This is a genomic window from Phycisphaerae bacterium, from assembly GCA_041652575.1.
Taxonomy (GTDB): Bacteria; Planctomycetota; Phycisphaerae; order Sedimentisphaerales; family UBA12454; genus UBA12454.
The window spans coordinates 57,672-101,926 of record JBAZHC010000014.1 but is presented as its reverse complement, the minus strand read 5'-3'; the positions used below and the strand labels follow the sequence as shown (position 1 = coordinate 101,926).

The following is a 44,255-nucleotide window of genomic DNA, read 5'->3' as shown; positions in this document are numbered from 1 at the left end:
TCCTCGCCCCTGACTTCCTGCGAAGGGGGCTGCGGACGGGAATGCTTGAAAGTAAATAATGATGGAAAAAATAAAATATGAAGAAAAACAAAAAATTGCCTTGATTGGCTCCGGTTCATAGGATTACGCAGATATAAAAGATGTTTTTTCACCACGAAGAGCACGAAAGACGCACGAAGTTTTTAGCCACCTGCCTTCGCTAACCCTACGCCGCACTGCATGCTATGCAGGGCAGGAGCTACGGCAAGGCAGGCAGAGAACACCCCCGTAGATTCTCGACGAATCTAATCGCGGGGGTCTCCGCTTCGCTTCAACGCTCCGCTTCGACAGAGGTGCATTTGCTTCAACTAAGCAACCCTAAGGTAGCTTAAATTCAGATTAATCAACCCGCTCTACAAGCGAGCTTGTGCCGCAAGTCTCATATCTGAATTTTTCTACGGCTGCGCCAAAAAGTTGAAGCAATAAACACTGCCGGAAGGCAGGGGAAACGTAAACAAAAAGCCCCGATGAGATAGCTGCGGCATCTCACGGGGTAAAGAATGTTGCGTTGGGGGGTTTTATAGATTAAAATTGAGGGGTAGTTATCAGAAACTCGGTTATCAGTTATCAGCGGAAAATGCAGGAGACAAGAAAAAAAACTAATCGCCGAATGTATTCGCGAGGGTAAACTCCGGCGGAAAAATTCGAGGGAAAAATTATGGCAGAAAACAATTATAAATTTCTTGATGACAGGCCAACTACTCAAGATCGCATTGGACATTTTGAGCTAATAGCAGACGAATTATATAATACGGCCCGTTCTGATCTTAAAAAACCTTTTGTAATTGGTTTATTCGGTTCTTGGGGAACAGGTAAAAGTTCAATTATTAAATTACTTGAGGGAAAGTGCAAAAAAGAAAAAGAAAAAACAAAAGTAATTACAGTTGACGCTTGGCGGAAAGACAAGGATATATTTAACAGACAATTCTTAAAAAAGATTGCAAGAGAGTTATTTGATGACAATAGTTACAAAGATATCAAAAAGAAAATAGATGAAAAAAATATTGTAAACAAAAGTAAATGGGAACCAAGTAAAATAGCATGGTGGTTATTTGGGGTCTTTGTATTTTTGCTTTTGGCTAGTAGTGCTTTATCGGGTTGGGGATGGCTTAAAAGCAAAGAAGTTATAAATCCTTTCCCATGGTTATCTGTCATGGGATCTTTTGTAGGTATTTTAATTGCCTGTTATTTCCAAATTATACTGCCAAGATTTTCAATAACCACTTCTACGCAAACAGACGATGTTTCCCTTCAGGATATTGATTATTTTAGAGACATATATTTTAATGAAATAATTTCAAAAGCAAAAGAAAAGCATATTTGTATTGTAATAGACAACTTAGATAGAGTAGAGCCTGAGGATACATTGGCTATCATTAAAACACTTAAGACATTTATTGTTGATGCAAAAGAAGATAACAATACAAAAGAAGCCGTCGATAAGGATGATTTAGATAAGGTGGTTTTTATTATTCCTTGTTGTGATCAAGAATTAAGAAGACATTTTAATAACATTGAACAACATCCTGGCACTTTGGATCCTGTTCCAGAAAAAAAGGATAATGGAAAAGATTTTTTAGAGAAATTTTTTAATGTTTCTGTCAGAATTCCAGAATTTAGATCACAAGACGCATTTAGGTATGCACAAGAATTGTATCGCGATATGAAGTTAGATTTCTCAAAAGACCACAGGGATATTATTTGCCATATAATAAAAGTGGGCTTTGGAAAAAATCCAAGAAAAGCAAAAATATTTCTGAACAATTTTTTAATCAAATACAATCTTGCCAAATCCTGTGAAGAAGCCGGCAAAATTAAAAAAGGAATAATCACCCAACATCCAGACTGTTTAGCAATTGATTTAGCTAAAGAAGATATGGGTGATTATTACGGACGTTTAAAAAATAGAATTACTTCTGAATGTGCCGCTGCTATAACATACCTTAAAACACCTAACGATTTTGACAAAATAGAAGGACTATATGAATTGTACAATCTCGCCTACGAAAATAATGAACAATTTGCAAAATCACTGTCTGGTAGATTGGAGGAAAGTCAGGATATAATCAATGCGATATGGAATAACACTGATGCTAGCGATTCTATTGGCCGAGTCAATGCTATATCATCTGTAATGGCGGCTATCGAATTAAATGACAAAATAGCAATATCTTCTACAACAGCAGATCAAATGGCATTGTCGCTATCTTCACAAAATCCTAATCAATTACCCAAAATGCCGGGGAAGATTGTTTATCAACGAATTTTAAAAGGAAAACCTGATGAGGTTTTAAGAGTTATAGAAAATTTGGGAAAACCCATCAATGGAATCGAATATACAAAGGAACAAATTAGATATAGCGTAGATGTATTTGGCTCAATACTTGAAGACAACCAAATATTATTAAGTAATAAACAGTCGAATGTAATAAAACTTAAGCAGGAAATACCACAGACCATTGAGCGGCTTGCAGGATTGTATGATGAGATAGTACCGATTGCTATAAAATATCCAGATTTTAAATCAAAAACACTCTTTAGTAAGTCTTTGAAAAGAGTCAATGAAGGATATTTTGATGTTTTACCAGATAACGTCGTAGAATACTGTATGGCTTTAGAGAATATAGCCGAAGATAATACTCAACACATAAAAAATGTAATCCAATGCTTCAATAAAGCATTAGGATATTTTAAAAATGAAGAGAAATGGGATGTAAAAACAAATAAAGAGATAGAGATAAATTCTGAACAATGCGTAAATTTTTTGAAAGCCTTACGAAGTATAAATGCTCGTGCTTATGAGCATAATATGCTACCGGCAGATAGTGAGGCTGTATTGCAAACTCTTAATCAATTGTTTGACTATGTTGACGATAAAAATAAACTTGAAATAATCGACACATATGGCGATTATGAAAATTTTAAGAAATGGTCGGGAACGATGAGGATAGCTACAGATTTATGGAATTCAAAAGGGAACAAGTTACTATCGTCTGGATCAGAACAAGTTATTAATAAGTTTATTGAAAAAAACAGTGACTTGATAAATACGAGACTTTCTCAAAATATAAATACAGCAGGGAGTAGATATAAAAGTATATGTCTTCAGGTTCTCGATGTATATGCTGGTAGAAGAAGGAGTATTGTATCAGAACTATGGAAAAACAAGAGTGATTGGGTGGGTGAGTGGATTAAGAATAATGCTTCAAAAATGGATAAAGAACAAAAAAGAGAACTTCAAGATACTCTGTTTAGCATTGCAAACAGTAGTGGATATCCCATAGATGTATATCAAACCCTTAGTTATTTGAAGGTGGGCAATCATAGAGAGGCGGTAGAGACACGAAATGAGCATTTTAACAAATTGATTCAATCAGAGGGACTATCTACGATTGATAGGCTAGAGTTCGTGCTTGAACGAATTGATAAGGCTTCATATCAAACTACAGATGAACAGAATGATTTACTTAACAAAGGCTGGAGAGAGATTGATCAAAGAACTGCTGGAAGCAATTTAAAACGATTAGTCGAAAAAGTAATAAGGATTTAAAAATGCCGGATAAAGATGCCATGATGAAGTAGTTTTAAGAACCCTGCCATACAAAAATGACCGCTCTATTACCCTTGCGCAGGGTTTCCACTTCGCTTTGACGGTCGCGGCTCTGTTGCGTTGTGTGGCGGCTTAAGGATTTTAATATACCCACGCGCTAACGCTTGGGGCTCTGAACCCTGCCCCCCGGCACCCGCCTTCGCCATCCTCCTTCGTTAAGAACTACGGAAGGACGAGAAGGCTACGGACGGGCAGGCAGGTTTGAGGGTTAACCGGAAGCGATTTATTTTAATAATTGACAAAATTTGAAGGATTGTTAAGATTATTACCAGTTTACAGTCAATAGTTTATAGAAATATTATTCAGATTTAAGGCCGGAATATAATCAATGGCTAAAGTAACACTGCCGGATGGCAAAGTATTGGAGATTCAAGACGGCCTGACGATAGGTCAGGTGGCGGAAAAGATAGGGGCAAGACTCGCCCGCGACGCGGTAGCAGGTAAAATAAACGGTCAAACCGTCGATTTAAGCACACCAATCAATAAAGATGTCGATATTTCAATCATAACAGCCAACAAACCTGACGGTCTGGAGATAATCCGGCATAGCTGCGCCCATGTTATGGCTGAGGCGATTTGCAGTATCTGGCCGAAGGCTCAATTAGTTTACGGGCCGACGGTGGAAGACGGCTTCTATTACGATATCGACCTTGACGAGCCGGTAAGGCCGGAAGATTTTGAAAAAATCGAAAAGAAAATGACTGAAATCGCTGAGAAAAAACTGCCTTTCGTTCGGAAAGAACTTGGCAGAGAAGAAGCGATAAAACACGTCGCAGGCAACAGGTACAAAATCGATAATATCGGCAGGGCGACGGGCGATAGTATAAGTTTTTATTCGCACGGCGGCGGGTTCGAGGATTTGTGCAGAGGGCCGCACGTTCCGAGCACCGACAGGATAGGCAGCTTTAAGGTTATGTCTGTATCGGGGGCTTACTGGCACGGCGACCAGGCACAGAAAATGCTTCAGCGGGTTTACGGCACGGCGTGGGCGACGAAAAAAGAACTCGACGATTATCTGCACAGGCTCGACGAGGCGAAGAAACGCGACCACAGATTTCTCGGTAAACAGCTCGACCTTTACAGCATTCACGACGATATCGGGCAGGGATTGATACTGTGGCACGAAAAAGGTTCGTTAATCCGGCACATAATCGAAACGTTCTGGAAAGAGGAACATCTGAAGCGCGGATACGATATTATTTATACGCCGCATATCGCAACGGAAAAAATTTATCAGAAAAGCGGACATCTGGAAAAATACGCGGATATGATGTATTCGCCGATGGATATTGACGGGCAGAATTATTATCTCAAGCCGATGAACTGTCCGGGTCATTATATGATTTATAACAATAGTCCGCGGAGCTATCGCGATTTGCCGATGCGGTTCTGCGAGTTGGGAATGGTATATCGATATGAGCCGAGCGGGACGCTGCACGGGATGCTGCGGGTTCGCGGGTTTACGCAGGACGATGCGCATACGTTCTGCACGCCGGAGCAATTGGGGCAGGAGCTTGATTTGATTCTCGAACTGATGCACTTTATGATGACGACGTTCGGATATACGTATAAGGCGTATCTTGCGACGCGGCCGGCGAAATTTCTCGGTACGGAAGAGGAATGGGATCGGGCGACGAAAGAATTGCGGATGGCTATGGACAGACGCGGGCTGAAGTATGAAGTGGACGAAGGCGGCGGAGTGTTTTACGCGCCGAAGATTGATATTAAACTGATAGATTCGCTGGGACGCGAATGGCAGGGGCCTACGCATCAGGTTGACCTGCAGGCGGCAAAGCGATTCGATATTCGATACATCGGCGCAGATAACGCGCTGCACGAGCCGATAATTATACATCGAACGGTACTCGGGAGTATGGAAAGATTTATCGGCGGTTTAATTGAGCATTACGGCGGAGCTTTCCCGCTGTGGCTTTCGCCGGAACAGATGCGGGTGCTGACTATCAGCGAAAAGAGCAACGATTACGCACAGAAACTGAACAAGATGCTTAAAGCTGAAAATTTCAGGTGTGGAATCGATATGTCAGACGAAAAAGTCGGCGCGAAAATTATCCGGGCGCATAACGATAAAGTGCCTTATATGCTTGTCGTCGGGCCTAAAGAGGCACAAACTGAAAGCGTAAGCGTCAGAATCCGCGCGGGCAATGATAACAAGAGTACGCCGGTCGCACAGTTTATGGCCGCGGTAAAAGAAAAAGTTGTGTCGAGAATACAGGATTTGAATTTATAAAAGTGTGTGAATATTATTACGATTGAAAGGGAATAGTTATCGGAAAGGTAAAACTGAGAATTAACGGGCAAATCAATGCCAACCCGGTTCGTCTTATAGGAGCCGACAACAGCCAAATAGGAGTTGTCAGTCTGACCGAGGCTCTTGACCATGCGGGACAGGCGGAACTTGACCTGGTCGAAATCGCTCCGGAAGCCAGCCCGCCGGTGTGCCGAATAATGGACTTCGGCAAGTATTTGTACGAACTGAAAAGGAAAGAAAAACAAAACGTTAAAAAACAGCACACAATTGTCGTAAAGGAAATCCGGCTGCGTCCGAAGACCGACCCGCACGATTGCGAAACTAAAATCAATCATGCACGCGAATTTTTCAAGAAGGGACATCGAGTACAGTTTACGATGATGTTCAAGGGACGCGAGATGATGCACCTGGAACTCGGGCAGGCACGGATGAACGAGATTATCACGCAGCTCGAAGATGTCGCGAAAATCGACCACCCTGTAAGCGTACAGGGCAAAAGAATGACCGTGCTGATGTTTCCCAAGTAATTGAGACTATTTTGCCTTTCGAACGAAGCCGGAGAAAACAAAAGTAAATTGTTGACCTTGGGCCGAAAGGTTGCTAATATACCAATCTTTATTTTTATAAACAAGAGATATGAGGTTTAGAAATATGTATAAAACAAAGACGCATAAAGGTTTAAAGAAACGCGTAAAGGTAACCGCCCGCGGTAAGGTTAAGGCACATAAGAGCTTTACCGGCCATTTGATGAGCTCAAAACCATCCAAGAGACGCCGCCGGCTCGGTAACCCAATTATCATTGCTGAAGTATATGCAAAAGTAATGAAGGAAATGCTTAACAAGAGTTAATAACAGCCTTATAGGCTTGGTATCCGCTGCCGAGAACCGGCAGGATATTTGAAAGGAAAGCTGACATGCCACGTGTACGAAAAGGTTCAGCCACCCGTAAAGCAAGAAAAAGAGTCCTTAAAAGAGTCAGTGGACACAGAGGTTCACCGGGCCGGACTTATAGACTTGCCAAAGAAAGAATAACCAGGTCGGAAGTATTCGCAAGAGTCGGCCGCAAACAGAAGAAAAGACAATTCCGAAGTTTGTGGATTATACGCTTAAACGCAGCATGCAAAACGCGAAATATCCGGTACGGCCAGTTCATTAACGGCTGTAAAAAAGCTGCTATCGGCATTAACAGAAAAATGCTAAGTGAAATTGCCATTTTCGACCCCGCAGCTTTCGATGCCATAGTTGAAAAGGCACGAACCGCTTGTGCTTAAGCAATTTGAACAAATCGGTAAAGACGCGCTCGAATCGCTCAAAAAGGTAACTGATCCCGCTCAGCTTGAAGAATTCCGCATTCGTTTCCTTTCGCGAAAAGGAGAGGTAACGGAAATGCTGAGCCGAATCGGCCAGGCACTTCCGGAGCAGCGAAAAGAAGCCGGCACACTTGCCAATAAAATCAAGCAGGAAGTTACCGCCGCGTTCGAACAGCTTAAAAACTCTCTCCAAGGCACATCCGTAAGAAAAGGACCTGCCGTAGATATTACTTTGCCGGGAATCAATTTCGAAAAAGGCAAGGCTCATATAATAACGCAAACCGCAAACGAACTGCTCGAAATCTTCGGCAGAATGGGTTTTGCCATCGCGTACGGCCCGGAAGTCGAAGACGAATGGCACAATTTCGTCGCGCTCAATATTCCGCAGGGACATCCCGCAAGAGACCCATCAGATAATTTCTGTATAGATTTAAATAAACTCCTGCGAAGCCAGACATCGACTATACAAATCCGTACTATGGAAAAACAAAAACCGCCGATAAGGGTCGTTGCGCCGGGCAGAGTTTACAGGCCGGATACGGTCGACGCGACGCATATGTTTATGTTCCACCAGCTCGAAGCTCTCGTGGTCGATGAAGGCGTTTCAATGGTCGATATGAAAAGCACCATCGAGCAGTTCATACACGTATTCTTCGGCAAAGATGTAAAATGGCGATTGCGGCCGAGCTTTTTCCCGTTCACAGAACCAAGCGCAGAAGTTGATTTGCTTTTCGTCGCCAAAGACGGCAGCGAAAAGTGGATTGAAGTCGGCGGATGCGGTATGGTCGACCCGAACGTTCTAAACGCGGTCGGCATAGACAGCGAAAAATATACAGGCTGGGCGTTCGGATTCGGAATTGAACGGCTTGCGATGAGAAAATACGGCATTACCGATATCAGACTGCTGTTCGAAAACGATATCCGCTTCTTAAAGCAATTCTAAAAAAGCCACAGAGTTTATTTTTTAATTTTAGCCACAGATCTCACAGAGGACACAGAGAAACTGTATAATTTAACCACGGATTTCGCGGATTTTCACAGATTTTAAATTGACCTCGTCCGTCAGAGGCGAATAAAAATTCACACGAATTAACACTGAGTTTCTTATTTTTTGGGTGATATTGTCTTATCATTGAATTCTGGTAAATGCCCAAACTTCTCAACATATGTTGCCCAGGATTCATATTCCATCAGCGTAACTTTCCCCATTATGCGAAGGTCGGAAGGTTTATTTGATAGAACATTACATTGCATATAGTAAATTTGTGTCGATTTGTGTTCATTCGCGGTTGGTTTCTTTTTTGGCAAGGCGTTTTGCGGTTTTTGAAACCACTTCCTTTGTTAATTTGTCTTTGTCAATCTGGGTTTGCTGCTGGGCGAAATAAGAGGCGAAAAAACAGGCTTTATCGGCGTCAGTCAGATTTTCGCGAACCATAAAAGCCTGCACAAGATTTTTAATTCTTAAACGCCATGGCAGGTTATTGAACTTTTTAGTTCTTTCATTATCGAGGAAATAAAAATCAAAATTATCTTTGGAATCATCTTTGTTTAATAGATTTCTCGGCTCCGCCCCAAAGGGGCTTCGCTCGAAATGACAATGAGCGGATTTTACAAGGACATTGCCAAGTCTTAAATCGCCGTGGAAAATCCCTTTATCGTGCATCCGGCCAATGGTCCGGGCGAACTGCTCAATCATTTTCTGCTTCTGTGGTGAAGGCAAAACCTCCAGTATCTTGTATAAAGGCGTGCTGTTTCGAATTTCCTGCGTCATAAGAAACTGCCTGCCGCAGGCGACGGCGGGGGGAGCTAAAAAACCGTTATCAGACAGCATTTGACCCGCTTTAAAGGCTCTTTCGGCACGGGAAGAAATTATCAGTGCCTTGAAAAAATCAAAAATATTACGGTTAAAATACTGTTTTAAAATAAGGCTGTAAACCTTTGCCCCAAAGAAAGCATTGCACCTTAAAACACAGGCGAACCTGGAAGAGGCCAGTTTTTCGAAAGAAGCCCTTATGCCATCGGGAACCTGAACATCCGAAGATTCAAATCCCGATGGGAAGTTGTCAGCGATTAATGTTTTCCTGTAAATCATATAAGAACTTCAGCCACAGAGTTCACAGAGAACACAGAGATATAAAAATGGATTCCCGCCTTCGCGGGAATGACATTGACAGTGTCAATCCGTGTAAATCCGTGTCTGATAATGACAGTGTAAATTTGTGTCGATTTCATATTTCAACAGCCGATGACAGCTATGCCAAGTTTGTCGGCCAGCTCAATTGTCTGTGGTTTGTCTATGATAATAGTTCTGTCCGCCTCGACGACAAGACACCTGCTGCCGTTTTTATGGAGTGCCTCAATCGTCTCCGGGCCGACGCAGGGCACATCGAAACGCTTATCGAGGTCGGGACGCGATGCTTTTAACAGCGTCCAGTTGCCTCTTCGGCATAACTGGCCTGCGCGTATAATCATCTGGCCGGTTCCTTCGACGGCTTCGACGGCGAGGACAGATTTTTCCTTTACGGCAATGGCCTGGCCGATGCCTGTTTCGGAAATTTTCTTAACCATCAGCCAGCCGAAATCAATATCCTCCTGAACGCCGGCAGACGGTTTTGTTTTTGTCATAGCGCCTTCGACGGCGAGATGTTCCTTACAATATTTAGTCGAGTCCTGCAAAATAATACCTCCGCAGGCCAGCTCATCAGCTATCGCCTGCAAGATTGTCTGGTCAACTTTGTTTTGTTTCCTCAAACGCCAGTAATAAATTCTCAGCGCCCGCCAGTCCGGCAAATATTTTAAAATCCGCATCGGGGTAAAAAGTTTTTCCTTGCGAACTTTGCCGACCATAATGGCGTCTGTAACGCCGTATTTTTTTAACTTTCTAATCCATGCTCCCGGCCGGGCAAGAGGAACCTGCGAATAATAGTCAACTTCGCCGGCAAGGTCTGGCGCGGGATTATCGCCAAGCCCTGCGCAAACGACTTTCAGGCCAGCCTGTTTCGCACCGTGTGCAATCAGAAACGGCAACCTTCCGCCGCCCGCTATTAAACCTATTATTTTATTATCACTCATTATTATTAGCAGCCACTAAGACACGAAGGCACAAAGTAAAAAAATTATAATCTATTTATTTTAGTGTCTTTGTACCTTTATGGCTAAAAAATATTATTTAGAATCAGATTTTTCAAGACGACTGATGGCTTTTTTTATCTTCGGCAGGTCTTCAATCAGACTGTATGCGCGTTTGGCGTTTAAGGCACCGATGGCCGGAGTGCCCGCGACGGACTGGCCGTCTGGAACATCATTTATTACGCCTGCCTGAGCGGCAATTGTAACGCAGTTGCCGATTTTAATGTGTCCGACAATGCCCGCCTGACCTGCAATGACACAATGATGGCCGATTCTCGTAGATCCTGCAATTCCAACCTGACTTACGAGCAGGCAGTGATCGCCTATCTTTGCGCCATGCCCGATATTGGTAAGGTCGCCGATTTTACATCCTTTGCCGATAATCGTATCTTCGACGGCTCCTCTTTGAACGCAGCAATTAGAGCCGATTTCAACATCGTCTTCCACCGCCACTATTCCTATCTGCGGAATTTTGTGATGTGTGCCCTTATATGTCGCGTAGCCGTAGCCGTCTTTGCCAATTACCGTATTGGCATTAATTATAACATTATTGCCGAGTGTGCAGCCGTCGTGAATCACCGCGCTGGGATATAAAATACAGTTTTCGCCGATTTTCGCATCAGGGCCTATAAATACATTCGGATAGATAGTCGTATTTTTGCCGATAACCGCACCATCGCAGATAACAGCAAAATCATGAATGTCGCAGCCATCGCCGATACGGGCGGTTTGGGAAATCGAGGCTTTTTTGGAAAGACCAATTTTTTTATGCGTCCTTTGGCCGTGAAGCAGAACGACTATCTGGGAGAAAGCATAATACGGGTCCTCGGCAATGAGCAGCGGCGACGGACAATCGATATCTTTGCCGACGATTACAGCGCCGGCTTTCGTAGCCGCAATGGATTTCGCGTATTTAGGATTCGAGAGAAAACTTATGTCCGAAGAGGTCGCATTGTCGAGGGTCGCAACAGAGGAAATTTTTATTTCCGCATCGCCTTTAACCATGCCATTTACGAACTGGGCCAATTGTCCTAATGTTTTTGTCGGCATCTGCTTCCTGGCAATAATATTGATAAACCGCGTGGGCTAAAGCCCACCCTACAAAACTACAAAACACAAAAATGATATTATAACGCTTAGATATTGCGGGTCAAGAACTTAAGAATTTAAGGGCGGCACGGCTTACCTGGCCCGCGGCCTGGCAAGAGGGGTTGGTAAAATCCTGGTCGTCAAATTTGAAGGTCTTTACTTTCGGGCCCGGGGGGCAGTAAACAGCCGGATTGGTCGGACCGAAACAGGCAATCGTGGCAATGCCTGAGGCAGATGCGATATGAGAAATTCCGCTGTCATTGCCGATGAAGCAGCCGCTGCAGCAGAGAATCTGGAATGTCCGGGCAAGCGAGGTTTCGATTATCGTCGGCGCCAGGGCAGATAACCTGTCGAAGGTTTTCCTGCTGAAACGTTCCTGTTCGGCAGGGCCGAGCAGAAAAATTACATTTTCTCCGGCTTCGAGCAGTTCTTCGGCCAAAAGATAAAAGTTGTCGATGTGCCAGCATTTTTTGACGCCGCCGCTGCCGGGATGAATTACCGCGGGCTTCTGGTTTTTCTTTATGCCGAGCGAATCAAGAAGTGCGCGGCCCGCGGAAAGGTCGGATTTAAAAGGTTTAATATATTTTTTTTTGTCAATGGCGGAACGTACCGACAGTTTGCGATGTTTATAATCGGAACACGCGGCGGAAATCGAATCGCAGTAAAATTTGGTTATGTGATGTTTATAATCGGCGGGTGGCTTTAACCGGAGCGTAGTAACCTCGACCGGATTGCTGCAGTTGGCGGTATAAATCAGATTGCGTTCGAAATCATCGCCGGGGTTTCCGAGAAAATTAAAAATATGCCGATAGCCTGCAAAAGCAGCTATGAGGGAATCGCCGTCCTGAAGTTCGAAATCCTTGTGGCTGACATAAAGCCTGTGCAAATCGATAGAGTCAAGGTCCTTTATGCTGTCGATGCAGCTTCGTGCGGGAAAGTATTCCATATATTGACTTCTGCCGAGCATAGCTACCGTGCCGATTTTGAAGGCTCTTTTGATAAATTCTGCCACCGGCAGCGTGAGAACACAATCGCCTATCGCGCCGGGCTGGATTATCAGGGCGCGGGTGGAAAGTTTGTGCGATTCCGTTTCAGCGGAAGATAAAATTTTCAAAATGTCCCGTTCTTCGTTCATCAATCCAAAGCCTCGTCAATCCATGCACCACCGGCCATCTTAAGGCCAATGGGCGATTCCATATAAAAAACTACCGCCTGCCCCGGCGTTATCGCAGTGAGCGGCCGGTCGAATACGACCTTAACCGAATTTTCCTGAGGGTAAACCATACCATCTACAGGTTTATGATTATACCTGATTTTTACTTTCGCGGCAAACGGCTGTTGGGGGGTATCAATGAGCCAATTCGGATTCGAGGTAAAAAGAGTTTTGTGAACAACTTCTTCGGCTGGGCCGAGAATTACGGTATTCGTATGGCTGTCGAGCTTCGTTACATACCAGGGCACGCCCATAGCTACCCTTAAGCCTCTACGCTGGCCGATGGTGAAATGATGAATGCCGTTATGTGTGCCGAGGATTTTTCCGCTGCTGTCAACGATGTTACCTTCTTTTGCAACTTCCGGGCAAAGCTCTTCAAGTTTGCCGGCGTAATTATTATCCGGAATAAAACAAATCTCCTGAGAATCGGTTTTATCGCTTACGGACAAGCCAAGTTTTTTTGCTATTTTACGAGTCTGGTCTTTGTTATCGAAATCGCCGAGCGGAAAAATCAGATAAGGCAAAACGCTGCGGTTAATCATCGCAAGAGCGTAAGACTGGTCCTTTTCCGTATTGGCGGCGTAAAGACCAATACCTGCATCATCCCGGTGTATCGCGATATAATGGCCTGTAGCGAAAAAATCTGCGCCTTTGGTTTTCGCGTAATCGAAAAGTTTGCCGAATTTGATATTACGGTTGCAGAAAACGCAGGGATTAGGTGTTCTGGCGTGCTTATACTCATCGCAGAAGTAATCAAGCACTGTTTTAAAATTCCCTCTCAGGTCGAGTGCTTCAAATTTAATGCCGAGGTCTTTTGCGATATTCCGGGCGTCGTCGCAATGCTGCTGAGCGTGGTCGTGAACCGTCATGTAAATGCCCGTACAGTCGCAGCCTGCCTCGATAAGAAGAGCGGCGGCAGTAGAACTGTCAACACCGCCGCTCATCGCGACAAATACTTTTTTACCTTTTATTGACCGCGTATTATTCAATGTAGTATGCAGCGAGTTTCAATTATTTCTTCTTTTCAAACAATCCCTTGAGCTTGTTTACTGTCGTATCCTGTGTTCCTTCACCAGCAGGTTTGTCTGTAGATTTAAAAAGCCCTTTCCCAATGTCGCCAATCGATTCAAGCGATTTGCCGAGATTTTCCTGAATAGGTCCAAGCAAATCGGACGGAAGGATGCCGGCGCCCTGAGAGGCGACTTCGCTTGAAATCGCTGCGAATATTTTGCCCACAACGTCACTTAGGGATGATTTTTCACCGCCTAAATTAGTCAGATGTATCGATGCAATTTTCAATTTTAAAGCATCGGATTTGCCGGGGACAGGGAGAAGTTTTGCGGTTACATTGAGGTTTTTCATATCGACAGTTGAAATGTGAACGCCTTTCGCGTTTTTCGCAGGCTCAGTGGTTTCGGTTTTCGGCTTTTCAGGTATCGATTTGAGTATATCGCTGACGTTATTCGTAAGACCTTTCTGCTCGATTACCATAGAGACGCCGTCAATCGTGATATCGTTGATCTCGACTGGATTGCTTAAAAGCGAACTGATACTGGTTGTTACCGAAATTGAGTTTGCTTCGAGAACGTTTTTGTACTGGTATCCTGGCGGGTTGCCTATCTTGAGTTTGGAAACCGTAACGTTGCCTGAAAGAATGCTCAGGCTTATCTTTGCCGTGGAAACGTCGACGTTGAGCTGCTTCGCTATCGCTTTCTCAACAGCACTTTTGAGAATTCCATCAATGGAAACCAGACCGATAACTACAACGATGAAAATAATCACGATGATGGCAAATAAAATGTTCAATCCATTACTTTTTTTCTTTTTTTCAGCCATTTTCGTTCCTTCCATGTAAAAATTTTATGGGTTGCTTTGTTTAACGATATTATTTAACTGATTCAGAAAATCAGCAGAGACCTTGAAACCCTGCTGCTGAGCAATTTTCGCATGGTTGATGGCCTGTTGATACTTGCTGAGCGAGTATAGGGTAATTGCCAGATTATTGTGCGCGGCAGGATAGTTCCAGCGGAGTTCAATGGCTTTTAAATAGCATTGTTTCGCATCTTCATATAGTTTGCGTGCCGAATACGAAACAGCGAGATTAAAATAAAGGTCGGCATCATTAGGATTCAGTTTTATCGCGGCTTTGTAGTTCTCTTCGGCAAGGTCGTAAAGCTTGCGGTCCATATAAATATTGGCGAGATTCTGCCATGCGGCGACCATATTAGGGTCGGCCTTTATGGCATTTTCGTAAGCCTGTATTTCATCTTCCACCCAGCCGAGCTTGTTATAAACAAGGGCAAGCCCCATATGCGCCCTGACATTTAACGGCTCATAATACACCGCCGTTCGAAACTGCTCGATCGCCTCGTTGTACATTTCTTTCTGAAAATAAACATAGCCCAGACCGCAGGCGGCCTCAACCGAGTTTGTTTTGAGAATAAGGGCACGTCTGTAATTTGAAACAGCCGAGTCCAGTTGTTTTTTGTCCTGATAAATCCCGGCCAGAGTAATGTAGATATCTGGGTCGCGTGAATTAACGTCGGCAGCTTTCTTCAGTGTCGATATGGCTTTGTCATCGAGACCTTTCAAATGGTACGCCTCGGCAAGACCTTTGTAGATTTCGGCATAATTGGGGTCAAGTTCAAGAGCGATGTTATATTGTTTGATTGCCGCGTCCGGAAGGCCCTTTTTTCTGTATGCGTTTGCAAGGTTATGATGCGTTTTCGCGTCCGCTGAATTTATTTCGAGAGCCGTTTCGTACTGCTGAATCGCAGCATCGGTCATATTTTTTCTCAGGTAAATATTGCCGAGATTCGTCCGTGCCTCTGCGAGCATCGGGGTAAGAGCGACCGCCAGCCGCTGGTAATAAAAAGCGTTCTCTATCTGGCCGCTGCCGAAATAGTTATTGGCCAGATTATTGAAAAAGCAGCCGATAGTCTCCTTTTTGGTAAGGTTGCGAAGATAAATGTTATTTGTGGCGGCAGGTATTTTGAATTCCTTGATATAGTGCTTGTCAGGCGGATTTGCGCCATCCTGAGTAGTTTCAATATTGAAAGGTTTGCTGGCGTCGTTGCACCGAACAAAGAAATGACCGGGAACAACCACGCCGTGCAAAGGCAGGTTGAGTCTTTCGCCGAGAGAAAGATACAGTATCGACAGGCTCAGGCAATATCCTCTTTTGTTGTCGATAACCGTATTGAGAAAAAGGTCGTCCGGATTGTTGGCGTTATCGACAGGTTTAAAACCGAACTTCCTGAATAAAAGCTCATTAATCGCATCTACCGTTTTACGGCTGTTGGAAGAAGATTTTGTCATCTGACGGACCTGCCGGGCCATATCGTCAATAATGTCGAGGTAGCGGTTTATATCGAGTTGCGGGTCCCACCGTTTACTTACGAGCAGGACACTTGCGGCAATGTCTATGTCATTATCGCTGAGCTTTAGAACCTCTTCAATCGAATTAGGGTAATATCCCGCCGCGACAGCAGGCAGGCAGATAGCAATCAATATTAAAAGAGTAAATTTATTTTTCATTCGCTGTCACTCAAAATAGCGTCAATCATTTGGCGAGTTATATCTTTTATCGATACCTGTTTTATTTTTGAAGTCAGACCCGCCGTAATAGTTATCTGATTTTTAGGAATATCGAATTTTTCCGCAAGCAATTTTATAAGAGCATGGTTGGCTTTGCCTTTTTCCGGCGCGGCCGAAAGCCTGACCTTTAACATACCGTTATAAATTCCGGCAATATCCGTTCTGCTGCTGCCGGGGGCGACCTTGATATTGAAAACCACCCGGCCGTCCTTTTCGGTAATATTCAAAATGTTTTCAGACATCTAAGCCGTATTCCCTGATATTTTTGCCGACAGCGGCCTGGATATATCGTTCAATCTGCGAAGCAAGTTCGCCGAGGGCTTCTATCTGAAAATCCTCATAATGGCCCGGCACAAATTCGCCGTTCAAAGCCTTCTTAAAAACCTTGACCCTTATAATCGGACAATGGCTGTTTTTTTTGCTGAAATCAGAATTCGGATGCTCGGTAAGCTCAATCCGCCAGTCCTCGCTTATAAAGACCAAAGCTCTGCCTGTAAAAACAGAAGCCGGAAAATATTCATAAAGTGCTTTAAGTGTATCCATTTTTGCCGCCAGAATAAATCAGGATAGTATTATATCTTCAAAGTAAAGTTATTTCAAGCTGCCAATAAGTTCGTTAATGGCAGTTATATTATGCCGAATACAATATTTGTTTATGCCGTCTATAATTTTGACCGCAGTATCAGGATAAACGAAACCGGCAGTACCTACGGTTACGGCTGTCGCTCCCGCGATGATAAATTCAATTGCGTCGGAGGCGGTTCTTATACCTCCGCCTGCAACAAGAGGGATGCCCGCGGGTTTAGCGACTTCATTATAGACCTTATTTACAAGATAAACCGCTATCGGCTTTATGGCAGGGCCGGAAAGGCCGCCTGTGCGATTGGCGAGAACGGGCTTTTTGGTCTCAATATCGATAACCATCGCCGTAAAGGTATTGATAAGACTAAGGGCATCTGCGCCACAATCGACCGCCGCACGGGCAATGGCGCTGATATCAGTTACGCTCGGTGTAAGTTTGACGATTAGAATTTTATCTTTAATGATTTTTTTTACTTCGCCGGTAATCTGCCGGACAAGAGCAGGGTCAGTGCCGAAAGTTATGCCTCCCTTTTTGACATTGGGGCAGCTTATATTCAGTTCGAGACCTGCTATCCGTCCGCATTGCGCCAGTTTTCCGGCGACGGCGACATAATCATCGATAGTCTGGCCGGCAATGTTCACAAAGAACGGAGTTTTGTACCTCGACATTAAGGGAATCTTTTCCTGTATGAATTTCTCAACGCCTATGTTGGCAAGTCCGATTGCATTGAGCATACCGGAATCCGTCTCGACAATCCGCGGCACATCGTTTCCCTGACGCGGCAGCAGGGTGATACTCTTTGTGATAAAGCCGCCAAGGAGGTTTATATCCATAAAGTCGTCAAGCTCGTCGGCATAACCGCACGTTCCCGAAGCGGTCATCAGCGGGTTCACGAGCTTCATCGGGCCCAGATTAACCGAAAGGTCAATATCTTTATTTTTTATTGCCATACAACCTCGTCAGACCAGAAAACAGGACCATCCTTACAGCAGAGTTTGTATGAAGTATTTCCGCTTGTTTTATCGAGGCATTTAACCGCACAGCTCTGGCACAAACCGATACCGCAGGCCATTCGTCTTTCGAGACTTACCTGGCAGGGGATTTTGAATTCACTGCTCAAAGAGGCAGTGGCAGAAAGCATCGCTTCCGGGCCGCAGGCGTAAATTATCGCGTCTTCGAGCTGTAGTTTGTTTTGTGTGAGCTGACTTTTGAATATCTCTGTAACAAAGCCCTTAAAGCCCGCAGAGCCGTCGTCTGTGCTTATAAATGTCTTTATGTTATGTCTTGCGAATTCTTCTAATGTAATATCAGTTTTTTTCTTCAGCCTGTCTGTCTTTATATCGAAGAACGCCAAATCGTCTTTTGTCTTTGCGCCGACAAACGCTGTTATTCCCGTGTCGGGGCATTGTTTTTTCAGAACCTTCGCAAGATGTATAAGCGGGGGCGCTCCCATTCCCCCTGCGACGAGTATTACATTTTTTTTCTTTTCAGAAATCGTGAAACCGTTTCCGAGCGGGCCTATAAGATTGACAGTGTCGCCGGGTTTGAGAGTTTTCATTCGCAAGGTCGCAGGGCCAAGGACACAATAAAGAATTTCCACGATAGTACAGTCTTTGCTGCAGTCTATATCGGAAAAACTAAAGGGCCTTCGCAGGATAACATTTCTCGAAGCGCTGTCTGAAAATTGCCCGGGGATGAGCTTTTCAACCGGCAGGGCAAGTTTTGAAACATCAATTTCAACAAACTGACCTGCGGATGCATGGGAAAACGAGATATGAGTTTTTTTCTCAAGTTCCAGGCTCAGACGGAAAAATTTATCGCCCAAGCTGCGATTCTGCAGGACAATCGCATTGTAAATTCCCTTTTTTGACGGTGCACTTGCCATAAGTAACTATATTAAAAACAATTATGTACTGAACTGTCAATATATAAAAAAACTTCCGGAATATTCATCCACTGGTATTCCGGAAGCGCGCCACGGCTTGAAAGCCGCAAAATTCTTGTTTTCATTGAGAAACAAGTATAACTATCACAAATAACATTGTCAATCTGACATAAAAAAATAACGAAAATCGTATAACTTCTTATTTTAAATAATGTTATACGAAAAAAACCAAAAAAACAGGAAAAATTCAGGACAATCCGCAAATATCAGCCATAAATCATTATTTTACAATAAGTTATATTATTAGTTGCTTTGTGGTCGTTTTTTTGTTAGAAATTCTACCCATGCCATTTGTCAGAATAAGGCGTTTTGCGATATTGATGCTGGTTTTGATACAGCAGGCCGCCTGCAGTGCGTCTATACAGGAAAAAATAGAACATATAATTGCAAGAAAAGACCAGAAGAATGTTGAATACAGTGTTATGGTCGTTGACGCGCAAACAGGAAAATGTGTATTCAGTTATAACCCTGCAACACCGCTTACGCCTGCATCCAATATGAAATTAATTACAAGCTTTACCGCGTTAAAACGTCTCGGCACAGATTATAAATTCGTAACAAGAGCAGGACTGATAGGCAACAAGCTCGTCGTAATCGGAGGGGGCGACCCGCTTTTGGGATTTGCCGGTAAAGATTTCATAGGACAAATCACAGAAGCACTCAAGGCGAAATCCATAGAAAAATTAGACAGCATAACCGTCGACAGTTCCATTTTCGATAGTGAACGTATTAATCCGAACTGGCCCAGAGACCAGCTTAACAGACCTTACTCAAGCGAAATAAGCGGCCTTAACTATAACGGCAACTGTGTAAAAATTTCCGCTGCAAGGACTGACAGTGGAATTAAACTGACTAAAGAACCTGATACGGCATTTCTGCGACTGCTTAACAACGTTAAGCCGATATCAAAAGGTCAAAGTGCCATAGGCTCAAACCGTACAGAACAGGCGAATCTGATTATAGTTTACGGCAAATGCAGAAACGCCGCGTCGTTCGATGTCACTATTGAAAAGCCCGCTTTGTTCTTCGGCTATCTGCTCACTGAAAATCTACGCCGGGCAGGTATAAGCGTTGAAAGCCCTTTAACCGAGATGGGCGTTAACCAGCAGGATGTTCAAATTATCGCCGAGTTCAATACGCCTATAATGGAAGTTATCCAAAACTGCAATAAGGTCAGCCTTCAAATAGCCGCGGAATGTCTTTTAAAAACACTGGCAGCTAATACGATGACAGGCGGGAAAGCGGGAAGCTGGCAGGCAGGAAGAAAAACTATTGGAAGTTACCTTTTAAGCCTCGGCATTGACAAGACCGAATTTTATATCGACGACGGAAGCGGACTTAGCAATGTAAACAAACTATCCGCAAACGCTATCAGTCGTGTGATAATGGACGCTTATAAGAGCCGGTTTTGGCCGGAGTTCAAACAGACACTCTCCATCAGCGGTGTGGACGGTACCATTAAAAGTCGATTCAATAAAAATAAATATGGCGGAAAAGTGTTTGGAAAAAGCGGCTATATCAACGGCGTGCGAGCTTTATCGGGAGTATGCGTCGCCGAAAACGGAGGCAGAGAATACATCTTCTCAATCATCACGAATAACGCAAATTACCCGACCAAAAAAGCCATAGCCGATATAGTGACAACAATTATTGACGAGTAGCAACGTCGCGGTTATTTGCCAATCGGCAAAGTAATGATAAATTTTGTTCCTTTGTCCGATTCGGAGTCAACTTCGATTGTTCCTTCGTGCGAATCGATAATCTCTTTGCAGAACACAAGGCCAAGGCCTGCGCCGACCCGACCGGCAGGGGACTGAGGAGTCTTTGTCGAGAAGAACGGCTCAAAGATTTTCTCCATATTCTCCGGTGAAATGCCGGAGCCAGTGTCAGATATCTCTATTACGACAGAAGCCTGCTGGCAGATGGCTTTTATGGTCAGCGTTCCGCCGGAAGGCATCATCGCTTCACGGGCGTTTAAAATCAGGTTCATCAATACCTGCTGCAACTGGACCGGAACAGCAAGGAAGCTAAGCTCATCTGGAATTTCGAGTTTGACCTTTATTTTGTCTTTATCGAAATCCCTGCCAATGCAGGAAAAGACTTCGTTAACGAGCTGTTTCAACCTGCATATTTTTTTATCAATCGCTTCACCATTTACGACGGCCAGGATGCTTTCGAGAATTTCAGAGGCACGGGCGCTATTAAATACGGTTTTCTGAAGGGCCTTCTGAGTCAGGGCGGCATCGTTGGGATTATTCAGCGCAACCTGGGCATAATTGCCCAGCGGCATAAGGATATTATTAATTTCATGGGCGACAATCGCGCTGATAGTACCCAGATTAGCAAGGGTCTGGAGCTTTGCCAGACGTGCCTGAAGTTCTTTATTCTGCTGTAGTTGCATATTAATCTCTTTGTTAAGAGAACGGCGTTTCTCAATTATCTGCTGCAAGGTGTCCTCCATGGACTAAATCAAAAAAGACTTTAAAAAAAATTACAATTAAGATAAAATTACAGTATTATGTTTATCGACATTTAAGAAGTTTTTCCTTAAAGATATGAATAATAAAGCTATCCGCCATCGCATAAGGCTATGGCGGACGGGACTAAAACAATAATACACAGATAATGGAAATATAATTTTTATGGATAATAAGGCCGTTCTTGAAGAACTGCTGGAGCTGCTTGAGGGAAATGGTGTTAAAATACGTAAAGATTCGCTTGGCGGCGGCGGTTCAGGTTTGTGCAAGATAAAAGACGGTTCCTTCTTTTTTGCGGATGCCGATTCGAGCGATTATGAAGTCGCGGCAATTTGCGCAAAGGCGGTAAGTGAAGTTTTGGATATTGAAACGATATACCTCAAACCTGAGGTCAGGGCGTTTATTGAGCAGAATATGGAGAAAAAGCAGCAATGACAAAGACGATGGCAAAACAGAAGAAGGGCGATGAAAGTCCTCAAATCGCAGCGATACTTGTTGTCGATGATAACGAGCAGAACCTTGAACTTCTGCAGGCATATCTCGAAGACATCGAGTGCCGAACAATACCCGCAAAGGACGGCATAGAGGCGCTCGAAATAATCAAAAAATCAAAACCAGACCTTGTGCTGCTCGATGTTATGATGCCGAGAATGAGCGGCTTCGAGGTTTGCAGAAGAATAAAAAATAATCCGCAGACCGCCGATTTGCCTGTGATTATGGTTACGGCCCTTAACGAACTGGGGGATATCGAAAGGGCGATTGAGTCGGGAACAGACGACTTTCTCAGCAAGCCTGTCAATAAGCTCGAACTTATAACCCGCGTAAAAACAATGCTGAAACTTAAACATCTATCCGACAAACTCGAAAAGACACTGGCGTATCTGAGCGAAATAGAAAAACATGCCAAATAACAAAAATCCGCAGGGGGCAGATTAAGCGGAATTATTCCTTTGCGCCGGCTTTTTCGAGCAATTGCACAATTTCTATGTAGCCGTCATTTTTTGCGGCCCCTAAAGCTGTTATGCCGTCGTTTGTTTTCGCGTTGGCATCGGCGCCTTTATCGAGCAGGAGTTTGACGACTTCCGGTCTGCCCTGCAAAGTTGCCGTTGTCAGCGCCGTCATACCATTGCTAATCATCCTGGCATTGGCATTGGCGCCATTTTCGAGCAGGAGCCTGATGACCTCGGTATGGCCCCTCTGTACCGCTACAAGCAGGGCTGTTACGCCGTCCTTATCCGTGAGTTTAACATCGCCGCCATTTAACAGAAGAAGTTCGACAACCTCCGAATGACCTTCCTGCGATGCCAGCCACAGGGCGTTTATGCCGTCATTGTCCCTGACGTTAACATCGGCGCCGTTTTCGAGTAAAAGCCCGACACTTTCGAGATGGCCGTAATACGCCGCCAATGTAAGTGCAGTTCCGCCAATATTAGTTCTGACGCTGACGTCAGCGCCATTTTTTAAAAGGAGCCGAACAATATCAGTATTGCCGTTGGCCGCGGCCATTGCAAGAGCCGTCGTGCCGTCATTGCCTTTGGCGTTTACGTCGGCATTGTTTTTTAAAAGCAGTTTTACAATTCCAGCGAAGTCATTGTACGAGGCCCACATCAGAGGCGTTGCGCCATTTTTATCTTTGGCGTTGACATCAGCGCCTTTTTCAATCAGGAGCCGAACGATGCCGTCATAACCGGAAATCACGGCTACCGTCAGCGCCGACGCTCCGGTGTTGGTTTTGGCGTTGACATTGGCATTCTTTTCCAAAAGCAGCTTAATAATTTTGGTATGGGCCTTCCACGTCGCCATATACAGCGCCGTTGTGCCTTCATTAGTCTTCGCATTTACATTGGCGCCATTAGACAGAAGGGCCTGTACGGCAGGGAGGTTGCCGTCATAAGCGGCCTGAATCAATTTATCATTCTTACTCGGTTCATTAGGTTCAGCAAATGCCGCAGGTATCAAAGACAGACACATCAGAACAAATAAAATATGTTTCATTGGGTTTTCCCTGAACTGACATCAACATTTATATATCTCGAACAATTTCAGTGATTATCATAGTTACAATATCCATTGTCAAGTTTTATAAATGCCGATTTTGAGCTAAAAACAGGTTAATTGGCGGCAAAACGATTAGGGCAGACCTAAACGGGTAATTTTATGAAACCGGCGTACTGTTTAAAAGCTTTTTTATCTGCTCTAATAATTTTCCCGTATCGAGAGGTTTGGCAAAAATAATATGACCGTTAGCCTTTGAGCTGTATTTTTCCTCATCTGTTTTTGTAATCAGAGCGGTTAAAAATATCACAGGAATATTTCTGGTCTGGACGTACTCTTTCAATTTTGCCGCCACTTCCTCGCCCTCCATATTCGGCATTAATACGTCAAGTATAATGATATCAGGGTGCTCTAATAACGCCCAGCCTATGGCATCGGTTCCGGTTGTCGCCTTAATAACAGAATATCCTTCAGAGGTTAATCTTTTACCGAGCATCTGCAGAAAATCCTCGTCATTATCGACAATAAGTATTTTCTTCATAATATTTCCTTTCCAGTTAACACTTTGCCGTTCCTACTCCCCCAGAATCTTTTTTACCTGACCGATTAACTCCTCCGGCTCGAACGGCTTGGTAATAAAAGCGTCCGCTCCGCAATCTGCGGCTCTTTCATCAAGGGTCCGAGTAGTAGCGGAGATTAAAATGATCGGGATATGCTTTAATTTATCATCCCTCTTCAATATCCTGGCAACCTCATCACCATTAAGCACAGGAATGTATACATCGAGAATTATCAAATCCGGCATTATCCTGGGAACCACATCCAATACCTCTCGTCCATCTGTGGCACTATATACTTCATAACCGGTCTTCTTCAATCTAAGCAATGTAACTTTCAGCAGGTCCGGCTCATCGTCAACAATCAGTATTTTTTTAGCCATAAAGCTCTCTCCTTTTTCGAACCATAATTATCTCTTACCCAAGACATCTTCTATCTTCTCGAGCAGCTTGACCATTTCTAATGGCTTGACAAAATATCCGGACACACCCAATTCCACCATAGTTTCTACCGTTTGCTTATCACTAAGCGCCGTAAGGGCAATTACCGGGGTATTAAACGTATTGACATTTTCCCTTAACTTCTCGAGCACCCCGACCCCGCCGCCGGCAGGCATTAAAATATCCAAAAGTATCAAATCCGGCTTTACTTTCAGCGCCTGCGAAACCGCCTGTACAGAATCAAACGCCGCTTCCACCTGGTATCCGTTAATTCTCAGCCTCTTGCTCATCATCTGTACCCAATCCGCATCGTCATCTATTATCAAAATTGTCCTTGCCATAATACCTCCATATCAAATAATATTTTCTTACCTTCTAACAGGCAAAATCATTCCTATTGTCTTTGCTTATTCAACGCCTTTTTTAAATCGTTCTCTGTTATCTTTCCTTCTTCGATAAGAATCTCTCCAAGTTTCTTTTTCTCCTTAAACTTTCCTGGAATAGTAAAATGAAAAGTCGAGCCTTTGCCTATTTCCGATTCGGCCCATATATTTCCCTGATGGGCAAGGATTATCTCTTTGGAAATCGCCAGCCCAAGGCCCGTGCCGCCTTTTTTCTTGTCTCTTGGGCCGTCTAACTGTTCAAAGGCACAAAAAAGCTTTTCTATGTCTTCGGCTTTAACGCCGATACCAGTATCCTGAACCGATACACATACCGCATCGTCCTTCTGCTTCGTGCGGATAGTAACGCTGCCTTTTTCGGTATATTTTATGGCGTTACTGACCAAATTAGTAATCACCTGAATAATCCGGTCCTTATCAAATATTATCGCCGGGATACTATCGTCGGTATCTATCAGCAATTGGAGACCTTTTTCTTTTGCCAGGAAGCTCATGGATTTATAGACTTCCTTCACGGTCTCATTAAGATTATTTTTAAGGGTTTCAAACTCCAGTTTTCCCGATTCTATTTTCTGGTAATCCAAAACATTGTTAATCAGGCGTCCTAACCTGTCGGTATTTCTCTTTGCGGTACTCAAAAGGTCCTTCTGCTCGTCATTGATATTACCTGCCAGGCCCTCTAAGACAAGATTTATACCTTCCTTGATAGCTCCGAGCGGACTCCTGAGTTCGTGCGAAACCATAGAGGTAAACCTCGACCTCATTTCCACAGTGGCTCTTTGTTCGTCTGCGATTCTCAGTTCTTCTTCCAGTCGCCTTTGCTCGGTAATGTCCCTGACAGTCGCATGCAGGAATACCTTTCCCCCCAGCTTAACTCTCGATAACAGCACATTTGTCAAAAACTCCTCGCCGGTTGCGCGTTTGTGCGTCCACTCGAAAAAATGTGCGCCTTTGTTCATCGCAATCTCTATCATCTCTTTGGACTTGTCTTGCGATTTTCGCCCGTCAGGCTGATACAGGGGAGATAATTCCCAGGGCTGGTATGTTAAAAATTCCTCCTCATTTTTCACCCTGAACATTTCTATTGTAGCCATGTTTCCTGATGTGAATTTCCACGACGGCGGTTCAAGGGTCATAATAGCGTCACGGGAGGATTCAAACAGACTTCGATATCTATCCTCGCTCTGCCGGAGCAGGTCTTCGGCCTGTTTGCGTTTAGTGATATCACGAAAGAACCCTATTAGATATGCCTTGCCGGCAATTACGATGGTCGTTGAATTAATGTCGGCATAAAAAACGCTGCCGTCTTTTCTCTTTACCGGCAGACTTTCGGCTAATTGAATTTCTCCTTTTGCCTGCCTTTCAAATTGACTAATAACGTAGGGAAGGTCTCTTTTGGGATGAATATCCTCCACCCCTAAACCTTTAATTTCCTGTGGGCTGTAACCGAGCATCCGGCAAATTGCGTTATTGCCCCTGTAGAATTTCTTATTTTCCGTATCGACTATAAGTATTCCATCGACCGCATTATCAAAAATAGCTCTGAATTCGTCCTCCTTTGCCTGAGCCATTTTTTTCTCCATCCGCTTTCGTTCGGTGATGTCGAAAGAATAAAGACGTATTCTATTTAAGTCAACTACGGTGATAACCTGAGAATACCAGCAGCCGTCTATTTCTACTTCGCGGTAGAAATATTCGATCTCTTTTTTATGCGGTTTATCAAAATGCGACTTTATTCCCGCCAGGAATGGGTGCGCAAATTTCTTTTTTTCAATATCCGGAAATGCCCGTCTGGCCGCGGAATTAATAAAATATATCTCGCCTTTTCGGCCAATCTCTAACACCGGCAGAGGATTCAAAACAGGGAAAGAACTCAGCCATTCGATTTTCTTTTCCGCCTGCTTTCGCTCGGTGATGTCTTCGCCTGCGCTGAGAGTGCCGGTTATCCGGCCCTGTTCATCGTGAAGCAGCGTATTATGCCATGCAATCTGCCGCAACTCGCCGCTGCGGGTGATAATGGGATTTTCGAAATATTCTGTAGCCTCCAGTTTGCCCGCCATATGCTGTAAGAATACAGGATAGACCTTTTCCTTTCCATCCGGCTGCGGCAGGCAGGTAGAAAACCAGGACTGCCCGACGAGTTCATCTTCACTGCGGCCAAAAAGCTGGCAGCCCTTTCTGTTGATGGTGGTTATCTTTCCCTCGGTATTAAGGGCGACGATTATGGTTTCTACCGTATCAAGGTACATTTGGGCGCGGTCCCGCTCACGGTGAATCGTCTCCTCCGCCTGCTTTCGCTCGGTGATGTCTTCGATAGTAATGAGTATCATCTTCGTATCCATAAAACGTCTGGCATTGAAAAGCATTGTTTTGGGCCCGATGTTCTCAAAATCGTGCTCAATCTCGTAGTTATCGATAGCATTGTTCATGGGAAGGATATTCTCCAGCAACTCTCGCAGCCTGGGAATATTCCATTGTCCGTTGCCCAAATCATAAATAAACCGGTCTTCGCTTTCTTTATGGTCAACTTTAAAGGCCTGACGGAAGGATTTGTTGGCGGAGATTACCTTTAAGTCAGCATTCAGCATTATCAAAGGCTCCCGCATTGTTTCTAAGATGCTTTCGGAATATGTACGAGCGTCCTCGATTACTTGCTGTGCTTTCTTGTGTTCGGTGATATCGATAAAAATCGCGACCACGCCGTTAATCTTATTATCCAGAGTGCGGTATGGCCTGATATATACCGAATACCAGTTTTCCTCTTTGTCTTTAATTTCAAATGTCTTCTGATGAAGGTTCTCTATTACATCCAAAAGTATCTTCTCGAAATCAGGAATATCCACGCTGAGTTTAATTTTGCTTATCGGTCTGCCGACGTCGGAAGAAACTACATTAAGCACCTTTTCCGCCTGTGGAGTTACTCTTCGCACACATAAGTCCGTCCCCATCATAATGACCGGCATATTGATACTGGTAAGTAAGTTTATCAGGTCGCTGTTCAGCAAAACAACTTCCTTATTACGGTCCTGCAGTTCCTCGTTGGTGGTAATCAATTCTTCATTTGTGGACTGCAGTTCCTCTTTGGCGGTTTCCAGTTCCTCGTTGGTGCTCAGCAGTTCCTCATTACTCGACAGTATTTCCTCATTGGCTGTTTTCACTTCTTCGTTTACATTTTCCTGTTCTTCGATAACCGTCTGAAGATATTCTTTTGTTTCCGCAAGTTATTTCTGCAGGCTCTCGACATAGTTCTCGTCTTTAGCGGATTTCCTGCGTGCCTTTGGCAAAATCTCGCCCCCGGCAACCCTGGGGATTTCGTCAAAAAGCACCAGAAAGAACTCTTCTTTAAGCGGCCCTGATTTTACAGGAACGACTGTAATATTAACCCTCATTTTCCGGCCATTGTACTTTAAATCCTCGGCTTCGATTTTTACTGTATGTTTTGTTCCCCTTGCTTTATATATCGCCGTGCGCAAAGGCTGAAACAGTCCGCGCGGCGCCAATTTGAATATGTTAAGACTCGGTTTGCCCGCCGCCGATTCGAGATAGCAGCCGGTATGCCCGCGAAACTGAACAACCTCCATATCGCCGTCTATCAGCACCCCGCATGGAGCGTATTCGCCAAGCACAACCTGCTCCACCAGGCGCGCCATATCCGATTCTTTGCCTTTTCGGATAGCCGGGGGTTCCTTAATTTCCAATTGCTTCAGCGGATAATATTTCTGACCCGATTCGAGCCTGTACCCTCCCGACAGATATTTTTTTACAAAAATTCTATGCTGTCTATCCAGCGTCTTAAACAGATTCGAATAACCGCCTGCGGATTCGGAGGTTCCTAAGACCAGAAACCCGCCGGGCCTTAAACCATAGTGAAAATTATTAAATATTCTTTTCTGCAAAACCGGCTGCATATATATAAGCAGGTTACGGCAGCTTATAAGGTCTAAATTGGAGAAGGGTGGGTCGCTAAACACATTCTGTTTTGAAAAAACACACATCTCCCTCAGCATCTTGGAAATTTTGTAAGAGCCGCCTGTTTTGGTGAAAAATCTTTTTAACCGCTCAGGCGTAAAATCTCTTAATATGCTTTTGTCGTAACTGCCCCGGCGAGCCTTGTCAATATTGCTTTCGCTTACATCGGTGGCAAAAATCCGCACAGGAATCAGGCTCCTTTTGCTTCCCATCGCTTCAATAAAGCACATAGCGATGGAATAAGCTTCCTCGCCGCTCGAACAGCCCGGAACCCATATTCTTATCTCCTGACCTTTCGTCTTGTTTTTAAGTATCGCCGGTATTATGCGTTTCCTTAATGTATTAAAAACTTTCTGGTCACGGAAGAAACTGGTAACCTTTATCAATAAGTCTTCATAAAGATTTTCCACCTCGTCCTTATTTTCACGCAGGAACTTTATGTAGCCCCTGAGATTTTCCAATTTAAGCAAAACCATTCGGCGCGATATACGCCTGCTGATGGTATTGGTTTTATAATGAGTAAAGTCCACCCCCTTGGCCAACTGCAATATATCAAAAATACTTTTAAGGCCTTTATCTTCCGTTACGACTGATTTTTCCGGTTTAACAAGTCCGGCAGACGATATAAACGGATGCTTTGCTATACGTTCCAGCTCACGTGCAATCTTTTTCGGCGAAAGCACAAAATCCGCACAGCCGGCGGCAATCACGCTTTGCGGCATACCGCTGTATTTTGCGCTCTTTTCATCCTGGGCAAAAGTAATACCTCCTTCGGCCTTTATCGCCTCGGCTCCGAGCGTCCCATCCGTCGCTGTCCCTGAAAGAATAACTCCGATACTCCTGTTGCCCTGGTCTTCGGCCAGAGAACGGAAAAGCCAGTCTATCGGCATACGTCTGAGGCCTGCATCGCGTATCTTATTAAGTTTCAGTCTTCCGCCTGCGATGGAAACATTAGTGCTCGGCGGTATTACATAAACATTGTTGATTTCTATGCGCATACCATTCCTGATTTCTCTTACCGGCATTTTTGTCTGTCTGGCAAGCAGTTCCGTCAGCATGCTTTTATGGCCCGGGGTTAAATGCATTATAAATACAATTGCCATTCCCGGCCGGGCAGACAAATTTCTGAGTAATTCCTGATATGCTTCAAGACCCCCGGCTGACGCCCCGATACCGACTATAGGGAAAAACGCTGTTTTGTGATTGGCAGGTATATTCTTTTTCTTTTTTGGCGCTGCTCTTGGTTTTTTCATGGGGACCTCGCGAAAACAAAAAACCCAAATCCCATGGTTTTCACCACAGAGTTTGGGTTAATAAAACAAATTCTGCCGATTTTTCGGATTGACTGTTCTATCTTATTGGGCATCTTTAGCATCCTTGCAAAGAAATACATAAAAGTCGGCTAATAGACGTTGAATAAACTCTATCCTCTTTGGTGTTTCTAATCATTGCATAATAGCCAACTCTTTTTTGGCATATAAGCATGCTGAATTGGCGATGTACCTTTTTTCGGCTGTGATTTAGTCCCTGTTATGTATAAGAATATACAAGTCTAAAAAATATGTCAAATAAAATTTGTCGACAATCAGCTTACGGATTTTAACAATAGCAGCAGGGGGGCAGAAGGCCAATTTTCAGCATACCAGACCACCTGTCTCGTTTATTCGGATGATTATGCGGGAAAGTCGCTAAAACCGGCATAAAGCTAACGAAAAAATGGCGATTTTAAGCCAAAAACAGGATAATTCTGGGCAAAACGATTAAGACAGGCCCAGGGGCAGTCGATACAAAATACGGTGAACGGTTGCGGTTACGCGACTCGTATCGGTTACAAAAAACGTGAAACGTTTGACGAGACGAGCATCGCAGCCGACAAACAAATGACGACGGGAAACTATGTCAAAACTACTTGAAATTCTCGGCAGGGCGATTGCTGTAAATACTCCGGGGTTACTTTGGCACTGGATCGATACTGTTATAAAGTCAAATCCTGATTACGATGAAATCAACGATATTCTGGATTTGGTTTCCGTGGCCGGCTTCGATATGGCAGAGGAAAAAGCAGCAAAATATCTGCTCGAAAGACCCGGCTGCGCCGTCGGCAGAATGGCCGCGACCGCGCTTTGCCTTGAGAAATCGGACCTTAAAGGCGCGATAGAAAACCTTCAAACGATTTATTGCAAACAGCCGAATAATACAATCGCGCTGTACGCACTCGGACACTGTTACGAAAGACTTTATAAGGAAGCTGAAGCCATAGAGTTTTATCAGGACTGCCTGAAGTTCAAAAATTATCTTGAGTTCCCGAGATTGAGACTTGCCGCCATATATTATAAAAACGGACAGGTCGAAAGGGCGATTCAGGAGTATCGAAGGCAAATAAGCGAATATCCCGATGACATAGAAACTCTCGTGCTGCTGGGGCATTTGTATATGCAAACCGGCGATTACGAATCCGCGACAGAGGCGTTCAATAACGCAATTCTGATACATCCCGATAATTTCAACAGCTCCGCGGCGGAAGAAGAAAAAGTCCAGGAAATTATAGACGAGCAGGGTCCCTATCAGGCGATAGATTATCTGAACGAGCTTCTCGAAAAACAGCCTGAGGCGGCGGATTTAAATGTTCAGCTCGCCGAGATTTTCGAACAAACCGAAGATTTCGCGCAGGCGGTTGTTCACTATGAAAAAGCCATAAGACTGGAGCCAAACTATCTGGCGGCTTATGTAAAGCTCGGTTCTTTGCACGTAATCAATTCGAATATGTCCATGGCCGCCGAACTTTTTAACAGGGCCGCTGCCATAAACGACGAAATCGTCGACGCGTATGTCGGACTGGCGCAGGCACAAAAAAAACTTGGAGACGATGACTCGGCATACGCAACACTGAGTCTCTCTGCCGCGATAGCGCAGAATAGCTGTATATTATTCGCCGAAGCGGCGAGATTAAGATTGAGCGCCGCGACCGGGACGGAATTCGACAAGCAAAAATCCGACAGAATCGCACTGGAGACCTTTGAAAAAGAGTATTCGGAAAATCCCGAGAATCTTTCGGTCGGATACGCCCTGGGCACAATTTTAATGAAATACAGGAAATACAAACAGGCTGCCGAAAAGTTCACTGAAGTTGTCCAGAGAAATGAAACAAATTACAGGGCCCTTACACGGCTGATTCTTTGCTGCACAGAACTCGGCGACAAATCGAGGACATTGACCTATCTGAACGCAGAAAACAAAACCAACAGCCGGCTTATCGACCTGCATTACAAAACAGCTCTTTTGTATTGCAACAGGGCCGCGTTTATGAGCGCTTTGAAAACGAGCCGAAAAGAACACCTCCAGGAGTTCGATACGGAATCAACCTACACGGCATTAAACGAAACACTCCAGAACATGGGGCTTATCGACCGTGCCTATGCCTGCTGGAACCTGATAGGCGATATGGTCAATATAGCGTCACAAAGGCCCGTTTAGCCAAATAACCTTATTATATGGCACCTGAAGCCTTTTTAAGAAAAAGGCGAATGAAACATAACATATATTATAGGACTATCGATAGGGGGCGAAAAATCAGGTTATAAATCGATAAAGGATTAAATCTGCCCTAATGTTTATTTCTTCAACTCAAAAATTGCATCATTATCTTTTATGATAGTTTTCTTTATGGATGGCGATGTCTGGTTTGAATCAGGCAATTTAGGCTTCGGCGCAACTATTTTCGGTACGACTATTTTCGGCTGTGGCTGATTTGTACATGCAGTTCTGCTGATAATCTCAATAGCTTTCGCTATGTTTTTATCGCCGTATTGTAATGAACAACCGGAAACAAATCGGCAGGCATTGATAACATGTTTGCCGGATGATTTTTCCATACCGGCCGGCAGGCATTTTGAAATTGAAGAAATCTCCTTCAAAGGCGATGCCGCTATGGAAAAAAGGACGAAATTGGCGATTAGCAATCCGCCGGCAAAGCCTAAAATTACTCCGCCTCCGTTATCGACCATTTTGTGAAATGATATGCAATAAGTGCCCGTCAGGTAAATGGTACTTAAAGACTGGGCAATAACAAAGTAAAGAACCGCCAATACAACCATAGCCGTAACGTTGGCGTACGAGCCGAGCTAATCAAGCAGCCCCCCCGCCGATTCAAGGATATTCGGGGTCAGCATAACGCCGAGATAAACAGCAATAATAACGTTAAACGCAAATGACCAGGCAGGGAAAAGCCGTTTTTTATATCCCCAAAGCCCGAACAAAGCCGCAACTATTAATGAAATTATTCCTGTCATATTCAGCCTTAATTAGACGTCACTTTTTTAGCCTCATCGATAGATACAATACCGTTCATAGCGTGTTTCATCGCCTGTTTCTGCAGGTTGGATTTCATATGCTCGTCATCTTTCATACTGCTTGCAACGGTAATCTGGCCCATCGAAATCTTATTTTTGATTTCGTTATTAATAACCATAACGTCAAAAACTCCGATTCTTCCCTTAAAGCCGGTATTGCTGCATTTGCCGCAGCCGACCGGGTCGTATATTGTGGAAGGATCGATACCTCTCTGCTGCAAAGTTTTTATTTGTGTGTCACTCAGCCTGGCGGTTGTTTTGCAGTTATTACAAAGTTTCCTGACAAGCCTCTGCGAAATTACAAGGTCAAGACCTGATGCCATCAGCAAAGGACTGATACCGAGGTCAAGAAGACGTACCAGTGAAGCATTATTGCTGCTGCTGTGCAAAGTAGCCAAAACCATATGGCCTGTCTGAGACGCCTTCAAGGCAATCGACGCCGTTTCCTCATCACGAATTTCACCGATGCAAATCACATCCGGGTCCTGTCTTAATATGCTTCGAAGCGCTTTTGCGAAGGTAATATCCGCTTTTGGGTTTACTTCAATCTGGCCTGCACCTGCCAGTACATATTCGACCGGGTCCTCAATCGTAATCACATTTCTCGTGTAAAAATCTATCTCCCGTAGCATCGCGTAAAGCGTAGTGCTTTTGCCGCTGCCTGTCGGACCGCAAATAAGTATCATTCCGGACTCTTTGGCTAAAACATTCCTTACAATCTGACAGGTATGTTCATCCATTCCGATTTCAGGCAGAGTCTGAGGCGCGAGCTTCTGGTTCAATACCCTTATAGAAAGTTTTTCGCCGTGCAATATGCCTGCGCTTGCGACACGAAATGATACCGTACCGTCAGGCACCTTGGCGACAAAAGCGCCGTCCTGCGGCCGGCGTTTTTCCGATATGTCCATTCCCGAAATCGCTTTTATGCTGTTGACCACGGCACCGCAGACACTGGAATCAATTTTCTTATAAGGACTCAATACGCCGTCAATTCTGAATCTTATGTCATATTCAAGATTTTCGGCCGGGTTGATAAGTATATCACTGGCCAGCATATTCACAGCATCGCCTATCAGGCGTTCGGCAACGGCAACTATCTGTTTTGCATCATTATTTTTATCATCAGATTTGCTGCCGTAAACCTCATTAATACTCTTGCCGGAAGGGTCGAGAAGTATGATTGAAGAACTGCCCCTTGCACCTGCAATTTTTGTACGCTTAATGGCCTGTATGGCGTGGCCAAAAGTAGCAACTGCCGCTTCAGAAATCGTGGCCCCGGTTTGCTCTACTTTCTTAAAGACAGCCCAGGCAAAGGCCAAGAGCAGTACAACCGGTGCTGCAACCAGCATTAATACGTTTGTCCATACTTTCAAACGGTTGCTGATGAGTGGGCTAAACTCGAGGCGCTGAATCAAATACATACATAAATAGAACCAGAAAACAAGGAATATCACCTTGATCGGGCTAAACAACAATCCTGTCACAGCAAGTAGTCCCAAACTTTGTCACTCCTCACAAAGTTAAATTCTCGTTAATCCTAATAAACAAGACAAGATAGTGCAACAAAAAAAGCCAAATGACTACCGTATAAGAGGCTTTTTTATTGACAGTTAAGTCTTATAATTTATAATCGGTTATATTAGAAATGGTTCTTTAATGGTCTTTATTGTCTGTTTGTTTTTGGCGCCTTATGAGCAGGTGCAGCATAGGTTTGGAGATTTACAGATGAGTAAAAGTTTTTTGGTGTTTTTTGGACTATGTATTTTACTTAATCCGCTTATTGTGAAGGGTCAATCGCTCGAAGATGATTGGAATGATTTTTTACATTATACGGTAATAGGCCGATTCGACCTTGCAGCGGGTTTTGCACAGAAGATTATTGACAGTAACAATCCCGACCCGCTAAAACTGCTCCAGTTAAGCGAAGATAATCCGCGAGGCTATGCAATTCTTGTGCGTGTTCAGGCAGACAATCCCGAACTTGCCCCCCTTGCGGCGAAGATTCTCGATATTATCGAAAGCGGCCGAATGATTCGCCGCACCGACCCTGAAATCATAACAGAGGAAATCAAAAGGCTAAGCGGTACCGTTCGCGGCAAATACACCGCTATAGAAAGACTCCGCAACGCCGGCGAATACGCAATACCATATATGCTCGACGCGATGGCGGACGAACAGAGGAAAGAGGAATTTGTCAATATTACCACTGCCCTGCCCGAAATGGGAAGGGCCGCTGTAAGACCTCTGACGGCATCACTGGCGATGGACAGCGTGGTAGTAAAAGGAGAAGTTATAAAGGCTCTCGGTAAAATCGGATATCCTGAGGCGCTCGGATATCTTAAGTATATTGCCGAAAACGATAATTCTGAACAGCTTAGAAATCTCGCGGTTGAGTCTATAAATCAAATCGATTCTGCCAGTGCCGGTAAAAGCGCGGCAGAGCTGTTCTTTGCAATAGCGGAAAATTACTATTACAAGGCCCAGTCCCTTGCACCTGTTGACGAAGGAAACAGTGTAAATATATGGTTCTGGGACAAACAGAACGCCAGATTGACACGTCAGGCAGTAAAAAAGATATGTTTTCATGAGCTTATGACAATGCGCCTCTGCGAATGGTCATTGCGAGCCGATAAGGATTTTGGAAAAGCCATCTCGTTATGGCTGGCATCATTTTTCCGGATGGATGGCAAGAGCATCGAATATCCTGAATATTTCGGCCAGGGTCATGCCGATGCGATGACTTATGCGACAACCGCAGGGCCGGAATATCTTCACGAAGCTCTTGAGCGGGCGGTAAAGGACAACGACAGTGTTATAGCCCTTGGCACAGTCGAAGCTTTGGCCAAGAATGCCGGCGAGAAATCGCTTATGTTCAGACTGAAAACTTCACAGCCGCTCATCGAAGCCTTATCTTTCAACGACAGATCCGTCAGGTACAGTGCCGCGATAGCACTGGCAATGGCGGAACCGGCCGAGAAATTCGCTGAAAGCGAACTGGTCGTTAATGGTCTGGTCGGAGCGATTACCTCACAGGCTGACGCGAACTGGCCGAAAGAAACGGCTGATAACTATGCGATTCGGTCAGCCCAGGCAATGCTGAAACTGGCTGAGACACGAAATACTGTGATCAACCTGGCCGGCGCACTGGATGCACTCGTAAAGGCGACAGAAGATACACGAGATGAAATAAAAATCGTTTCCTGTCAGATACTGGCATATATATCGAGTCCAGACGCACAAAGGGCTATCGCTGATTCGGCACTGAAAGAGGAACATTCGATTGAGATAAGAATTTCGAGCTTTGATTCTCTGACGATATCAGCAAAAGTGAACGCCAACCTGCTGCTCGACAGCCAGATAGACCAGATTTATAAAATCGTGGAATCACGGGAAATTAACCAGGAGCTGCGGTCGTCCGCTGCTACGGCATTTGGAGCGTTGAACCTGCCGAGCAGAAGGGTTAAAGACCTGATTCTTGACCAGGCGAGAATGTAGAATTTTACGTGAAACGGTTTCGGTTACGACGCTCGTATCGGTTACGTTTATCGTAATAGCGTCGGAAACCAGACGCAACCGTAAGACGATATACGAAACGAGCATCGCAACCGATAAACGGAAAACGCAGAATGCTATGGCTAAAATTACCGAAAAAACCGGTAAAATTGACGAGAAAAAACGTAAAAACGCAGTGGCGGATTTCGTCAAGGGTCTTTCGACCGAACATAAAATGCTGATAGTTCTTAAAAGTCAGCTTTACGGCGGTAAATGGGAACCGATGTATCAGGATTTGAAGAACCGCCTGGAAGGCAAGCCTTACATATTTAAACTGGCAAACCGCATTAACGACGACATAGAAAGAATCGAACAGATGAAACTGTTTGAAAAGCGATTTGGCGTAGACCTTTGTGAATATGTTAATTCCGTAGAATAATTGTCCCGGTGCTGTCTAATTTTCATGGAGAAAGACGTTGAGAAATCTTTATTTAACTGTACTGCTTACTTTTGTTTTTTTAACAGTTCTGCCATCAAACTCCGGCGCGGCTATAAGTGAACAACTGCTTGGCCAGGCAAAGCTCGCAACTGTCTGGCAAAATGCCGTCTCGCTGAATCCGAAAGAGAAGATTCAGAAAATAACCGTCATCGGCGATTATTTATACATTTTAACCGACAGCAATTATTTGTTCTGTCTGGACAGGAACACGGGCCAACTGCATTTCGGTATTCCTGTCGCAATAAAGAACCTGCCTGTTTCAGAGCCGACGGTTTACAACAATACCGTCTATATAGTCGCTGCAAATAATCTTGTCGCGATTGGCCTGCAGCAAGGCGCCGAGCTTTACAGAAAAAAAATGTCGTTTTCAGTATCTGCGCCGGCGGCAGTGAACGCATCACATTTTTATCTGGCCGGTATGGATAAAGTGCTGCATGTTCTGGACCCTAATGGCGAACACGAAAATTTCAAGGCAAGCGCTGACAACAAATCAGTTATTACAAGTGTTCTCGCAACCGACCGCTCCGTGTTTTTCGCTACCCAGGGCGGTAATATAATATGTATGGATACTTCCACACCGAAACGTATATGGCAGTTTGATGCGGTTGGAGCGATTATGACGCCTTTGACCGGAATTTCCGACTGGCTCTATGCAAGCGGCAAAGACACAAATCTTTATAAACTTAGCGCCGGCAGCGGCGAGAAGATGTGGGAATTCCATGCCGGTTCCGCACTTCTGACTTCCGCAAGAGCGACTGAAACAGTTGTCTATCAATACGCACAGGGCAAAGGTCTTTACGCAATCGACGCGAACAGCGGAAAACAATTATGGCTTTTAGCCGACGGGTTTGATTTACTGGCACAGGATAACGATACCGCTTATATCCTTGACAAAAATAATATATGTACCGTTATGGACAATAAACAGGCCAAAAAGACTTATACTATCAATTTCGCTTCCGTAACCAGTTTTGCGGTTAATACATACGACTCGAGCATATATATCATGGAAGACAAAAGCATTTCATGCATTAAGCCCATAAAAAAATAAAACCATAACCTTAAGGAGAAGGAAAAATCAAATGGATGTGAAAGTCAGGACGGCACTAATCAGCGTATCGGATAAAGCAGGTATTGTCGATTTTGCAAAAAATCTTTCGGCAATGGGCGTAAAAATCATCAGTACCGGCGGAACAGCCAAGGCACTTGCTCTCGCCGGTGTAAATGTTGTCAGTATAGATTCGGTGACCGGCTTTCCTGAAATGATGGACGGCAGAGTAAAGACACTTCATCCGAAAATCCACGGCGGGCTGTTGAGTATCCGCGATAACACCGAACATCAGGCAGCGATGAAAAAGCACGGCATCGAGCCGATTGATATGGTCTGCATCAATCTTTATCCATTCGAACAAACTGTCGCCAAACCCGGCTGCAAATTCGAAGACGCGATTGAAAATATAGACATCGGTGGCCCAAGCATGGTTCGTTCGGCTGCGAAAAATCATAAATTTGTTACGGTAGTTACAAGCTCCTGCCAGTACGAAAAAGTAATCGCGGAGATGAAGGCAAGCGGCGGTTCCGTAAGCGAAAAAACGAGAAGCGATTTCGCAAGAATCGCGTTCGGCCTGACGGCAGGTTACGATGCCGCGATATCGAAATATCTCAATAAACAGGCAGGCGTAAGGTATCCGGAAAGAATAAGCATCGCCCTGTCAAAAGTGAAGGAACTGCGTTACGGCGAAAATCCTCATCAGAGCGGAGCGTTTTATAAACTTCCGGCAAACGAAGAGGTAAATGTGTCATCTGCGAAAATTATGGAAGACGAAACGCAGATAAGCTTCAATAATCTGCTCGATGTTAATGCGGCATTCGAGCTTGTAAAGGAATTCGCCGAGCCGGCGGCGATTGTTGTAAAACATCTTAATCCCTGCGGCTGCGCAATCGATGACGATATTCACAAGGCATATCAAAAAGCTTACGAAACAGATGTTACAAGCGCATTCGGTGGAATTATCGCTCTGAACAGAAAGGTCGATAAGAACCTTGCCACGACGGTAATGGAATCTTATTCACGGTTCGGCAAAGCAAAAGGTGCTGCCGGATTCTTCGCCGAAGTTATAATCGCGCCGGGATTCGACGACGACGCACTTGAAACAATCAGGACTCTCAAGCCATGGGGCAAACGCGTGAGGCTTATGTCAACATCGGCAATCGACAGGGCAAAAATCAACTGCGGCGAATTCGATGTCCGCTGCATCGTCGGCGGTATGCTGCTGCAGGACAGAGACCTTATCGGCTGGGAACCCGCCCTGCTGACCTATCCGACAAAGGTAAAACCGAACAAGGAACAGCTTGAAGATTTGCGAATCGCATGGATTTGCGCAAAGCACGTAAAGAGCAATACAATTACGCTCGTAAAAGACAGAAGACTTATCGGCGTCGGCGCAGGACAGATGAACCGTGTCGAGTCCGGCTTTATCGCTTTCAAAAATTCAGCCGAGGACCCGAAAGGCTGTGCGATGGGCAGCGATGCGTTCTTCCCATTCCCTGATAATATCGACCAGGCCGCAAAGCACGGAGTTGCCTGTATAATCCAGCCCGGCGGGTCAAAGAAAGATGACGAAGTTATCGCAGCGGCGGATAAATACGGCATCGCTATGGTCTTTACAGGAAAAAGACATTTCAAACACTAAACGAGATTGCTTCGCTTCCTCCTTCGCTAACCCTACGCCGCACTATATGCTATGCAGGGCAGGGGCTACGGAGGACGAGCTGCTTGCAATGACAAAACAATAAAAAAGCCCGCATCCGGAATTGCCGAATGCGGGTTTTTATTTTTTAGATTTTTCCCTCTGCGAGGGTTTCTGCTCCGCTCCAACGACTTCGCTCGAAATGACGTTTTACGCAATATAAGTCGAAGCGCTGGTAGTGCCGCCGCGGCCGGTCCAATTCGTATGGAATACCTGACCGCGTGGTTTATCGACTCGCTCATAAGTATGAGCGCCGAAATAATCGCGCTGAGCCTGCAGGAGATTTGCCGGCAGTCTTTCAGCCCTATAACCGTCATAATAAGACAGTGCCGCACCTACAGCAGGCATTGGAATGCCAAGGTCAACAGCGGCTCGTATGACTCTTCTCCATGAACCCTGCGATTTCTTTACTGCGCTCTTGAAGAACGGGTCGAGCAGCAGATTGACAAGAGCCGGATTTTTCTTGAACGCGGCCTTAATCTTGCCCAGAAATGCCGAACGAATAATACAGCCGCCACGCCACATAAGAGCGATACCGCCGTAGTTGAGATTCCAGCCGGATTCTTTGGCGACCGCACGCATAAGCTGATAACCCTGCGCGTAACTTACGATTTTCGCCGCGTAGAGAGCTTTGCGTAAATCGTCAATCATTTTCGCCTTGTCGCCTTTGAACGGCTTATTTGGGCCTGCGAGTATTTTTGACGCTTCAACGCGTTCATCTTTCATCGCCGAGAGGCACCTTGCGAAAACCGCTTCGCCTATAAGCGTCAACGGCTGGCCGGCATCGAGAGCGGCAATCGCCGTCCATTTGCCGGTTCCTTTTTGGCCTGCCCTATCGAGAATCAGGTCAACAACTTCTTTGCCCTGCTCGTCTTTATAGCCGAGAATGTCGCGGGTAATTTCTATTAAGTATGAATCAAGCTCGCCCTTGTTCCACTCGGCAAGAACGTTGTGCATTTCATCGTTGCTCATACCAAGACCCTGCTTCATCATCTGGTATGTTTCGCAAATCATCTGCATATCGCCGTATTCGATGCCGTTGTGAACCATTTTCACGAAATGGCCTGCGCCGTTTTCGCCGACCCAGTCGCAGCATGGTTCGCCGGTTTCAGTGTGAGCTGAAATTTTCTGGAAGATCGGTTTCACCGCCGGCCACGCAGCAGGCGAACCGCCGGGCATAATCGATGGCCCCGTCAAAGCGCCTTCTTCGCCGCCGGAAACGCCGGTGCCAATGTAAAGTTTGCCTTTGCTCTCGACATATTTTGTTCTGCGTGTGGTATCGGGGAAATGGCTGTTTCCGCCGTCTATAATGATGTCTCCGTTTTCAAGGTGCGGCAGTACCAGTTCGATAAAATCATCCACCGCCTGGCCTGCTTTGACCATCAGCATAACTTTTCGCGGCGTTTTAAGATTTGCGCAAAGCTCCTCGATTGAATGACAGCCGATTATGTTTTTGCCCTTCGCTCTGTCGTTCATAAAGTTATCGACCTTCGAAACAGTACGATTAAAACATGCAACGGTAAAACCTTTGCTTTCCATATTAAGGATAAGATTTTCACCCATTACCGCAAGACCAATTAAACCAATATCCGCTTTCGACATTTTTTTGTTCTCCGTATTTTAATAAAAAAAGATTTTTGTAAAACTCACAATTTCTAATCTCAAAGGTATTATCGCTTAACTCTTGCGTTACCTTCCCATATACTCCACACCTGTTCTTCGTCAGCAGGCTGGGCATAGTCGGTAAGCATCGTAGCTGCAAGAGCTCCTGTTGCCCAGCCGAACCTGGCACATTTTGTCACATCCCAGCCCCTGAGTATGCCGTAAAGCAAACCGCCGACAAAACCATCACCGCCGCCAATACGGTCAAGAACACCTATCTGACGCGGCTTAATAATTTCCCAATTCTTTTTGTCTGTCACCAGTGCACCCCACATATGACTATTGGCCGAGATAACCTCACGAAGCGTTGTTCCAAAATAAGTAGCATTCGGATAAGCCTTTTGCACCCTGCTAATCATCTCTTTAAAGCCGTCTATTTTATCTTCAAGCCCTTTGCCGCCGGTCTGGGGACCTTCTACGCCGAGACATAACTGAAAATCTTCTTCATTACCAATCAGTATATCGCTGAGGGATGCAATTTCAGCAAATATTTCTGAAAGCTCTTTTTCTCTATCCTTCCAGAAACTTGCTCTATGATTGAGGTCAAATGATATTAACGAACCATTTTTCTTGGCAATTCTCGCAATATCAAGACAAAATTTACTCGTCTTCGGCGACAACGCGGCAATTAAACCGGAAAGATGTACAATCTTTGCACCTTCCTTTGCAAAAATTCTCTCAAAATCAAAATCTTCGGCGCTAAGTTCTCTTCCAACTTCACCAGCCCGGTCATTATGAACTCTCGGCCCGCGTGTACCCCAGCCGCTGTCAGCCATATTAATTTGATGGCGATAACCCCACGGGCCGCCCTGCCCAAATTCACGGCCTTCAAAATCCATTCGACGACTATTTAGATTGTCCTTTATAAAATGCGAAACAGGACTGCCTTTAACAAATGCCGTCAAAATTTTGACCGGCATACCAAGATACGAAGAAACAGACGCTACATTACTTTCTGCGCTGGTTGCCTGCATTTTAAAGGTATCGCTGCAATGAAAAGGCTGAGAATTAACAGGAGTTAACCGAATACCCATACTGGTCGGAACGAGTAAAGCATATTTATGCGTTTCTGTTTTTGGCATTTTTTTGCTCCTTATTTATCGACTAAATCTGTTTTTATACGCCCAAAGGCCCAGACCCGGATTGGAAATGAAAAATATTTCTTCTCCATCCGGCATAGTATTTATACCATTTTGAAGATTGTCGGGATTATAAAGGTCCCTCATTTCGGAAAGGTCGCCGTATTCGAAATTAACCGATTCGATTTCCTTCCTCGTTAATTTTCCCGGGCAATAAGTTATTTTGAATCTGCCTTCGCTCGAACCGTGAATAAGATGAGCGGCTGCGCTTAGATTCGCTTTTAAATCATCATTTTCCTTGACAAATTTAAGCACTTTTTCCGTGCCGACATAGCCGTATTTTCTGATAAGCGTATCTATCTGCCTGTCTTCGCCGAATTCCGCGACTCCCGGCGCCAAAACAATCAGGCGGCCATTATCAGCCATTGCCATTCTCGTTCGATAAATGCTTTTGTTTCCAAGCCAGGTGCTTTTATATTCGTGCGGGTCGAGATATACAACCGCTTTCTTTATAGGCTCATCGAGCATGGTAAAATTAACCTTCAGACAAAGCTCGCAGGCCTTGTTGAAACACTCGATATCGTCACCGATGAAAAGTCCCCTTGTCTGCATCTTTCTGTTTTCATCCGGTGCAAGTACTGTCTGAACATAAACTATCGGCAGGTGTTTGGCGAAATGCTCCGATGCATAATTCAAAACCTTGCGAACAGGATTATCCGCCCTGCCCATAATTTTTTCCATATTGCAGACGGCGCCGATGAAATGACTTCTGTTTATGCCTTCCTGCCCGCCTGTTCCGACGAAAATATTTTTGTTGTAGTTGGCCATACCCGCGACCTCGTGCGGCACAACCTGGCCGATTGACAGAATCAAATCAAAGCCGCCTTCGACAAGCAGCCTGTTCACTTGCGCGGGCCAGTCATAATCCAGTTTGCCGTCGGTTACTTTTTTTACGAAATCGCCGGGCACCTGCCCGAGCGTAACAATGTCCGTCCGCCAGTTATGATTCCTGAAAAGACTTACCGGCGTCTGGCCGTACATTTTTTTTATTTCTTCTTCGGTCATCGGAACGTGCGTTCCCAGTGCAGGCAGAATATCGGTCAGCCTGTCGCCGTAATACTGGTACGACATATAGGTAAGCTCGCCCGCCCGCGAATACATTCGTGTAATGTCGGGGCCGATAACGAGAACTTTTTTACGGCTGCCGAGCTTTTTAAGTGCTGAAAACAGACCGGCTTTCAGGTCGTCGGCACTCAAGTTTATTTGTGGATTTCCTTTGCCGCAAAACAGCATAATCTATCGCAAGTCCTTTGTTTGTAAGTAATTATAAAATTTAAAAATTGGTTCATTTATTGTACCAAATTTTATAGCACAATTCCATAAAATTTTCAAGAACATTATATTATTTTACCGGCAAAGCCGGTTTCGGAGTCTTTGCTTTACAATAATTGACCGATTAGTTATTATTCATCGTATCTCGTATTTCGCTTCACGCTTCACGAATAACGAGATGCTTGATTTGTGCCGGTGTAGCTCAACGGTAGAGCGCGGCTTTCGTAAAGCCGAGGTTTTGGGTTCGAATCCCACCACCGGCTTTATGGCCGAACCGCATAAAATACAAACTGATACATCGAGAGAGGTTCTCGAAATTCAATACGAGTTGTACCGCAAAATGAGCTCTGCGGAAAAAATCGAATTAATTTTCGATGCAATTCGCACAGGACAAATCCTCTCAATGACAGGCATTAGAATGCAGTACCCCAATGCAGATGAGAAGCAGGTCTGGCATATCTGGGCAAA

Annotated in this window: 39 protein-coding genes and 1 tRNA gene (1 of these 40 only partly in view); 16 read left to right on the top strand and 24 right to left on the bottom strand. The window is 44.7% G+C overall.

The features are described 5' to 3' along the window. The first annotated feature begins 697 nt into the window (after window positions 1-697). The 6 genes from WC496_10545 to pheS all read left to right on the top strand — a co-directional run bounded on the left by WC496_10545 (window position 698) and on the right by pheS (window position 8,171). Complete coding sequence (locus WC496_10545; protein MFA5293459.1) at window positions 698-3,589, top strand: P-loop NTPase fold protein; 2,892 nt, start codon at window positions 698-700, stop codon at window positions 3,587-3,589. Window positions 3,590-3,977: 388 nt separating this feature from the next. Further along, entirely contained in the window at window positions 3,978-5,897 is a 1,920-nt protein-coding gene (thrS, locus tag WC496_10540) for a threonine--tRNA ligase (GenBank protein ID MFA5293458.1), read from the top strand. Between the two features lie 32 nt (window positions 5,898-5,929). Further along, window positions 5,930-6,445, top strand: a complete 516-nt coding sequence (infC, locus tag WC496_10535) for a translation initiation factor IF-3 (GenBank protein ID MFA5293457.1) — start codon at window positions 5,930-5,932, stop codon at window positions 6,443-6,445. A 124-nt stretch (window positions 6,446-6,569) separates the two neighbouring features. Next, the gene (gene rpmI, locus WC496_10530) at window positions 6,570-6,767 is read left to right on the top strand and encodes a 50S ribosomal protein L35 (GenBank protein ID MFA5293456.1); all 198 of its coding nucleotides are present in this window, start codon (window positions 6,570-6,572) and stop codon (window positions 6,765-6,767) included. Between the two features lie 65 nt (window positions 6,768-6,832). Continuing rightward, window positions 6,833-7,189 carry a 50S ribosomal protein L20 gene (rplT, locus tag WC496_10525; GenBank protein MFA5293455.1) on the top strand — a complete coding sequence of 119 codons (357 nt, stop codon included), beginning with the start codon at window positions 6,833-6,835 and terminating at the stop codon, window positions 7,187-7,189. Beyond that, entirely contained in the window at window positions 7,182-8,171 is a 990-nt protein-coding gene (gene pheS, locus WC496_10520) for a phenylalanine--tRNA ligase subunit alpha (GenBank protein ID MFA5293454.1), read from the top strand. The genes rplT and pheS overlap by 8 nt, the downstream gene beginning before the upstream one ends. A gap of 336 nt (window positions 8,172-8,507) precedes the next feature. Here the strand turns inward: pheS and WC496_10515 are convergent, their stop codons facing one another. The 11 genes from WC496_10515 to WC496_10465 all read right to left on the bottom strand — a co-directional run bounded on the left by WC496_10515 (window position 8,508) and on the right by WC496_10465 (window position 18,724). Then, a complete protein-coding gene (locus WC496_10515) occupies window positions 8,508-9,320 on the bottom strand; it encodes a lipopolysaccharide kinase InaA family protein (protein MFA5293453.1) in 813 nt (270 codons plus the stop codon). 143 nt (window positions 9,321-9,463) lie between these two features. Further along, the gene (lpxI, locus tag WC496_10510; protein ID MFA5293452.1) at window positions 9,464-10,300 is read right to left on the bottom strand and encodes a UDP-2,3-diacylglucosamine diphosphatase LpxI; all 837 of its coding nucleotides are present in this window, start codon (window positions 10,298-10,300) and stop codon (window positions 9,464-9,466) included. A 93-nt stretch (window positions 10,301-10,393) separates the two neighbouring features. Continuing rightward, window positions 10,394-11,407: a UDP-3-O-(3-hydroxymyristoyl)glucosamine N-acyltransferase gene (gene lpxD / locus WC496_10505; GenBank protein ID MFA5293451.1), complete on the bottom strand. Its 1,014-nt coding sequence runs from the start codon at window positions 11,405-11,407 to the stop codon at window positions 10,394-10,396. Window positions 11,408-11,507: 100 nt separating this feature from the next. Next, window positions 11,508-12,581: a glycosyltransferase family 9 protein gene (locus WC496_10500; GenBank protein MFA5293450.1), complete on the bottom strand. Its 1,074-nt coding sequence runs from the start codon at window positions 12,579-12,581 to the stop codon at window positions 11,508-11,510. Next, window positions 12,581-13,648, bottom strand: a complete 1,068-nt coding sequence (gene mnmA, locus WC496_10495) for a tRNA 2-thiouridine(34) synthase MnmA (GenBank protein ID MFA5293449.1) — start codon at window positions 13,646-13,648, stop codon at window positions 12,581-12,583. The genes WC496_10500 and mnmA overlap by 1 nt, the downstream gene beginning before the upstream one ends. A gap of 22 nt (window positions 13,649-13,670) precedes the next feature. Next, window positions 13,671-14,495, bottom strand: coding sequence for a hypothetical protein (locus WC496_10490; protein ID MFA5293448.1), 825 nt, complete (start codon window positions 14,493-14,495; stop codon window positions 13,671-13,673). 24 nt (window positions 14,496-14,519) lie between these two features. Beyond that, a complete protein-coding gene (locus WC496_10485; protein MFA5293447.1) occupies window positions 14,520-16,196 on the bottom strand; it encodes a tetratricopeptide repeat protein in 1,677 nt (558 codons plus the stop codon). Then, window positions 16,193-16,498, bottom strand: coding sequence for a DUF167 domain-containing protein (locus WC496_10480; protein ID MFA5293446.1), 306 nt, complete (start codon window positions 16,496-16,498; stop codon window positions 16,193-16,195). The genes WC496_10485 and WC496_10480 overlap by 4 nt, the downstream gene beginning before the upstream one ends. Next, window positions 16,491-16,799 carry a hypothetical protein gene (locus tag WC496_10475; GenBank protein MFA5293445.1) on the bottom strand — a complete coding sequence of 103 codons (309 nt, stop codon included), beginning with the start codon at window positions 16,797-16,799 and terminating at the stop codon, window positions 16,491-16,493. The genes WC496_10480 and WC496_10475 overlap by 8 nt, the downstream gene beginning before the upstream one ends. A 48-nt stretch (window positions 16,800-16,847) precedes the next feature. Continuing rightward, entirely contained in the window at window positions 16,848-17,789 is a 942-nt protein-coding gene (locus tag WC496_10470) for a dihydroorotate dehydrogenase (GenBank protein MFA5293444.1), read from the bottom strand. Further along, the gene (locus tag WC496_10465; protein ID MFA5293443.1) at window positions 17,780-18,724 is read right to left on the bottom strand and encodes a dihydroorotate dehydrogenase electron transfer subunit; all 945 of its coding nucleotides are present in this window, start codon (window positions 18,722-18,724) and stop codon (window positions 17,780-17,782) included. The genes WC496_10470 and WC496_10465 overlap by 10 nt, the downstream gene beginning before the upstream one ends. 344 nt (window positions 18,725-19,068) lie before the next feature. On the opposite strand from WC496_10465, the gene dacB reads away from it, so the two are divergent. Further along, a complete protein-coding gene (dacB, locus tag WC496_10460) occupies window positions 19,069-20,445 on the top strand; it encodes a D-alanyl-D-alanine carboxypeptidase/D-alanyl-D-alanine-endopeptidase (GenBank protein ID MFA5293442.1) in 1,377 nt (458 codons plus the stop codon). A gap of 11 nt (window positions 20,446-20,456) precedes the next feature. Here the strand turns inward: dacB and WC496_10455 are convergent, their stop codons facing one another. Next, window positions 20,457-21,233: a HAMP domain-containing sensor histidine kinase gene (locus WC496_10455; protein MFA5293441.1), complete on the bottom strand. Its 777-nt coding sequence runs from the start codon at window positions 21,231-21,233 to the stop codon at window positions 20,457-20,459. 193 nt (window positions 21,234-21,426) lie between these two features. On the opposite strand from WC496_10455, the gene WC496_10450 reads away from it, so the two are divergent. Beyond that, entirely contained in the window at window positions 21,427-21,696 is a 270-nt protein-coding gene (locus WC496_10450; protein ID MFA5293440.1) for a hypothetical protein, read from the top strand. Continuing rightward, window positions 21,693-22,172, top strand: a complete 480-nt coding sequence (locus tag WC496_10445) for a response regulator (GenBank protein ID MFA5293439.1) — start codon at window positions 21,693-21,695, stop codon at window positions 22,170-22,172. Before WC496_10450 ends, WC496_10445 begins: the two co-directional genes overlap by 4 nt. A 31-nt stretch (window positions 22,173-22,203) precedes the next feature. Here WC496_10445 and WC496_10440 read toward each other — a convergent pair whose 3' ends face one another. The 6 genes from WC496_10440 to WC496_10415 form a co-directional block, all read right to left on the bottom strand. Further along, window positions 22,204-23,256 (bottom strand): ankyrin repeat domain-containing protein, encoded by a 1,053-nt coding sequence (locus WC496_10440; protein ID MFA5293438.1) that lies wholly within the window; start codon window positions 23,254-23,256, stop codon window positions 22,204-22,206. A 160-nt stretch (window positions 23,257-23,416) separates the two neighbouring features. Next, window positions 23,417-23,797 carry a response regulator gene (locus tag WC496_10435; GenBank protein MFA5293437.1) on the bottom strand — a complete coding sequence of 127 codons (381 nt, stop codon included), beginning with the start codon at window positions 23,795-23,797 and terminating at the stop codon, window positions 23,417-23,419. A gap of 33 nt (window positions 23,798-23,830) precedes the next feature. After that, window positions 23,831-24,196: a response regulator gene (locus WC496_10430; protein MFA5293436.1), complete on the bottom strand. Its 366-nt coding sequence runs from the start codon at window positions 24,194-24,196 to the stop codon at window positions 23,831-23,833. 27 nt (window positions 24,197-24,223) lie between these two features. Beyond that, a complete protein-coding gene (locus WC496_10425; GenBank protein ID MFA5293435.1) occupies window positions 24,224-24,595 on the bottom strand; it encodes a response regulator in 372 nt (123 codons plus the stop codon). Between the two features lie 53 nt (window positions 24,596-24,648). Continuing rightward, complete coding sequence (locus WC496_10420) at window positions 24,649-27,813, bottom strand: PAS domain S-box protein (GenBank protein MFA5293434.1); 3,165 nt, start codon at window positions 27,811-27,813, stop codon at window positions 24,649-24,651. 63 nt (window positions 27,814-27,876) lie between these two features. Further along, window positions 27,877-29,877 (bottom strand): chemotaxis protein CheB, encoded by a 2,001-nt coding sequence (locus tag WC496_10415; GenBank protein ID MFA5293433.1) that lies wholly within the window; start codon window positions 29,875-29,877, stop codon window positions 27,877-27,879. A 643-nt stretch (window positions 29,878-30,520) separates the two neighbouring features. Here WC496_10415 and WC496_10410 point away from each other — a divergent pair. Continuing rightward, window positions 30,521-32,098 (top strand): tetratricopeptide repeat protein, encoded by a 1,578-nt coding sequence (locus WC496_10410; GenBank protein MFA5293432.1) that lies wholly within the window; start codon window positions 30,521-30,523, stop codon window positions 32,096-32,098. 137 nt (window positions 32,099-32,235) lie between these two features. On the opposite strand, the gene WC496_10405 is transcribed toward WC496_10410, so the two are convergent. From WC496_10405 to WC496_10395, 3 genes are read right to left on the bottom strand one after another with little or no spacing between them, the layout of a single operon-like run. Further along, the gene (locus WC496_10405; GenBank protein MFA5293431.1) at window positions 32,236-32,718 is read right to left on the bottom strand and encodes a hypothetical protein; all 483 of its coding nucleotides are present in this window, start codon (window positions 32,716-32,718) and stop codon (window positions 32,236-32,238) included. A 27-nt stretch (window positions 32,719-32,745) separates the two neighbouring features. Continuing rightward, entirely contained in the window at window positions 32,746-32,913 is a 168-nt protein-coding gene (locus WC496_10400) for a hypothetical protein (protein ID MFA5293430.1), read from the bottom strand. 8 nt (window positions 32,914-32,921) lie between these two features. Beyond that, complete coding sequence (locus WC496_10395; protein ID MFA5293429.1) at window positions 32,922-34,322, bottom strand: GspE/PulE family protein; 1,401 nt, start codon at window positions 34,320-34,322, stop codon at window positions 32,922-32,924. A gap of 376 nt (window positions 34,323-34,698) precedes the next feature. On the opposite strand from WC496_10395, the gene WC496_10390 reads away from it, so the two are divergent. Genes WC496_10390 through purH form a run of 4 tightly spaced genes read left to right on the top strand, consistent with a single transcriptional unit; the run spans window position 34,699 to window position 39,657 of the window. Further along, the gene (locus WC496_10390) at window positions 34,699-36,468 is read left to right on the top strand and encodes a HEAT repeat domain-containing protein (GenBank protein ID MFA5293428.1); all 1,770 of its coding nucleotides are present in this window, start codon (window positions 34,699-34,701) and stop codon (window positions 36,466-36,468) included. Continuing rightward, window positions 36,449-36,904, top strand: a complete 456-nt coding sequence (locus WC496_10385) for a hypothetical protein (protein ID MFA5293427.1) — start codon at window positions 36,449-36,451, stop codon at window positions 36,902-36,904. Before WC496_10390 ends, WC496_10385 begins: the two co-directional genes overlap by 20 nt. Before the next feature lie 37 nt (window positions 36,905-36,941). After that, the gene (locus WC496_10380) at window positions 36,942-38,015 is read left to right on the top strand and encodes a PQQ-binding-like beta-propeller repeat protein (protein MFA5293426.1); all 1,074 of its coding nucleotides are present in this window, start codon (window positions 36,942-36,944) and stop codon (window positions 38,013-38,015) included. A 31-nt stretch (window positions 38,016-38,046) separates the two neighbouring features. Next, window positions 38,047-39,657 carry a bifunctional phosphoribosylaminoimidazolecarboxamide formyltransferase/IMP cyclohydrolase gene (purH, locus tag WC496_10375; protein ID MFA5293425.1) on the top strand — a complete coding sequence of 537 codons (1,611 nt, stop codon included), beginning with the start codon at window positions 38,047-38,049 and terminating at the stop codon, window positions 39,655-39,657. Between the two features lie 207 nt (window positions 39,658-39,864). Here purH and gnd read toward each other — a convergent pair whose 3' ends face one another. From gnd to WC496_10360, 3 genes are all read right to left on the bottom strand, one after another. After that, window positions 39,865-41,316 (bottom strand): decarboxylating NADP(+)-dependent phosphogluconate dehydrogenase, encoded by a 1,452-nt coding sequence (gene gnd, locus WC496_10370; protein MFA5293424.1) that lies wholly within the window; start codon window positions 41,314-41,316, stop codon window positions 39,865-39,867. A 68-nt stretch (window positions 41,317-41,384) separates the two neighbouring features. Then, window positions 41,385-42,458: a sugar kinase gene (locus tag WC496_10365; GenBank protein MFA5293423.1), complete on the bottom strand. Its 1,074-nt coding sequence runs from the start codon at window positions 42,456-42,458 to the stop codon at window positions 41,385-41,387. 15 nt (window positions 42,459-42,473) lie between these two features. Beyond that, window positions 42,474-43,748, bottom strand: coding sequence for a lactate racemase domain-containing protein (locus WC496_10360; protein ID MFA5293422.1), 1,275 nt, complete (start codon window positions 43,746-43,748; stop codon window positions 42,474-42,476). Between the two features lie 230 nt (window positions 43,749-43,978). Here WC496_10360 and WC496_10355 point away from each other — a divergent pair. Together WC496_10355 and WC496_10350 are read left to right on the top strand one after the other, a co-directional pair. Continuing rightward, window positions 43,979-44,050, top strand: a tRNA-Thr gene (locus tag WC496_10355). Beyond that, window positions 44,026-44,255, top strand: the 5' portion of a protein-coding gene (locus WC496_10350; GenBank protein MFA5293421.1) for a hypothetical protein. 55 nt of this gene lie beyond the right edge of the window; 230 of the gene's 285 nt are visible here — the first part of the coding sequence; it begins with the start codon at window positions 44,026-44,028; the stop codon falls past the right edge of the window. Before WC496_10355 ends, WC496_10350 begins: the two co-directional genes overlap by 25 nt.

What these genes read in the sequence shown, in the direction of transcription:
- rplT (MFA5293455.1), top strand. Translation starts at nt 6,833, where the DNA reads ATGCCACGTGTACGAAAAGGTTCAGCCACCCGTAAAGCAAGAAAAAGA.
- WC496_10410 (MFA5293432.1), top strand. Translation starts at nt 30,521, where the DNA reads ATGTCAAAACTACTTGAAATTCTCGGCAGGGCGATTGCTGTAAATACT.
- lpxI (MFA5293452.1), bottom strand. Translation starts at nt 10,300, where the DNA reads ATGAGTGATAATAAAATAATAGGTTTAATAGCGGGCGGCGGAAGGTTG.
- WC496_10545 (MFA5293459.1), top strand. Translation starts at nt 698, where the DNA reads ATGGCAGAAAACAATTATAAATTTCTTGATGACAGGCCAACTACTCAA.
- lpxD (MFA5293451.1), bottom strand. Translation starts at nt 11,407, where the DNA reads ATGCCGACAAAAACATTAGGACAATTGGCCCAGTTCGTAAATGGCATG.
- WC496_10490 (MFA5293448.1), bottom strand. Translation starts at nt 14,495, where the DNA reads ATGGCTGAAAAAAAGAAAAAAAGTAATGGATTGAACATTTTATTTGCC.
- WC496_10415 (MFA5293433.1), bottom strand. Translation starts at nt 29,877, where the DNA reads ATGAAAAAACCAAGAGCAGCGCCAAAAAAGAAAAAGAATATACCTGCC.
- WC496_10470 (MFA5293444.1), bottom strand. Translation starts at nt 17,789, where the DNA reads ATGGCAATAAAAAATAAAGATATTGACCTTTCGGTTAATCTGGGCCCG.
- dacB (MFA5293442.1), top strand. Translation starts at nt 19,069, where the DNA reads ATGCCATTTGTCAGAATAAGGCGTTTTGCGATATTGATGCTGGTTTTG.
- WC496_10395 (MFA5293429.1), bottom strand. Translation starts at nt 34,322, where the DNA reads ATGCTGGTTGCAGCACCGGTTGTACTGCTCTTGGCCTTTGCCTGGGCT.
- WC496_10445 (MFA5293439.1), top strand. Translation starts at nt 21,693, where the DNA reads ATGACAAAGACGATGGCAAAACAGAAGAAGGGCGATGAAAGTCCTCAA.
- WC496_10430 (MFA5293436.1), bottom strand. Translation starts at nt 24,196, where the DNA reads ATGGCTAAAAAAATACTGATTGTTGACGATGAGCCGGACCTGCTGAAA.
- WC496_10390 (MFA5293428.1), top strand. Translation starts at nt 34,699, where the DNA reads ATGAGTAAAAGTTTTTTGGTGTTTTTTGGACTATGTATTTTACTTAAT.
- rpmI (MFA5293456.1), top strand. Translation starts at nt 6,570, where the DNA reads ATGTATAAAACAAAGACGCATAAAGGTTTAAAGAAACGCGTAAAGGTA.
- WC496_10425 (MFA5293435.1), bottom strand. Translation starts at nt 24,595, where the DNA reads ATGGCAAGGACAATTTTGATAATAGATGACGATGCGGATTGGGTACAG.
- WC496_10365 (MFA5293423.1), bottom strand. Translation starts at nt 42,458, where the DNA reads ATGCCAAAAACAGAAACGCATAAATATGCTTTACTCGTTCCGACCAGT.
- gnd (MFA5293424.1), bottom strand. Translation starts at nt 41,316, where the DNA reads ATGTCGAAAGCGGATATTGGTTTAATTGGTCTTGCGGTAATGGGTGAA.
- WC496_10440 (MFA5293438.1), bottom strand. Translation starts at nt 23,256, where the DNA reads ATGAAACATATTTTATTTGTTCTGATGTGTCTGTCTTTGATACCTGCG.
- WC496_10485 (MFA5293447.1), bottom strand. Translation starts at nt 16,196, where the DNA reads ATGAAAAATAAATTTACTCTTTTAATATTGATTGCTATCTGCCTGCCT.
- WC496_10465 (MFA5293443.1), bottom strand. Translation starts at nt 18,724, where the DNA reads ATGGCAAGTGCACCGTCAAAAAAGGGAATTTACAATGCGATTGTCCTG.
- WC496_10450 (MFA5293440.1), top strand. Translation starts at nt 21,427, where the DNA reads ATGGATAATAAGGCCGTTCTTGAAGAACTGCTGGAGCTGCTTGAGGGA.
- WC496_10480 (MFA5293446.1), bottom strand. Translation starts at nt 16,498, where the DNA reads ATGTCTGAAAACATTTTGAATATTACCGAAAAGGACGGCCGGGTGGTT.
- WC496_10360 (MFA5293422.1), bottom strand. Translation starts at nt 43,748, where the DNA reads ATGCTGTTTTGCGGCAAAGGAAATCCACAAATAAACTTGAGTGCCGAC.
- purH (MFA5293425.1), top strand. Translation starts at nt 38,047, where the DNA reads ATGGATGTGAAAGTCAGGACGGCACTAATCAGCGTATCGGATAAAGCA.
- WC496_10500 (MFA5293450.1), bottom strand. Translation starts at nt 12,581, where the DNA reads ATGAACGAAGAACGGGACATTTTGAAAATTTTATCTTCCGCTGAAACG.
- thrS (MFA5293458.1), top strand. Translation starts at nt 3,978, where the DNA reads ATGGCTAAAGTAACACTGCCGGATGGCAAAGTATTGGAGATTCAAGAC.
- WC496_10400 (MFA5293430.1), bottom strand. Translation starts at nt 32,913, where the DNA reads ATGACAGGAATAATTTCATTAATAGTTGCGGCTTTGTTCGGGCTTTGG.
- WC496_10405 (MFA5293431.1), bottom strand. Translation starts at nt 32,718, where the DNA reads ATGGTTGTATTGGCGGTTCTTTACTTTGTTATTGCCCAGTCTTTAAGT.
- WC496_10435 (MFA5293437.1), bottom strand. Translation starts at nt 23,797, where the DNA reads ATGAAGAAAATACTTATTGTCGATAATGACGAGGATTTTCTGCAGATG.
- WC496_10475 (MFA5293445.1), bottom strand. Translation starts at nt 16,799, where the DNA reads ATGGATACACTTAAAGCACTTTATGAATATTTTCCGGCTTCTGTTTTT.
- WC496_10515 (MFA5293453.1), bottom strand. Translation starts at nt 9,320, where the DNA reads ATGATTTACAGGAAAACATTAATCGCTGACAACTTCCCATCGGGATTT.